We start from the raw sequence: 50,214 nt of genomic DNA, 5'->3' as shown, positions 1-50,214 counted from the left end.
TGCTCTCTGTTTTTTCTGTTTTTCTCTATCATTTTTATCACCTGCTTCTATTTTACCACTTTTATCGAAAAAAGCCCAGCGAAAGCTGAGCTTTTTCGACAGGCTGAAAGGAGCAGATTTCTGCTCCTTTATTTTTTGTAAAACACCTTCATATATTTTGATGTTTGTAAATGCTAAAAAAAGAATATTTAAAAATATTTTAAAAATTTTTATTGACTTTTGGAAAAGCGATGTTATAATTTACATATCGCTATATATAGCGAGTAAAAACAGAAAGAGAGTGGTATAATGAAAATTGCAGGTATTGTATTAGGAGTGATAACTGCACTGTTGGGAGTTTACGCTTTTTGTGTTCCGCTTGGAGTATTTCTCGGAATATCCTGGGTTATTGCGGTACTTATAATTGTAAACGGTGTTGAGTCGATTGCTGACGGTGTTGCTTCACAGCCAAAGAAGGACACAGGTAAAATTGTTTTAGGTGCATTGATTGTGCTGGCAGGTATTTTCCTTTTGTTCAGCGGAATTTTGAGATTCCTTACAGATATGATGATGGTTTACCTGATCGGCGGCGCTTTGATTCTTTATGGTATTTTCCAGATTGTTGCGGGCTGGAAGAAAAAGGAGATTTCTACAGGCGCAGGCGTGATTTCTATTATCTGCGGAGTTATTTCAGTAATCGGTGGATTCTTGGCTTTCGGACATCCTTTCCTTACAATGATTTCCGTTGGTTACATAATAGCTTTCAACCTCATTATGCAGGGTGTAAACATGATTGTTATTGCCGTAAACAGAGATAGGTTCTAATTGAATATTACGGCACTTAAAAAGGCTGTCACAAAATTTAGGTGACAGCCTTAATTTTATAAATATTTCTTTTTGTACCGCTGGTCAAGCTTGCTTCCCACAAAATTATACAGGAGATTAAATACTACAAATGAAACCACAATCAGCGAAACGGTAATAGTCAAAGTTGTGGTGGTGAATGGAACTATATTAAACAGATTTGAAAATACAGTCATTCCTATCACAAGTCCCGACACTATGAAAGCCACAAGGGCGGTTCTTATAGGATTAAAGGGGATACAGATTCGTATTATGAGAATTACTCCCGTAAATGAGGTCACTATGGTGGCGATTGTGGAAATCTGTTCGTCCGTTATATGCCAGACCTCAGAAGCAATACACAGGAATATTATGTTTAAGATTATTGTCACAGCTCCGGGAATTGCACGTGACAGAATGTTTAAAAGAAAGTTTCCTGTAACTCGCTCTTTGTTCGGTTCAAGTGCCAGCACAAATGATGGTATTCCTATTGCAAAAGCTCCGAACAGCGACATTTGAATTGGCTCAAAGGGATAACGAATATTTACAAAAATAAACATTACGCTTAAAACCATTGAGAAAAGTGTTTTTACAAAAAACAGGGATGCACTTCGCTGAATATTGTTAATAGAGCGGCGACCCTCTGCAACTACACGGGGCATGGCTGAAAAATCGTTGTTTATAAGCACAAGCTGTGCCACATTTCTTGCAGCGTCGCTTCCCGAAGCCATCGCCACGGAACAGTCAGCCTCTTTCAAAGCCAAAACATCGTTTACGCCGTCGCCGGTCATTGCTACAGTGTGTTTGTGGTGCTGTAAAGCTTTTACGAATTTTAGCTTCTGATGAGGGGTTACTCTTCCGAATACAGAATATTTTTCAACAGCGTTGTCTATGTCCTCGTCGGTTTCAAGGGTTGTGGCGTCAATCGCCATTTCGGCGTTGGGAATACCTGCGGCCTTGGCAATGTTGGAAACGGTTTTTACATTGTCTCCGGAAATAACCTTTAAGGTTACACCCTGCTCGGTAAAGTATTTTATTGTCTGAGGTGCTTCCGGTCTTATTTTGTCCATAATGAGAACCAAAGCTATCGGCTCAGGCTCACCGATAATATTGCCCTCGTCGTCAAAGCCTTTGGCGGTGGCTACAGTTATAACCCTGTATATTCCGCCGATTTTTTCAATCTCCTTTGAAATAAGGGAATATCGGTCTTTGAGAATAAATTCTCCTGCGCCCATAACTATAGCTGTTCCGTCCGATAAAACTGCGCCCGACCATTTTTTCTCGGAAGAAAAGCTTATGAAACGCTGTGGCTTTTGGGCGTTTGTATTTTTGTCTTTGTAGTAATTTATAAAAGCCATTATTGTGGCGTTGTCGTCGTCTGTGTACTTGGCGATTGAGCTTAACGCAAAGTCCAGCTTTTCTTTTGAAGTGTTGCCGAGGATATGTATTTTCTCGATTTCCATTTCCTCGTTGGTTATAGTTCCTGTTTTGTCAAGGCACAGCACGTCAACCCTCGCCAGGTTTTCAATACAGTAAAGCTCCTGAACCAAAACCTTGTATTTTGAAAGACGGATAACAGCCACCGCAAGAACTGTACTTGTCAAAAGCACAAGTCCCTCGGGAATCATTCCGATAAGGGCGGCGACAGTGCTGACTATTGCGTCGTTAAATTCAACACCGCCACGGAAATACTGATTGCAGAAAAGCAAGGCTCCCACCGGAAAAATTACAAAAGAAACAAACTTGATTATTTTGTTGAGGGTGGTCATAATTTCCGACTTGACCTTTTTGATGTATTTGGCGCTGTTGTTGATTTTAGTGGCGTAATTGTCTTTTCCAACGTGGACGACCTTTGCCACACATTCGCCCGAGGAGATAAAGCTTCCTGAAAACAGCATATCTCCGGCTTTTTTTGATACAAGGTCGGACTCGCCGGTCAAAAGGCTTTCATTTACGCTTACATTGCCCTCAAGCAAAATACTGTCTGAGGGTATTTGGTTTCCTCTTTTAAGAATTATAATGTCGTCAAGAACAATTTGATTTATTCCTATTTCTTTTTCAGTGCCGTCACGCATTACCGTTACTTGGCTGGAAACCATAATGGAAAGCTTGTCAACCGTAAGCTTTGAGCGTATCGCCTGAATAATTCCTATAAGTGTGTTGCATATTATTATGCCCATAAACAGCACATTTTTATAGGAGCCTGCCATAATAACAGCGGCGGCAAGGATAAAGTTTATAATATTGAAAAGGGAAAAGATATTTTCCGTCAGTATTCGTTTTATTGATTTTGTTTTGACATCTGTATCGTAATTGACAAGACCCTTTTTTTCACGGCTTTCAACCTCCCGGGAGGAAAGACCTTTGAGATTTACTTCCAATTAAATCACCGTCCAATTATATAAGAAAAAAGGAATTGAATATCTGTTTGAATATTACAAAATATATGTGATGAAAATGTGATTGTATTATGTTGATTAGTACAAATATACATTTTAAAAATATAAAAAAACAGAACCAAACAGGGAAACAATCCATGTTACCCTTTGCTTGGTTCTGTGCAGTTCAAAATTAAATATATGTTTCTGCCGAAAGTTCTTCTATGGTTTGGTTAAGGCAGTCAAAGAAGCTTTTTTCAGTTTTGCTCAGTTTATAGTCGGTTCTGTGGATAAGTATATCCTTGCACATATCGCCTACGTTTACGCATCTTCTTTGAACCAGCTTATGTTCCTTTAGAATTTCCGAAGGCAGGGGAGATACCCACATATATGTGGTTGGAACTCCGTTTAAGAGGTCAAACTGGCTTCCTCTTTCATATATGTATATTCTGCTTTGGTTTTTCGGCTGTGCGTCGTTTTTGTAAAGCTGTGTGTGATTTACAGAGGGAACCGAGAAATCGCCGTGGGTTATTTCTGTGAACAGCTCCAAATCCTCAAGTCGGATTTCCTTTGACTTGGCAAGGGGGTTTTCCTCTGACATCAACACAAGGTACTCAAACTCCCAAAGCTGTTTGCGCTGAAGACTTTTGTCAGCCATTATGCTCTTAAAATATTTTTCGTGTCTGTTGCTGTATCTTATGATTCCCAGATTATACTCGCCGGAAGCCACGTTGTTGATAATTTCCGTTGAACCTGTTTCCCTGAAATCTACATTCAATTCTTTTTTCTTTACAAGCTCGTTTATAAATTTGGAAAAGGTGTAGGTTATGTAGCTTGCTCTTGGGACACAGATATTAAAGTTTACCATGTTGGCATTGTTTTGTGAATAAAGGGCTTCCATTTCGTCAATAAGAGAAATGATGTTTCTGGCATAGCTTAAAAATTCTGCACCCTTTTTTGTGGGATATACGCCGTGCTGTGTGCGCTTGAATATTGCAAAGCCCACAGAGGCTTCAAGCTTTTTAATCGCTTTTGTAAGATTAGGCTGTCCCATGTAGAGATTGTTTGCCGCCTGAGTTATTGAGGCGGTTTTTTCAACTTCCAATGCGTATTTAAAGTAAGTTACATTCACTTAAAAACCTCCGTTCAATAATTACAATCTTAAATATTTACATTCAATCGTTGTCCAAAATTTAATGACTTACAAATATAATACAAATTATTTGTAAGTCTGTCAATGGTTTTGTGAATATTGAGCGGTATTGATTTTTTTTATACCTTACTATAAAATAAACAAAGAATATGAAAAATCAGAAAGGCTGGTAATATGGATTTTCAGAAAAAGGAAATTTTCTCAAGATGTGAAATGACCGTGGGACAAAACGCCATGGAAAAGCTTTATTCATCCCGTGTTGCCGTGTTCGGTGTGGGCGGAGTAGGCGGATATGTGGTTGAAGCTCTTGTGAGAAGCGGAGTGGGAACTATAGATATTTTCGACAAGGACGTTGTGTCCGTTTCAAATATAAACCGTCAGATTATAGCCGACTGTGAAACAGTGGGAATGGCAAAGGTTGAAGCGATGGAAAAAAGGGCTAAAAAAATAAACCCTCATGTGGTAATAAACCCACACAGGATTTTTTATCTGCCTGAAACTGCGGACAGTATAGATTTGTCGGTATACGATTATGTGGCGGACGCCGTGGACACTGTAAGCGCAAAGATTGAGCTTATTACAAGGTGCAAAAAAGCCGGGGTAAAAATAATATCCGCAATGGGCGCCGGAAACAAGCTTGACCCAACAGCCTTTAAAGTAAGCGATATAAGCAAAACCTCCGTGTGCCCTTTGGCAAGGGTTATGCGCAGAGAGCTTAAAAAACGTGGAATAAAAAACGTAAAGGTGGTTTACTCCACGGAAGAGGCGAAAACTCCCATTGACCCCATAATCGACAGCGAAAGCAAAAAGGCAATCCCGGGAAGCTTTGCTTTTGTTCCGTCGGTAATGGGACTTATTATGGGCGGCGAAATTGTAAAGGATATTATTGCAGAGGCAGAAAATAAGGAATAATAAAATAAAGAGAGGACAAAGCGCAGGAATACAAAGCGGCGGCAAGCACGTCACGGACAAAATGTACACCTGCAAAAATCCTGCTTAAAGCTACAAGCAGGGCTAAAATAGTGTAAAAAATTCCCGGATAAATATTTGTGTAGAAAAATGCTCCGGATATTGCAAAGGCGCTGGCGCAGTGGCGGCTGGGAAAGCTTTCTCCCTTTTTATCCTTGGAAATCAGCGGCGGCAAGTCCATTTTTTCGTATGGTCTTTGAAAGTTAAAAAGCTTTCTGAATACAGTGACGGAAAGAAAAATAACCGCCGGTACAATCACTGCAAGAATAATTTTTATATCCCATGTTATGGCGAGAAAACCGAGCAAAAGCAGGTATGAAGCCGCCATAAACATGGGAATTTTTTTATATATGAATTTCAGAATTTTAAACTGTATTCCTTTAGAAAAAAACTCGTGGATTTTTTGATAGAAGCTTTTCAAGATATTCATCCCCTTTGTTATGCTTTGATTTTAACATTTTATCGAAAGCATAACAAGGGATTTTTTTATATGAGAATTTCCGGCTGGTATTTTTCGTACCACATTTCCAGTTCAGCTATATATGCAAGAATCTGAGGAGCACGCATGAGCTGTCCGTACCAAGGTGAAGAAATCTTATCTGGATTTTCTATTATTGACATGACGCCCTCACGGTCCAAAAGCTTGGAAATAGGCGAACCGCTGTCCAAGGCTTTTACTGCCATTTTTGAAACAAGCTCCATATACTCAGGATTGTGGGTTTTGGGGTATGGGCTTTTCTTTCTCCAGACGATTTCTTCCGGCAGAAGCTTTTCAAAGGCTTTGCGGACAATTCCTTTTTCTCTTCCTCTTAAAGCCTTTATTTCCCATGGCATGTTAAAGGCGTATTCAACAATTCTGTAGTCGCAGAAAGGAACACGAACCTCCAAACCGCTGTACATGGAACAGCGGTCTTTTCTGTCCAAAAGACACTGCATGAACCAGTAGAAATTCAGGGCGAACATTTCCCTCATTCGGCTTTCAAGCGGAGAGTCGGTTTTCAGCTTTTCGACTGAATTTATTGTTTCAAGATACTTTTCCCTTGCGTATTCCTCGCCCTTTGGCAGAACGTCTTTTTTCAGGATGCTTCGTCTTATTGACGGGTCTTTTGACCAGGGGAAACAGTCCTCAAAAAGGATTTCTTTGTTGTGATACCAGGGGTAGCCTCCGAAAAGCTCATCGGCACATTCTCCGGATAGAGCTACGTCAAAATTTTCCCTGACCTTTTTGCAGAACAGCAAAAGGGAGGAGTCAACGTCCGCCATGCCCGGCAAATCCCTTGCGTATACTGCGTCCTCCAAAGCTTCCGCCAAATCTTTGTTGGAAAGAATTATTTCACGGTGGAGAGTGTCGGCTTCACGGCTCATCATGCCGATGTATTCAAAATCGGCTGTGGGCTGGAAAAGGCTTTTTTGAAAATATTTTCTGTTGTCCTCGTATTCAACACTGTATGTGGAAATTTTTCCCTTGCCCTGTTCCTTGTAGTAGTCGGAAGCGGTTTTGACAATTATACTGCTGTCCAAACCTCCCGAAAGGAAAAAGCACATGGGCTTATCTGTGACAAGCTGGCGCTTTATAGCGTCCTGCAAAAGATAGCGGACGTTTTCTTCCGTTTCCTCAGGGCTGTGGGTGTGAGGTCTGGCACGGAGTTTGAAATATGTTTTTCTTGTAAGCTTTCCCTTTTTAAAAAATGCGTATTCTCCCGGCTTAAGCTCCTCTATATTTTTGAAAACTCCGTTGCCGCAGGTTCGTGCAGGGCCTAAGAAAAATATTTCGTTAAGTCCGTTTTCATCAATCTGAGGTTTTACCGCTCCCGTGGCAAATATAGCCTTTATCTCCGAAGCGAAAACAAAGCCTTTTTCGTAGTCTGAGAAAAACAGCGGCTTTACGCCTATTCTGTCACGGCAGAGGAAAAGAGTTTTTTCTCTCTCCTCATAAATTCCAAAGGCAAAAATGCCGTTGAGCTTTGTCACAACATCGCTGCCCCAGTGGATATACGCTTTCAGAACCGCTTCCGTGTCGCTGTGTCCTGAAAACTGAAAGCCTGCATAGACAAGCTCTTTTCGTATTTCCTCGGTGTTGTAAAGTTCCCCGTTGTACACTATGGTGTATTTTCTTCCGTGGTATGAAAAGGTCATGGGCTGGCGGCCTTTTTCTATGTCGATAATGGCAAGCCTTCTGTGTATCAGGGCAAAGCCTCTGCCTATATATTCCCCTTTCTGGTCAGGACCTCGTGATTTTAAAGTCCTTGACACAGCGGCAATTTCTTTTCCTTTTGTATAAAAATCCATTTCGCTGTCAAGCCAGCCTGCAATTCCGCACATAATTTTACCTCCTGCTGAAATTGAGTTTTTCTTTTAATTGTGTTATGTGTTTTGGTTCACAAAATTTCTGCCCCAAAGAAAATAAAAAGCAGAAACAAACAAAGATGAGAATGATAAATTTTAACGGGTTTTCTGCATCCTCCGGCAGAGGTTTTTCCGTAACCGAGGAAAAAACACCGGCTGTATTTTCAAAAACCGGGAAGAACATTGTCAAAACATTGATTACACAGCCGTTTATAAATCCCTGCATCACTCTGAAAATAAAAAACAGTGATTTTGAGAAGCTTATGTCCTTTGCGGCGAAATAAACCTGCAAGTGGACGCAGATTCCCCCAAAGCCTGTTATGAACCCCAAAAACCATAGGGGCGCAGAGTTTGCAAAATTCTTTACTCCGGCGCTTACCTCCCACAGAGCTAAAAAATTATCCCTTAAAAAACTGTAATATGACAGAAGAGGCAGGATTATTCCCGACACTGCGGAAAATAAAACCACTATAAGGCACATGCTGAAAGCCGATTTCCCTGCGGTTAAAGCGGACTGAAAAATCAGAGAAAACAGACTTTTTTCTTCCCTGTCTATATTACTGTGATTTTTTTTATTGTGTTCGGGAAAAGTAAAATTTTTTTCAGCTTTAATCTGTTTTCCCAGTGGTCTTAAAAAAATTCGTGATAAAAGAACCATAAACAAAATTGTGATTAACTGAGCTGAAAACAGCAAAACTCCTGTTTCACGGGAGGAAAGCAAGTTAGCTCCCGTATAGGATACAAGAAATCCCATTCCGCTTCCGAAAGCTATGTATATCATAAACCGGGACTGATTTTCCGTAAGGACACCTTTTTTGTAAAGGTTGTTTACCGTCACCGCTCCCACGGGATAACCTCCGAAAGCGGCTAAAAGCAGAGATTGCACACAGGAAAAATCAATTCCCAGAACCTTCTGAAAAAAGCAGTCGAGTTTTTTGTGGCTGTTTTTTGTGCTTACCGATGAGGAAAACAGGGCGCTTACAAACATAAAGGGAAACAGGGAGGGTAAAAGTGTTTCTATGCACAGATTTATTCCCTGTAAAGTTCCCTTTGAGGATTGGGCGGGAAACATCAAAAGCAGTAAAAAGAATAAAAGGGATAGAGCCATTGCCAAAAGCTTTCCATGGCTTTTTTTAACCTTTGTCTGTTGTAAATATTCGTTTTTTTCACCTTGTATGGTTTTATTATTTTTCCCGTTTACATATATCATTTAGTATCACCGATTTATTTATATGCGCCCTGTTGCGCAGATTTGATAATGAATTTTATGTGAGCAAGGGATGGTTTTATGAATAAGAGAAACAAAGACGGAGGCGGATTTTTGAGGGATTTTGATTGCAGACAGCCGGTAATTGAGTTTACCGGAAACAGAAACGCCGTAATTTACGGATGCAAAGGTGTTGCCGAATACGGCGAGGACGTTATAAGAGTGAATACAGGAAGTCTTATTGTAAGCTTTTTCGGGAAAAACTTGGAGCTTAAAAGCCTTAATACCACCACGCTGGAAATAGGCGGCTTTATTAACGATGTTCAGTTTACTTACTGAGGTGTTTGAAATGTTTAGCGAGCTTATGATTTTAAGAATGATAAGAGGTTATGTGGATTTTTCAGTGTCGGGAAAATACCCAGAAAGGTTTCTAAATTCCGCTTTTAAATCCGGTGTTAAAATCTGGTCGCAGAAATCATCAGGCGGCAAAGTTACCGGAAAGATGTACGTAGGCGATTACAAACGATGCAGAACAAAGGCAAGAAAAACAGGGGTTAGATTAAAGGTTTTAAAAAGGCACGGCCTGCCTTTTTTTGTCCATAAAAACAAAAACCGAGCCGGACTTTTAGTTGGTGCGGCTGTGTTTTTTATAATGATATTCTTCATGTCATCTTTTGTGTGGACAATAGACGTGGAGGGTGTTTCAAATATCAGCGAAAATGAAATACGAACTTTGCTGAAAGACTGCGGGGTTTATGAAGGTGCTTGGTCTTCCTCAATAGATGTGCAGTGGGCAAAACGCCAGCTTTCCCACAAATACCCAATGATAACCTGGGCTGCAATAAACATATACGGAAGCAATGTTGACGTTATTGTAAAAGAGGGGCAGGAGAAAAATAAACCGGATATTTCAACACCTGCAAACATTGTGGCGGAGAAGGACGGTTTTATAATAGCCATGGAAACCCGTGACGGTACAAACCTTGTAACACTGGGTCAGTCGGTTCTTGAGGGGGAGCTTTTGGTAAGCTCAGCCATAGAGATTGAGGGTCAGGAAACACGATTTGTAAGAGCTCAGTCAAAAATAACCGCTCAAACCACCGAGATTACGGAGTTTTCCGCAGATAAAAATATCGGGCTTATAACCTCAAGGGAAGAGGCTGTAAGCCGTCTGGGAATATCCTTTTACGGAGCTGATTTTCCCGTCACCCTTAATCAGATTGACGGAATAAATTATTACAGGGTGCTTGAAGAAAACTGCCTTGTGCTCAACGGCGTTTCTCTTCCGATAAGTCTTATAAGTGAAAAAAATTATGTCTATGAAAAAACTCAGATTGAACGAACCGACGAGATGATTGATAAAGCCTTGGAGATAAAGGAAGCTTTGTACGAAACCTTTCAAATGCAGGACGCTGTAATTACAGGCAGAAATGTCTATGAAAGCAGTGAAGAGGGAAAAGCTGTGAGAAAAAACGCCTATTCCTGCATTGAGGATATAGCATTGACATCGCCTTTGGAAATTGAGCAGTAATGTAAATATCTGTCGGGAAATGATTTATCAAAGGCTAAAAAATACGGAAATGTTTTTTGGTTTAAGAAGTGAAAATACTTTGCGGGGAAATATTATAAAGAAAAAGTTTTTGTCGGGAAATAGAATATTGCGCCGTCGTTTTGTAAAATAAAAATTTAGATATGCTTTTTCTTTGAATGAAAGGTAAAATATGATATAATAATAAATAAAATCTGATAAGGAATTTAAAGGGGAATAAATCTTATGAGAATACTATGCATAGGCGACGTTGTGGGAAGCGTCGGATGTAACTTTTTGAGAAAGCATCTTCACTCTGTAAAAAAGCTTCACGGCGTTGACCTTGTTATATGCAACGGGGAAAATTCCGCAGACGGAAACGGTATAACTCCCGTGTCAGCACAGCATCTTTTTACCAGCGGCGTCGATGTTATTACCCTTGGAAATCACAGCTTCAGACGAAAAGAAGCCTATGAAATGATTGAAAACGAACCATATATTGTAAGACCTGCAAATTTTCCCCCTGTCTCTGCACCGGGAAAGGGAATTACTCATGTGGATATGGGAAGAACTATTGTAACGGTTATAAATATTATGGGAAACAGCCATATGGAGAACACGCTCAGATGTCCTTTTGAAACTATGGATAATCTTTTAAAACAGGAGTGCGGAAGGGTTATAATAGTTGATTTTCACGGTGAAACCACCAGCGAAAAAAGGGCCATGGGATTTTATCTTGACGGAAAGGTTTCTGCGGTTTTCGGAACTCATACCCATGTGCAGACTGCGGACGCTCAGGTTTTGCCAAAAGGCACAGGCTACATCACCGACGTTGGAATGACAGGAACCATTCAATCTATTTTGGGCGTAAAGCCTGAAATCATTATTGAAAAGTTCAGAAGCGGTATGCCTGCAAGATTTGATTTGGCTCAGGGCGATTGCAGAATGGACTGTGTGTTGTTTGAAATCGACGAAAAAACAGGAAAATGCATATCCGCCGAGCATTTATCTGTTCGTGATTAAGGTGGTTATTTTCCACAAAAATAAATTGAGTTATATTTGTTTATTAAGAATTGAAAACTATTGAATTAGTTAGGGAATATGTTATAATATAGAAGATATATGCTTTTGTAAATTTTAAGAAAAAAATTATTTACATTGGTTTGTATGTTAAAAAACTTGTATGTCCGTGAAAGTGGACGCTTAATTGATTAAAAAAATATCCGCCCGGCGGATTAGATATGGCAAAATTAAATGTAGAAGGAAGTGTTTTGTATGATAAACAGTCGTATGCTGAAAAATGCGGTTATATCAGGTGCAAACAATATTTGCTTGCAGAAAATTCAGATAAACGATTTGAATATTTTCCCTGTTCCTGACGGCGATACAGGAACAAATATGTCTATGACCATAACCGCTGCAAAGACGGAGCTTGAGAAAAAGGAATTTTCTACCGTTGGAGAGGTCAGTGCTAAGACTGCTTCCTCTATGCTTAGAGGAGCAAGAGGAAATTCAGGCGTTATCCTTTCCCTGATTTTCAGAGGCTTTGCAAAAGGCCTTGAGGGAAAAGAGGAAGCCGACGGACTTGACCTTGTAAAGGCTCTGGGACTTGGCGTTGACGCCGCTTACAAAGCTGTTATGAAACCTACCGAGGGAACAATCCTCACAGTTGCAAGAGTTGCTTATGAAAAGGGTCTTACAGCCGCTATGGAAAGCCGTGACGTGGTTTATGTTTGGAAAGAGGTTTGCGCAGCAGCTTACGACGCATTGGATACAACTCCTGAACTTCTGCCTGTTTTGAAAAAAGCAGGTGTTGTTGACGCCGGCGGCAAGGGCTTGTGCGTGATTTTTGACGGTATGCTTTCTGTATTTGCAGACGGAAAGGTTATCGAATACAATGGTGACGAGGTTAAGACAGAAGAGGTTGACGAGTTCAGAAGCGCCGCCGCAGAGTTTGACGACGACATCACTTTCACATACTGCACAGAGTTTATTGTGGGCAGAAACCCTGATGTTAAGACAGAGCCTAACGAGCTTAGACTCTTCCTTGAAACAATAGGCGACTGCGTTGTGGTTGTTGACGACGACGAGATTATTAAGGTACACGTTCACACTGAACAGCCGGGAGACGCTCTCAAGAAGGGTCTTGAGTTCGGTTCTCTCTTGACTGTTAAGGTTGAAAATATGAAAGAACAGCATAAGGCTGCAAAAGAAGAAAACGACAAGAAAAAAGCTCAGGCAGAGGAGAAACCGGCCTTTGAACCGGCAGAGCCAACAGAGGAGTACGGTTTCGTGGCTGTTGCAGCCGGTGACGGTGTTGTAGAGCTTTTCAAGGATTTGGGATGTCAGAATGTAGTAAGCGGCGGTCAGAGTATGAACCCAAGCACTGACGACATTTACGAGGCAGTAATGGCTACACCTGCTAAGAATGTTTTTGTACTTCCTAACAACAAAAACATTATTATGGCTGCCGAGCAGACTGCTGCTATTGTTACCGACAGAAAGGTAATTGTTTTGCCTACAAGAACAATTCCACAGGGTCTTACAGCTATGCTTTCCTTTGACCCTGAAATGAGTCCTGAGAGCAACAGAGAGGTAATAATGGACGCCGCATACGGTGTAAGCTCCGGTTCCGTTACTTTTGCCGCAAGAGATTCTGAATTCGGCGGAAAGAAGATTAAAGAGGGCGACATAATTGCCCTTGAAAACGGCAAGCTGACAATCAGCGAGAAAACACCTGTTAAGGCTCTTTACAAGCTGACAAAATCAATGGTGACAAAGAGCACTTCTTTCATCACCATAATCTGGGGTCAGGGAATAACAGAAGAGGAAGCTGCCGAGGCTGAGGAGCTTGTAAGAAATAAGTTCCCACATATCGACGTTACAATGGTAAAGGGCGACCAGCCTGTTTACTACTTCATTCTCGGTGTTGAATAATAACCGTAAAATAGCGTATTTATTCGGGGTGATGATATCATCACCCCGTTGTTTTTAAATTGTTTGAAGGAGGTGTTTTTTTGAGTCTGTTTGAAATTCCTATTGAGAAATTAAAAGGGATAGGCCCTAAAAAAGGTGAGCTTTTCAGAAAGCTTAAAGTAACCTCTATAGGCGAGCTTATCTATTTTTTCCCCAGGGATTACAGCTTCCGTGGTGAAGAGGTTGAAATAAGCAGGGCTGAGGGTCTGGACAAATGTCTTATCAAAGCCACTGTATGCTCTCCTGTTGTGACAACAAGGATTACAGGGGGAAGAACCATAAGCCGTGTAAGCGTTTTTGACCAAAGCGGAAGCTTAAAGCTTGTTTTTTTTAACAACAGGTTTATTTCAGGTATGTTGAGCTACGGCGAGGAATATTATTTTTCCGGGAAGGTTGAAAGAAACGGCGGCCATCTGCAAATGGTATCGCCTATGTTTTATAAAACAGCCGATACACGTGAACTGAACCCCGTGTATCACTTAACCGCAGGACTTTCAAATCTCACTGTTGAAAAGGCGGTTAAGAAGGCTCTTGAAATGCTTCCTGAAAAAATCAACGACCCTATACCTTTGGAAATCAGAGAAAAGTATGATTTAGCTGATTTGGGTTTTACAATAAGAAATATACATTTTCCCGATACTCAGGAAAATCTCTCTAAGGCGAGAAACAGAGCGTCCTTTGAAGAGCTTTTGGTTTTAATGCTGGGTCTTTCTGTTATCAGAGAGAAAAAGCGCAGGGAAACCGCTATAGTCACAGAAAAGAGCTATCTTGAGGAGTATAAAAAGCTCTTGTCCTTTTCTATGACCGACGACCAGGAAAAGGCGTGCAGGGACTGTATTTCTGATATGCTAAAAAACACTCAGCCTATGAACAGACTTGTACAGGGCGACGTTGGTTCAGGTAAAACAGCGGTTGCCGCCGCAGTTGCCCACACCGCCATAAAAAACGGTATGCAGGTTGCATTTATGGCGCCCACAGAAATTTTGGCAAGACAGCATTTTAATACCCTTAGAAAGATTTTTGAGAACACGGATATCAGCGTTGAAATTCTCACGGGAGCAATGACTGTAAAACAAAAAAATATTGTCCGTGAAAAAATCGCCTCCGGTGAAGTTGATATAGCTGTGGGAACTCATGCATTGCTTACAGATAAAACAGTCTTTAAAAATCTGGGACTTGCGGTTACAGACGAACAGCACCGCTTCGGTGTTTCCCAGAGAGCAGCACTCAATTCAAAAGGAAATGACCCACATGTGCTGGTAATGAGCGCAACGCCTATACCTAGAACCCTGTCTTTGATAATTTACGGTGATTTGGATATTTCAGAGATTAGAACAATGCCTCCCGGCAGACAAAAGGTGGAAACGCTTGTTATAGACAGCTCAAAGAGAAAACGTGCCTACGGATTTTTAAAACAGCAGATTGCAGAGGGTCATCAATGTTATATTGTATGTCCTTTTGTGGAGGACAGCGAAACAGAAAATGTGGCTTCTGTGGAAACCTTTGCCCAGGATTTGATGCTTGGGGAATTTTCCGATATTTCTGTTGGTGTGCTTCACGGCAAGATGAAAGCTGCCGACAAGGAAAGCGTTATGGCTGACTTTGTTTCGGGAAAGATTTCCGTACTTGTTTCCACAACGGTTATAGAGGTTGGAGTGGATGTTCCCAATGCCAATGTGATTATGATTGAAAACGGCGAAAGGTTTGGACTTTCACAGCTTCATCAGCTCAGAGGGCGAGTGGGAAGAGGAAATGTAAAATCCTACTGCATAATAGTTTCCGACAGCTCTTCCGAAAATGCGGGCAAAAGGCTTAACACAATGAAAACAATGCATGATGGTTTTGGAATTGCCGAGGAGGATTTAAAGCTTAGAGGTCCCGGAGACTTTTTCGGACGCCGCCAGCACGGACTTCCAGAAATTACCATTGCCGGCCTTAAAAACATGGATATCCTTTTGCAGGCTCAAGAATGTTCTGATTTTATACAAAAAAATAATCTGCTTTCGGAAAAATCTTACAGGGGTTTAAAAACCCAGGTGAACAGATTTTTGAAAAGAGCTGAGGATATAGATTTTAATTGATATTTTAGTATAATTGGGTAACATGGTTTAACTTTGATAAACAGTTTTTTAGATAACTAAAGGTTAAAATCGAAATATTGTTGTTGAAATTAAGTAACGATTATTGTATGATAAATACTATGGATAAAAATTAAAGTTAAAAAATTATCATGCATGATTGTCACAGACAATTTGTTTGTAAGAAATAGTAATATGTTTATGGTTTTATGTTTTCCGTTTCTCTGACATGTTAGTTTTTTCAAACAGACATAATATGATAATTGTGTATAGATTATCAACAGGAGGAAAAAATGAAGAAAAGATTGCTGTGTTTATTTTCCTGTGTCATGATACTGGCTGTGTTGTTTTGCAGCACTTTTATGTCTGTATCAGCATATGTATACGACTTTGAGGGGGAGTACGGAGGAGAAATCCGCTCTGCGTCCGTATTATTTAAAAGTCTTGATACAGGAGAGGTTTTGTACGAGAAAGATGCCGATACAAAAAGATATCCCGCTTCAACAACTAAGATTATGACATATATTATCACAGTTGAAAATGTTGAGGATATTGAAAATACCAGAGTTGAGATTAAGCAGGATATAATTTCCATGCTTGACGGAACAGAAAGCTCTATGGCAGGATTGCAGTATAAAATAGGCGAAACAGTTTCTGTAATTGATTTGCTCTACTGTTTGATGCTTCCTTCCGGAAATGATGCGGCTTTGGTTTTGGCTGATTATGTTGGCGGCGGCAGCATAGAAAATTTCGTTGATATGATGAATGCAAAGGCTGAGGAGCTTGGATGTGAGAATACACATTTCGTAAATCCTCACGGACTCCATGACGATGATCACTATACAACCGCAAGAGACCTTATGAAAATATCTGAGTATGCACTTAACACATATATGTTTAAAGAGGTAACTTCAACTGCTACATATTATTGTGAAGGCGACGATTATCCGATTTATACCACAAACAATCTGATTGATGAAAACCGTGGAGAGGATCAATATTATCCATATGCTGTATGCGGTAAAACAGGATTTACCGATCAGGCAGGAAAATGCCTTGTACAGACAGCGGAAAAGGACGGCTACAGCTACATACTTGTTGCAATGTATGACGATCCGTTTTCCGGAATAACAGGAACGGTTCTCGATGCAATTAACCTATTTAACTGGGCGTTTGATACATTTGAAATGAGAACAGTTGCAGACACTGATGTTCCAATCTGCAATGAGAAGATTCTGTATTCCTCAGGCAAAGACAGCATATTGCTTATTCCGGAGTCCAATTTCGTTACTTTGATGCCTACCGACACAAAGGATACGGATATAGAGATAGTTCCTCAGTTTGAAGAACCGTTACAGGCTCCTGTAAATAAAGGCGACGTTGTAGGAACTGCTCTTATCAAATACAGAGGCGATGACTATGCAACAATAAACCTTGTTGCAACTGAAAGTGTACAGAGAAGTGATTTGAAGTTCTTCTTAGGAACTTTCGGAAATCTGGTTTTGTCACCCTGGTTTATAATAATAGCTGTTGTTTTTGTTTGCCTGCTTTTGGTTTATATTATTGTTGTAAAAACCCTTTCAGACAGAAACAATGCAAAGGTTAAAAAGTACAGAGATTTTAAATAATTAAATATCGGTTCCCGTTATGTTTTCCATAGCGGGAACTTTTTATGTGGAAGAATACCGTGTCACAGACGAATAAAAAATTTTTTGTAAAATAATAATAAAAAAACTTATGAAAAATGTTGACAAGACGGTTTGTCTGTGATATAATATCCACTGTCAGTTGCGATGGAGAGGTGTCCGAGTGGTTTAAGGAGCTAGTCTTGAAAACTAGTGATCCCGCAAGGGACCAAGGGTTCGAATCCCTTCCTCTCCGCCATTTATTTTTTAGCAATTTAATTTGCCATCTTGGAGGATTACTCAAGTGGTGAAGAGGCTCCCCTGCTAAGGGAGTAGGTCGGGTAACCGGCGCGAGGGTTCAAATCCCTTGTCCTCCGCCAAGAAAAAAGCACTTGCATATGCAGGTGCTTTTTTCAGTTTATATAAAAGAAACGGTGATTTTATGGGATATAAGTCAGAAATAATAAAGAAAATCAAAGAGGGCGCAAAAATAAAGATAACAGGCGACAGCCTTTCCGCAGGAACAGGAAGTTCATGTTGTGTCAGAACCGATGAGGTTGTTTTCAAAGACGGTGAAGATATTTTTTACAGAAAAACTGCTCCAAACAGCTGGGGCGGATTGTTTGCAAAATACATAAGCGAAAAATATCCATGCTCATCTGTAATTAACAAGGGCTGTGACGGGGCAAACACAACCCAGCTCCTCAATAACTTTGATAAAATAATTGATGAAGACGACGACATTGTGATTTTGCTTGCAGGGGCTAACGACAGAAAAAGACCTGACGGACTTCATGAACTTTATGATAACCTTATTAAATTTACAGAGCTTATGGAGAAAAAGGGAAAAATCCTTGTGCTTGCGTCCCTTAATCCGTCTACCGAAAGCAATGAGTTCTATATTAACCGTATTCATCACAGCGAGGATATTGAAACAATCCTCACTATGGTGGCAGATGAGAAAAATCTTCTCTTTGTGGACAACTACAGATATATTCAAAATTATCTTGTGGCTTCCGGAAAGAAAATTGACGATATAATCTGCGGCGAGGGCTGTAAAAACGACGGTCTTCATCCAGGTGATTTTGTACAGAAGCTTATGTACATGAATCTTATGGAAACCATAGGCTTTGGAATAAGGCTTTAAATATCATATATAAATCACATGGACGTAATCTTTACAACATATAACAGGTTTATTATTTAATTATGTTAACAATTAAACAATGCTGTTTGAAAGTGAGGAAGTATTATGAGAAGTGCAGTGGTATTTGACAGCAAAACAGGAAACACAAAGCTTTTGGCTCAGTGGATAGCGGAAGAAATTAAGGATTGCGTTTACTGCGGAGATATTGATAACGCAGTTGAGGCGGATACATATTTTGTGGGCTTTTGGACAGACAAGGGCAGCTGTACCGATAAGGTGAAGAATTTTCTTGAAAGCCTTCACGGAAAGAAGATTTATCTTTTCGGAACTGCCGGTTTCGGCGTAAGCGATGAATATTTTGAAAAGATTTTAAATGGCGTCAAGGCTTTAATTCCTGCTGACAATGAAATTATGGAAATGTTTATGTGCCAGGGAAAAATGCCTATGGCTGTAAGAGATAGATATGAAAAAATGCTTGCAGACCAGGATAAAGCGGCACAGGCTCAGATGCTTATTAAAAACTTTGATATGGCTCTTTCTCATCCCGACGAGAAAGACAGGGAAAGCATGATAAAAAAATTAAAAATCTGATATTTATTCCAATTTTATAAGACTTAATTAAGCGGACAGAAAATCTCAATCTGTCCGCTCTTCTTTTTTGTGTTTTTAGAAATTTATTTAATTTGCTAGATGAAACTTTTTTAAATAAATATTTCGTAAATCTATTGAAAAACTTATTGTAATTAGTTATAATAATAACTATATGATGTGTTATTTTGTTTATATTGCTGCATAGACTTGCGGCGTGTGATTTTGTATATTGGTAGTTTGATTCCTTTGGGTTTCAATCGACTGTATAAACATAAAAAGGAGGATAAAAATGAAGAGAGCTAAGAAAATACTGTCTGTTATTTTGGCTTTGGGCATGATTTCCACCATGTGCGTTTATTCATCTTCGGCGGAAATAACTCCTAAGGCTGATATAGACAGCAATTTGACGGCACACTGGAATTTTGAAGAAACCGATGCAAGCGGCAACCCTGTCAATATCGGTTCGGATTCTTCAATTAAAGCTGTGCTTGAGGGAAACAAGGTGTCCGTAAAGGACAGCGGTGACGAAACATACGGAAAGGTTCTGCACTTTGAGTCTAAGGGCGATGCTGCGGAAAATTCCAGAATGTTTATTGGGGATATGTTTAATCCAAAACAGGAAGATTTTTCAGTTTCACTGTGGGTAAACAACTCATCACAGCAGATTACCACACAGAACACAATTATGCTGCAGTTTGCCGATAAGGATGGGGCAACAGGAAAAACATTTTTGTACAGAGGTACTGATGACAAGTACACTGTTTACATGAATGGCACAGACATCGAAACATCACCTGCAACTGCCGATGGAAAATGGGAGAATATCACCATTACAAAGGAAAATCTCGACAATGGAAAATATACTCTCAAGTTTTATATTAACGGAGAGCAGACATACACAGGTGAGTGTGACGCTTCACAGGTAATTGACAAGGTTACAGACCTTATAATCGGTTCTCATAAGAACAAAACCGATAAGGACAACGGTCAGTTTACCGGAGATATAGACGACCTGCGTTTCTATGAGAGAGTTCTCACAGCTGATGATGTAATGGCACTTTATAATGCAAAGACAGAGGAGGCTGTGAATTCTCAGCTTGAAGCTGCAATATCACAGGCTGACAGCCTTTTGAAGAGCGGAAAGCTGGAAATCACACATCAGGCATATGTTTTACTTGATAATTCCCTGAAAAAGGCAAAGGCTGCTTTGGAAGCAGGCACAACAGAGGAAAGGCAGAATGCCATTTCTGACCTTAATGAAAAGATTGCTGATTTTAATACAGCAGTTGACGGCGAGGACGCATTAAATAAGGGTCTTGTGGGATATTGGACAGCAGACAGCGGTTCTCTTGAAAATATGGCTCAGGGCGGCACATTGACAGCTACAATGTCAGGAAGTAATCTTACAATAGCTGAGTCTGATATTGAGAGCATGGGAAAAATGCTTTCATTTGCTAAAAAGACTTCCGGCAACAGCTCCAATGTTACTATTGCCAACGGATTGAATTCACAAAATGAATTTACTATAACTATGTGGGTTAAAAACTCTGAGGATCAGAAAGATACTACCATGAGCACTGTTCTTATTCAGCAGAGCACTGCAACAGGCAGAAGCTTGCTTTTCAGAACAACAAGCGGTCAGTACGGCACATATATTTCTGAGGAAAACAAATATTTCGGAGAGGCCACAAGCTATAATGAGTGGCAGCATTTGGCTCTTGTTAAATCAAACGGAACAGACGGAAATTATACAATAGCTTTGTATCTTGACGGTGTTAAGCTTGGTGAACATACTCTCAGCAAAAATAACGCCACAGCTGTTACAGATTTGATTATAGGTTCTCACAAGCAGCTTGGAAATTCAGACCAGTTTGCAGGAAGTATGGATGAAATACGTCTGTACACAAGGGCTCTTTCTGAAAATGAAGTTAAGGGAATATATCAGCTTAATTCTGCTGCTGTAAACGAGCAGAAGCTTGTGGCTTTAAAACTTCAATATAACGAGCTTTTGACAAAGGCTAAGGAAGCTTTGTCTTCAGGCGATTTGACTGAGGACATGCCGGAGTATATAGCTTTGAAAGAGGCTGTTGACCACAGCGCAGAAATCCCGGAAAATATTATCTACGAGGATATGCTCGCAGAATATGAAGCATTGAGCACAGCTTATGATAATTATCAGAATGCTTCACCTATTGTTGTTACAATAAATACAGATGATGTTACAAATATAATAGACAACGGCGTATTCGGTACTAACCATCGTTTCGGCTTCAACGGTTACGGCACATTTGATTCCGAAACAATGACAATGAAACAGGATTTTGTTGATTTGTATAAGGAAGCAGGTTTTGGTTCTGTCCGTTATCCGGGCGGTTCAATTTCAAACCTCTTCCAGTGGAAGGGAACATTGGGCAGCAAGGACGAAAGACTTGACCAGGTTCACGGTTATTACAACACAAACAGCAACGGTCAGCCTCAGAGAGGTATAGCCTCTAACTTTGGTATTAAAGAGGTAGGCGACTTTGCTTCCGATGTTGGTTCTGAGATAGTTTATGTTTACGGAATGGGCAGAGGCAGCGCCAGCGATGCTGCAGACCTTGTTGAATATCTTAACGCTCCAAACGACGGTTCAAACCCCAACGGCGGAATTGACTGGGCAGCAGTGAGAGCTGAAAACGGTCATCCTGACCCTTACAATGTTCGTTACTTTGAAATGGGCAACGAGATGAATCAGGGCGGCGGCAAGGACGGAGACGGACTTTGGAGCCAGGGCTTCTGGACAAACTATGTAAACGGAAAGGCTTCCGATTATGCATATATCGAGGGCGGCACTGTTGTCTGCGAAAAGCAGTATGCTGTTGCATATGATGACTGGAATTCAATAGAATCAAAGTCAGACGGAACAGCTAACCAGATTTTCTATATGAGATATGCTAATCCTCATCCGGCTTTGGGTATTGCCAACGGAGATATCGGACTTAGAGATATCACAAGCGGCAACAGCGGAGTTATGGAGCAGTATAACTATGACCCTGCGGATTATGCGGACTTTAAAGCTATAAGCAGTAACGACGAAACCACAAAGGTTTATGTGGGCAATGAAGAATGGAAAGTAGTTTCCGACCTTTCAACAGCAGGAGCTAACGACAAGGTTGCAAAAATCGACTATGCAACAGGCGGAATTATCTTCGGTGACGGTGTAAACGGAGCTATTCCTCCAAAGGACAGCCAGATTTTTGTAAGCTACACAGTTGAAAGAGAAGGCTTTATAGATATCAGTCAGGCAATGCGTGACACTATGGAGCAGATAAACAACAACCTCAAGAGCAAAGGCGAAGAGGAAAAAGAGCTTTATATTTACACAAGCTGGGAAACATCAAGCTTTATAAATATTATGCATCAGAAAGGCGCTGACAGCCTTTATGACGGAATGACAATTCATCCATACGCAGGAACACCTGCCGGCGGAAGCGCAAACGAGGAAACAAAGAAACAGTTCTATTACAGCACACTTTCCCTTATTCCGGGAACAGTTTCAAGAGTTTCAAACCTTGTAAATGAAATGAGAACTATCACAGGTGACAATACTAAGGTTCCGGCCATTTCCGAATACGGTATTTATCCGTCTTATGATACAATGGTTCGTTCACAGACACACGCTTTGTATATAGCCCGTGTTCTTATGGAGTACATAAGACTTGACAGCCCATATATTCAGAAGCACTGCCTTGTTGACTGGTACTCATCCGGCGGAGATTCCCTTGGACCTACACAGCAGGCTGTTATCCAGGCGGTTCCGCAGGAGGGCGCAGACATAATTACCGGTGAGGGCGATTATAAGTTCTTCTCAACACCGAGCGCAAGGGTATTTGAAATGTACAACAGTGCTTCCGGTACTGATGTTCTTTCCTCTACATTCAGCGATACAAGACTTCTCGATAACGGAACCGAGCAGTATGCCGCTATGGCAAGTAAGGATGCCGACGGAAACCTATATCTTGCTTTGGTAAATTCAAAGCTTGATGGTAAGGGTATTGTCGATATTAAGGTTGACGGAGTTGACCTTTCCGGAAAAACTTTGGAAATCCAGTACATCTCCGGCGACACATTCTATGCAGAAAATACTATCGACAATCCTGACAATGTTGATGTTATCAGAACCACTGAGACAGTAGCTGAAAACAGCGAAACTGCAAGAGTTGTTGTAGAACCTCATTCATTTACAATAGTGAAGGTTGTAAACGCATTGGTTGAAGAACCTGATACACCTGATGTAACAGAGCTTAAAAACAAGGTGGAAGAAGCTCTCCCGATGGTTGATATGGAAGAATACACAGCCGAGAGCAGAGAGGTTCTCAAAACAGCTATTGATGAAGCACAGGCAATAATTGCAAAGGCTGAGGCAGGAGAAGAGATTACACAGACTCAGGTTGATGAGGCATTAAAAGCCATAGAAAGCGCTGTTAATTCCCTTGAGCTTGTTAAGCCTGATTTCGTTTTGGGCGATGCAGACGGTTCAGGAAGTATGACAATAGACGATGCTTCTTATATACAGCAGTATCTGGTAAAGGCTATTTCAGCAGATAAATTTGTATTTGAAGCGGCGGATACAAATAAGGACGGAAAGATTACCGTATATGACGCAACAAAAATACAGCTTGCTATCGCTTCAAATGAAGACCTGTAAATAAAAATTTAAAACCTAATATCTATCCCCGAAGGATTAATGTGATATCACTTAATCCCTCGGGGATTTTTTTGCATATTTTCCTATTGCCTTTCATAAGTATTTGGTAAAGACAAAGGAGGAATGAGAAAAATGGACAAAACTGCCATGGATTTTGAAAAAGCTTTTGACTGCGCCTGCTGTGTGGTTTCTCAAAGGCTTAGAAGGCGTCTGGTTACTATGCAAAGGGATAAAAAGAAAAATATTCAGGAGGTAAGACTGAGAGCCGGACGACCTTTAATGTTCACTATAAATGGTGAAAACTGCTTTCTTATGGAAAACGGAGATATAACAAATGAGTTTGAACAGAAAAGGTGTGTCACGGTTTTTCCTGAGGATATCTCCGAAACCTTTAAAAATCTCTGCAACAATTCCGTTTACAGCCACAGACAGGAGATAAAAAGCGGATACATAACAATAAACGGAGGTCACCGTGCCGGAATTACGGGAACTGCCGTGTGGGAAAACAACGGGATTTCCAATGTGAAAAACATAAGCGGAATTAACATAAGAGTGGCGACCTCACACAGAGGGTGTTCAGAGAAGCTTATAAGCCTTATCGACAGCGGAGGAATACTTATCTGCGGAGAGCCTTGCTCGGGAAAAACCACAATGCTCAGGGATTTGGCTTACGAGCTTTCAGTAAACCGCAGAATGAGAGTTACGGTTGTTGACTCAAGAGGAGAGATATGCTCTGTCTGCTCGGGAATACCCCGTGAGGATTCCGGTTACTGCGATGTTTTGGACGGTTATACAGTTAAATACGGTGTGGAACAGGCGGTGAGATGTCTTTCGCCTCAGGTTATCATCTGTGACGAATTGGGAGAAGATGACGTGGAGTCATTAAGGCGTGGGCTTAACTCAGGAGTCACATTTGTCACAACGGTTCACTGCAAAAATCCTCTTCAGCTTAAAAAGAGAAGTCAAGGCGCAAAGCTTTTGGAAACAGGGGCGTTTGCAAACATGGTTTTTCTGAAAAGCTGCAAAGAGGCTGGAACAATAGGGGAGATAATAAAGCTGGGGGAATATCCCCATGGTTAAGTGGCTGGGAATTATTTTGATTTTTACAGCCTGCTGTTATTTCGGAGAGATAAGCAGTAAAAATCTATTCCGCAGAAGAAATTTTCTGGGAGATGCCACTGTGTTTATCGGTACTTTAAAATCCAAAATCAGATTTACAGGTGAGGAAATCTATTCAGCGGTGAGGGAGAGCGCTTCCCAGCCTCTTGTGAAAAAATATTTCGGTGATTTTAATGTGGTTTCCGGAGAGGATGATTTTTCGGAAATCTGGAACGATATGTCGGCTGAAGCTGCCGCAGGGTGCAGTTTGACAGCGGATGACCTTAATCTTTTATATGGATTGGGCAGAGGTCTGGGAGCTACAGACACAGAAGGTCAGATAGACCATCTTTCCATGTATGAAGAATTTTTCCGCCAGAGTTATGAGGCGGCGAAAGAGGAGGCAAAGACAAAAGGACGCCTTTACAGAATATGCGGCGTCTGTGCGGGAGCGGCGTTTGCCCTTCTGCTTTTATAAAGCGTTGGAGTGAAAAGTTATGGATGTAGATATGATTTTCAAAATTGCCGCAATAGGAATAATTGTGGCTGTGCTTAACCAGCTTTTGGTGAGAAGCGGAAGAGAAGAGCAGGCATTGCTCACAACCTTGGCAGGCTTGATAGTCGCTTTGATGATGATAATAGGACAGATTGACAACCTCTTTGACACAATAAAATCTGTCTTTGGGCTTTAGCTATGAATATCGCAGGAGTATGCGGAGCGGCGATAGTCTGCGCAGTGCTTTCCCTATTGGTGAAAAAACACAACGGAGAAGCGGCTTTTGCCTTGCAGGTCTGCGGATGCGTTATAATTATCCTTTATGTGATTGGGGAAGTATCTCAGATTACGGAAACTATACGTGATATGGCAGAGAACTTTTCTATAAATCTGGAATACATAGAGGTGATTATAAAAGCTCTGGGAATATGTTTCCTTACGGAATTTGCAAGTGACTGCTGTAATGACGCCGGATGCTCCGCACTGGGAAATAATGTGCTGCTCTGCGGAAAAATTATGATATTGATTGCCGCTATGCCGATGCTTCAAGACCTGCTTTCTTTGGCTTTGGGTCTTTTGTCGGCAGGCTGATTAAATTAAAGGACGTAAAGATTATGATGATTTCCTTTGACTGCAAAAGAAAACAAAGGTGTTTAAAAGTGTTCTGCGTGATTTCAGTTTTGTTTCTGCTGGTGCTTTGGTCATCAATTTTTGTAAGAGGCGAGGAGTATCAGGCAGTACCGGAAACCACCGAAAACAGCGGAGAGGAACAGGGGGACAAGGATGATGCGCTGGATTACATAGAGGATTTTCAGCAGGGAGAGGACTTGATAAACGCTCTTCCCGACGATACTAAGGAGATTTTAAACAGCCTTGATATTTACGGGCCGGACTTTTCCTCTCTTCTTGATTTGGATTTTTCAAGGCTTGCCGGAGAGGTTATGAAGCTTATAACCGGCCAGGGGAAAACGCCTTTCGGTGTTTTTGCTTCCGTATGCGGTGTTATGATAATTTTTGCCATACTGGACGGATTTCGGGAAGGGCTTAAAAGCTCGCCCATGAGCGAGGTTATGGGAACGGTTTCCGTATTGGCTGTGACCTCAATAATAGTTCTTCCTGTTACAAAGCTTATTGAAAACTGCGCCGGTTCACTTATGGTTTCCACAAGCTTTTTGCTTGCCTATCTGCCGGTTTTTGCAGGGATTGTTATTTCCTCGGGAAATTCCGTAAGCGGTGCGGCTTACTATTCGGTTATGATTGGTGTGGGAAATGTTATTTCGCTTTTGGCTTCTCGTGTGATTGTGCCTTTTATGAATGTGTTTTTAGGTATTTCTGTTATGGGGGGAATGTCCCCTCAGTTAAAGCTCGGTGGAATTTCTTCGGCTATTTCAAGGGCGGTAAAGTGGATACTTGCTTTTTCAATGTCTGTTTTTTCGGCTTTGCTGACCTTTAATACCTTGCTTACAAGCTCTGCCGATTCCGTCGCCACAAGGGCTGTAAGATTTACGGTTTCATCCTTTGTGCCGGTGGTGGGTTCAGCGCTTTCAGAGGCTTACAGGACGGTAAAATCAGGTATGGGACTTTTAAAATCGGGAATAGGAGTTTTTGTTATTATCTCCATAGCTGTAATTTTTTTACCGGTGCTTATTCAGTGTGTGCTGTGGCTTTTATCACTTAATCTGTGCAAGCTTGTGGGTGAGATTTTGGGACAGAATACAGCTGTAACGCTGTTAAACGGCGTTTCTTCGGTGCTGGGTATGTTGATAGCTTTGCTTTTGTCCGTCTGCACGATTTTCGTAATATCCACAACAATTATACTGGTTGCCGGAGGTGCGTCGTGAGCTTTATAAGCGAGGTGGGCGGGATAATCTGCCTTTGCTGTGTAATAAGCGCAGCGGTGGGAATTATCGCCCCTTTGGGAAATACAAAGAAGATAATGAACGTAGTTATGGGGATTTTTTTGCTTGCTGTGGTTATATCCTCATTTACAAAGACCTCTGTTGATTTTTCTGAGGAGCTTTATATAATGCCGGACGGAGAAGAGCTTTCCGCAGAGTATGAGGATTACTATGAAAATGAGGTTATATCTGTTGCGGAAGAAAAGCTCTGTGAATATACGGACTATATTTTGAAGCAGGAGGGCATAGAGGCTTCCGACATAAGAATTATTCTTGAAACCGACAGTGACCATGGAATATATGTTGAAGAAATAAACATATACATAAATCAGGAACAAAACCGGTTGTTCAGAACAAAGATAAACAGTCTTATAAAGAATGACTTTAAAGTTTTTCCGAATATTATAACTGTTGATGAAGGGAAAGATGCTTAAAATGGGAAAGACAAAAGAAAAGACGGTTTTTGATCTTGCCGGAAAATTTCCGATAAAGGAAAATACACTGAGGATAATTATAGCCTTGGGAATTGCCGGAATTGTTTTGATTTTTCTTTCGTCACTTTGGGACGGAGGTGAAAGCGGCGAGGCTTATGACGGTTCTCAGTCATCTGTAAGCGCAGAGGTTTACGGAGATAATCTGGAAAAGGAACTGAAAGAAATAATTTCAAAAATCAGCGGGGTGGGAAGATGTGAAATCCTGCTGACAATGGAAAATTCCGTTGAGTATGTCTATCTTTCAAACGGCGATACCAAAACCAAAAGCATAGAGCCTACGGTGCGTGGTGTGGCTGTGGTCTGTGACGGCGGTGAAAATCCCGTTACAAAAGAAAAAATTATTGATGTAGTGACTAAGGCGCTTAATATATCATCCTCAAGGGTGAGCGTCACAAAATTATATGATTATCAGGAGGAATAGAAATGAAAATACAGAAAAGACATGTACTTATGGCTTCACTTGTGCTGGCTCTTGGTGCTGCGGTTTATCTTAACTGGCAGTTTACGGGAAACAGCGACATGCTGTCTGTTGACGCATCCAAAAAGCTTGGAGAGGCTCAGTACGTAAACGGCGACATAACCGACGAAACTCAGGAAGCCGGTATCTTTGACAGCATCTTCGGCGGTGATGATGACAAGTCTACGGATTCCACCAAGGAAACAACCAAAGGAGAGGACACCACAGCAGTAAAGGCTGAGCTTACCGAAAAACAGATAAGCTATTTTTCAACTGTGAGAACAGACAGGGAGCAGACCCAGTCAAAGGTTTTGGAGGACGCCAAAGAGGTATTAAGTCTCAGTGAAAACAGCGAAGAGGCAAAGGAAGAGGCCGCAGAGTCGGTTTCTCAGCTGGAAAAGCTTATACTTGCCCAGTCAAATATTGAAAACCTCTTAAAAGCAAAAGGCTTTACCGATGTGGTATGTTTTATCTCTGATGAGGGCTGTAATGTTGTGGTAGCTTCCCAGAATATGGATGACAGCGGCTCACTTTTGGTAAAGGATGCGGTTATGTCACAGCTTGATATGGGTTCCGAACAGATAAAAATTATACAAATTTAAGTTAAATCCGCCGTTTTAATATTGAGTTATGTTAATTTAAGCAATATTTTACGGCGGATTCAAAAAAGTCTTGAAATCCTACTAAACTTATAGTATTATAGGTATATAGGAGGTGCTTGTATGTTTATATCTACAAAAGGACGTTACGCCCTGAGAATAATGCTGGAATTGGCTCTCAGAAACACAGAAGATTACATACCTCTGCGTGAGCTTACAAAAAGTCAGGGCATTTCCATAAAATATCTTGAAGCTATTATATCTATACTGGTAAAGGCAAACTATGTAGAGGGTTTGCGTGGCAAGGGCGGCGGTTACAAGCTCTCAAAAAGTCCCGAGGAATACACGGTTGGAAGTATTCTCAGGCTTACAGAAGGCAGTCTTGCGCCTGTCTCCTGTCTTGAATGTGATGTGAACACCTGTGAAAGAGCAGACAAGTGTCCCACACTTCCGATGTGGCAGAAACTTCAAGAATTTATTGACAGTTATTTTGACAGTATTACTCTTAAGGACCTTTTAGAGGACAGAAATCTTTCTCATAAAGACTTTGTCTGTGATGATTTGTTTTCAAATAAAAGGGTAACAATAAAGAAAGACGATTGATAATCAATTTGAATTTTGAAAGGAAAATTATTATGAGAATTTATAAATCAGTAACAGAGTTAATAGGTAAAACTCCAATTATAGAGGCAGTTAACACAGAGAAAAAAATCGGCGCAAAGGCAAACATCTTTGCAAAGCTTGAGTACTTTAATCCAGCCGGAAGCGTTAAGGACAGAGTTGCAAGGTCAATGATTGAAAATGCAGAGAAAAGCGGAATTTTGAAAAAGGGTTCAGTGATTATTGAACCTACAAGCGGAAACACAGGAATAGGACTTGCCGCTATTGCCGCTTCAAAGGGCTATGAAATTATTATAGTTATGCCTGAAACCATGTCTGTTGAGCGCAGAAAGCTTATGAAAGCATACGGCGCAAAGCTTGTGCTTACAGAGGGAAGCAAGGGCATGTCAGGTGCTATTGCAAAAGCCGAGGAGCTTTCAAAGGAGATTGAGGGAAGCTTTGTTGCAGGTCAGTTTGTAAACCCGTCAAATCCTGAAGCACACTATCTCACAACAGGCCCGGAAATCTGGGAGGACATGGATGGAAAGGTTGATATTTTTGTTGCAGGCGTTGGAACAGGCGGAACTGTAACCGGTGTCGGAAAGTACCTTAAAGAGAAAAATCCTGATGTAAAGGTTGTTGCGGTTGAGCCTGCCTCTTCTCCGGTTCTTTCCGGCGGAAATCCAGGCCCTCACAAAATACAGGGAATAGGCGCCGGTTTTGTTCCTGAAATTCTTGATACTTCCGTTTATGACGAGATTATAAAGGTTGAAAACGATGACGCCATGAACATGGGCAGAGAGTTCGGAAAGACAGAGGGTATCCTTGTGGGTATTTCCTCAGGAGCCGCTTTGTGGGCAGCAGCTGAACTTTCAAAGAAAGAGGAGAACAAGGGTAAGAACATTGTTGTATTGCTTCCTGATACAGGTGAAAGATATCTTTCAACCCCTATGTTTGAAGAATAAACATATTGCCTATACCTTTAAATAAACAAAAGCAGACGCAGGTAATTTGCCGGCGTCTGCTTTTTTAGAAAGGAAAAACAGGAAGGCGACCAACCTTCCTGTTTTGCATAAATATTATTAAGGATTGAAAGAACAAACTTCGAGAGTATAAAATAATTTCGGAAAATGTATAAAAAGGTTTATGTGTATGGCAAAATAAGTTTGAAATCACAATATACTCAGACAAAGTTCTATATAACAACGAGATTATACCTTTTTTGACATTAGAATAAAATAAACAATATAGGGGAAATGATAAAAAAATTATCACCAAAAGACTATTGTATACCGAAGCTAAAAAATAAATTTCGTTGTTTTTTCAAAGCTTTTCTATAATAATATAAACGGTAACTATCAGGATGTAAGAGGTATCTGAGGTGCAGTTTTTTTATCCGCTGCATTGGCAAGTCTTTCAAGACACAACATGATATTTCCCTGTGATGTGGTGATGAATCTGTAAACAATATCCTCGGGAGTTTCTTTCATTCCGTTTTTAATCCACTGAAGCATAAGTCCTACAAGCACAAATTTAAAATAATCGGTTACAAATTTTTTATCGGCTTCTGTTACGTTAAGTCCTTTTGCCTTTTCATCAACGACATTGTAAAGCATTCTGTATGTGAGATTGTAGAGATATCCCTCAACCTTTTCAAGGCTCAGACAAGAGTATACGTTGATAAAAAACGACTTGCTTTTTTGTACTATTTTGAACATTTCAAGAAATCCCTGCTGCCAAGTATCGAAGGATTTCAGACAATGTAAAGCTTGATGGGCTTCGTTGAGACAAATCCAGTCAACAAGGTCGTAAATATCTTTGAAATGGTAGTAAAAAGTCATGCGGCTTATTCCGCAGTCGTCGGTAATATCGGATATGGTGATTTTGTCCAGAGGTTTTTTAAGCAGTAATTTTTTTAATGAGGCTTCCATAGCCATTTTGGTTCTTATCGACATCTTTTCACTTCCTTTTATGTTTTTGTCTTGTTAAATAAATAAACGTTTAAACTTGTACTTAAATTATAGCATTTATTTGAACAACCTTCAATACAATATTTTGACAATATTATTATTTTTATTCTATATTATGTAAATTTATATTGAAAAAGAAACAGACGGTACAAAAACAGTACCGTCTGTTTCTCCAGCATTCATTGTTGAGGAGGTTATTTTTGTTTAAAATCAGTTGTTATTTTCTTAAACTTCCTCAGCTAAACAGTATAAATATTGGTGTATAAAAAAGGTAAATTGTATAGAGCTGTTTAAAAAATATTTTGAGCGTTTATATAGCTATTTTACAGTGTATTTTTTTATATGACGTTATATTCTTTTAATAACTTTTCTATGTCTGTATTTCTAACTTTTTTAAGGATTTCTTTAAGGGCAATTCTTTCCATAAGTCCCAAATCCATGTCTGTGATTTTTTTGCCGTCACGAAGCTGAACTGTAGCTTTGAGAAGGTCACGTATGTCGTATACGCTTCCCCAAACCTCGGGCACGCCTCTGTCTATGTCAAGAAGTGTGTAAACGGCTTCCATACCTGTTCTCATGGAATACTCGGTGGTGAAAATTGTGTCACGCTTTGTTTCTGCAAACTGACCAAGGAAAGCAAAGTTTACACTTCCGTTTGGAACGACCAAAGGTCTGTCGCCCTCAGCTCTCGGCATGAAAAATGCTGTGATATACGGCATCATGCATGGAACTGTGTTTGCGCTGTTTTCTGCCAGTTCCTCGATTTGCTCGGTTGGTACGCCCAAATGATAGAGCCACTCCATGCAGATTTCCTTGCCTGTACAGTCTCTCATTGGCTTCTTTACGAAGTTTCCGGGAACATTGCTGAAAAGTCCGTAAATCCAGCCTACAAGCTGTCCCTTAGGCTGACTGCGGAACTGAGGCTGACGGTTGAAAGTCCAGCTCAAAAGCCAGTTGGAGTCTTTAACGGTTACAATACCGCCGGTTACGACTCTGCCGCTGAATGGGTCACGCTTGCATATATTCTGAATGTAGGGGACAATTTTCTGGTCAAGTGTTGTTACAGTTGCGGACATCCAGTTTGTCTGCTCAGGGTCATAGCAGAACTTTTCAGGGTGACCGAAATCAGGTGACTGAGCGGCAATTTTCATCCACATATCCCAGCCGCCGCCCGGCTTGATTTCCGGGTTGAACTTAGCCGGCTTGTTCTGTGAACCGATTGAGGAATTTTCAACGCATCCGCCGTTTGTAATGAAAACAAGGTCGTTTTCTGTAAGGTCGATATTTTCTATATCTCCTTTGTGGTCTACCACAATTCTTACAGCCTGTTTTTTCTCACCGTTAATTTCAAATTCCACGTTTACAACCTTTGTGTTGTAGTGGAAAACCACATTGTGTTCCTCAAGATATTTAATCATCGGTAGAATCATTGACTCGTACTGATTGTACTTTGTAAATCTAAGAGCTTTGAAATCGGGCAAGCCGCCTACATGGTGGATAAAACGCTTGATGTACAGCTTCATTTCAAGGGCGCTGTGCCAGTTTTCAAAGGCAAACATTGTTCTCCAATAGAGCCAGAAGTTTGAGTTTAAAACTTCCTCATCGAAAAAGTCGGTTATGCGCTTGTCGTAAAGCTCCTCGTCAGGTGTGAAGAAAAGCTTCATAATTTCCATTGCACCCTTGTCTGAAAGTCCGAATTTTCCGTCTGTGTGTGCGTCCTGACCTCTGTTTTCGGTGGCTCTCATAAGTGAGTAGTTAGGGTCTTTCTTGTTGAGGTAGTAGTATTCGTCCAATACACTTAAACCCTCGGTTTCTATTGATGGAATAGAGCGGAACAAGTCCCACATAACTTCAAAGTGGTTGTCCATCTCTCTTCCGCCTCTCATAACGTAGCCTACGTCCTCGTATTTGAATCCGTCGCAGGCTCCGCCGGGAATAGGGTCTTTCTCTAAAATGTGGATTCTTTCGCCGTTCATTTGTCCGTCACGAACAAGATAACAGGCGGCGGTAAGTGCTGCAAGTCCTGAACCTACAATGTAGGCGGACTTTCTGTCCACATCCTTTGGTTTTTCGGGTTTTACAAATGCTTCGTAATTTCCGCTGGCATAATACATATGTAGTCTCCAATCTGCCGCATATAAGCGGCGCTTTGTTTGTTTTTTTCTGCTGTGACTATATTATATACCATCCTGAAAAAATTAAAACCGACAATGAATCTCCGATGATAATATATTTATCACCGTGGTTTCATTGCCGGTTTTTTCATCATTTATAGTCCAATGATTAAATATCTTCCGACTCAAATCTCTTTAAAGCAAGCTTTAAATCGCCGAGTATAAGGGTATTAAGTTTTTTTACTATCTCCGATGGGTCTTTTTTCATGCCTTCCTTTATCCATGAAAGCACAAGGCCTACAAAACCGTATTTGTAAAAGTCAGCCATAAAGGCTTTGTCCTCCTGACGCACATGCATACCGACGCTTTGCTCCTCTATAACGCCCATAAGCAAATCATAGGTGAGCTTGTACAGGTAACCTTCCACCTGTTCACGGCTTACGCATTTATATACGTTTAAAAAGAAGGTTTTGTTTTCGGAAATGTGATTGAAAATGCTTAGAAAACCTTTTTGCCATGTTTCATAGGTTTTCATTCCGTTTATGGCGATGGCAGCATCGTTTTGCATTACCCAGTCCACCAAATCATAGATATCTTTAAAATGATAGTAGAAGGTCATGCGGTTTACTCCGCAGTCATCGGTTATGTCGGAGATTGTTATTTTGTCCAGAGGCTTTGTGAGAAGCAGCTTTTTTAGGGAAGCTTCCAAAGCTCGTTTTGTAATTGCAGACATTTTCTTTCTAATCCTCTATAAGGTCTTTAAATCATAAGGCTGCAGACAAGGTCAGTGTACTCTGATGGATTTTCCAAAGGAAGTCCGGCGATGAGCAATGACTGACTGTAGAGAAGCTGAACATATTTCTTTGCTTCTTCAATGTTTGTGGTAACTTTATCCTTTAAGGCCTTAACTGCCGGATGGCTCATGTTGATTTCAAGAACACGCTGAGCTTTCATGCCGCTTTCCGGCTGTACAACGCTGAAATATTTTTCCATCTCAAATGAAATTCCTCCCTGAGCTGTAAGGCATACAGGATGACTCTTGAGCTTTTTGGAAGCAACAACCTGTGAAACCTTGTCGCCCAAAGTTTCCTTGATAAAGGTGATGAGAGCGTCCTGACCCTCTTCCTTTTCTTCTTCCTTGTTCTCGCTTTCAATTCCAAGGTCGTCATTGAGAACAGAACGGAACTCTTTTTCCTTAAATGTGCGCAGTGAATTGAGAGCGAACTCGTCGATTTCATCTGTGCAGCAGAGGAAGTCAAAGCCCTTGTCTTTGAGGATTTCTGTCTGAGGAAGTGTTTCGATAATCTCCTTGCTTTCGCCTGTTGCAAAGTAGATGTACTTCTGATCCTCTTTCATTGCTTCAACATACTCGTCAAGAGTGATGAGCTTCTTCTGGTTGTAGGAGTAGAAGAGGATAAGGTCTGAAAGCTTGTCCTTGTGTGCGCCGTAATCGCTTACAAGACCGTATTTAAGCTGTCTGCCGAATGCTGCAAAGAACTTTTCGTAGTTTTCTCTGTCCTTTTTAAGCATGGAAGCAAGCTCGTTTTTGATTTTCTTTTCCAAGTGCTCTTCAATGAGTTTAAGCTGTCTGTTGTGCTGGAGCATCTCTCTGGAAATGTTCAAAGACAAATCCTGAGAGTCAACAACGCCCTTTACAAATCTGAAATGCTCTGGGAGCAAATCAGGACAGTTTTCCATAATCATTACGCCGCTTGAGTAAAGCTGGAGTCCCTTTTCGTATTCCTTTGTGTAATAGTTGTAAGGAGTTTTTGCAGGAATGTAGAGCAATGCTTTGTATGTTACAACGCCTTCAACTGATGTTGTGATTGTGAGAAGAGGGTCTTCAAAGTCAAAGAATTTTTCCTTGTAGAAGTTGTTGTATTCCTCTTTTGTAACGTCCTTCTTAGCTTTCTGCCAGATTGGAACCATGCTGTTGAGGGTTTTTCTCTCAACGACTGTTTCGTACTCAGGCTTTTCCTCTGTGCCTTCCTTAACCTTTGTGGACTCCATGTCCATCTCGATAGGATATCTGATGTAGTCTGAATACTTTTTAATAAGTGAGGAAAGCCTGTATTGCTCGAGGTATTCGCTGTACTTGTCCTCTTCTGTGTCGTCCTTGAGAACCATAATGATGTCTGTTCCCACGGTGTCCTTGTTGTATTCTTCAATTGTATAACCGTCTGCGCCTGCGGACTGCCACTTGTAGCCTGTATCACTGCCGTATTTTCTTGTGATTACGGTGATTTCCTTTGCTACCATAAATGCTGAGTAGAAGCCTACACCGAACTGTCCGATGATGTCTACATTTTCCTTGTCCTCGTCTTTAAGCTGTTGACGGAATTTATAAGAGCCGCTGGAAGCGATTGTACCCAGGTTGTTTTCAAGCTCGTCCTTGTCCATACCGATACCGTTATCTGAAACTGTAAGGGTGCGGTTTTCTTTGTCGGCTTTTATAAGAATTTTAAAATCGCTTCTGCTCATGCCAACTTTATCATCTGTAAGGGAGATAAAGCAGAGCTTGTCTATAGCGTCGCTGGCGTTTGAGATAATTTCTCTTAAAAATATTTCTCTGTGTGTGTAAATTGAGTTAATCATCAAGTCCAGAAGTCTTTTTGACTCTGACTTAAATTGCATTTTTTCCATGTTTATTTCTTCTTTCCTTTAATATTATATAAAATTAAATTACAAGTGAGGGAGCTGCATAAACCCTTGCTTTAAGCTCGTTGTCAAGCATGTAGAGGCTTCTTGGGTCCTCGCCGAAAAGCTTGTACTTTTTGATAAGGTTGTCTGCGTTTTCTTCCTCTTCGCCCTGTTCTTTAATGAACCAGTCCAAGAACTGTGTAGTTCTAAAGTCGTTTACGTCGTGGGCGGCGGCATAGATTGTGTTGATAAGACCTGTTACATACTGCTCGTGGCTGTATCCGGCTTCCAAAACGCCAAGATTGCTTGTAAGCTCTACAGATGGCTTTTCAATGGCGTCAAGTGTTACCTTCATGCCGTTCATCTGCATATAGCGGAGAATGAGCATTGCGTGGTCTCTTTCTTCCTGAGCCTGAATTTTGTACCAGTTGCCAAAACCGTCCAAGCCCGCATCATAAAAATAATTTGAAAAATCAAGATAAAGATAAGCGGAATAAAATTCCTTGTTTATCTGTTGGTTTAAAAGTTCGGCTATTTTTTCATTAAGCATTTTTTCTTCCTCCAAACCTGATTTTAAGTAGTTACAGCGTTATTTTGCTTACGTTTATAATTATAGCTCTATGGTCAGGAAAAGTCAATAGCACTTTCGGCCTTAGAGTGCTAATTTCAAAAAACATGGAAAATTTCAGGTTTTTGTCAGATTATATGTTTTGTTTTTCGTATACGGTTACATACTTTTCGAGAATTTCTTTTGTAAACATGGAGCGGTAAATTTCTTTAATTGCGGAAGCAATCTCGCCGTCGCTTTTTTCACCCTTTCTTGAAATATACATAATTGCGAAATCAGCTTCAAATACTTTTGATGTTGTATTAGAAAGGTAAGCGCCGCATCTTTTATAGAAATTTATTCTTCTGGTGCGTACGGAAAGGTCATCATCGTTTTTTGAAAACTTGGGGTTTTCAACCTCCAAAAGTATGAGTTTGTCCTGAAGCTTTTTGGAAAGCTCTGAAAGAAAATTTGCGCCTATTCCTTTACCACGCAGGGAAGAGTCCACGGCGTAATAATCCAGCAGGATTGTATCGTTGTTATTTGAAAAAGTAAAGGTGGCGTAGGACAAAAGCTTTTCATTTTCGTAAAGTCCGTAGCCTGTATATAATCCCATGGAAAAGCTTCTTTCAAACATATCCCAGGGACGGATTTCCTCCGGAGGAAAATCATTTTCCATTCTGTTTTTATAGATAAATTCAATATCAGCTTTGTTTAATTCTCTTATTTCCATTTTGTCCTCCTTAATAATAAAAGTTATACATTCAATAGTCTATCATCAGTATAACCTAAAATCAAGAGCGGCAGATGTTATCAGAAATAAAAAGAAAGCAATTAGAAAACTTTATAACTGCTTATTTTAAAGCGTTAGAACACTTAAATATATTAAAAATGTTTTGGAATAATTTATTGTGATTGCTTATAAAGTATTTTGTGAAGTATAACTGTAAAATTCATATAAACAATGCTATTTCTATTGATTTTTTTCAAGGTTAATGGTATACTTCACTTGAAAGCGTACTTAATATCTGATTGAATATATTGGAATGAATTTCCTCTTTATTTTGAGGGAATGTTTATATTGTATGGCTAAATAAAAGTGTATGAGGTGTAAAATTATGAGAAAAACAAAAATTGTATGCACAATGGGTCCTGCTTGTGATGACAAGGAAACCTTGAAAAAGATGATAGCTGCAGGTATGGATGTAGCACGTTTTAATATGTCCCACGGAACCTATGAGGAGCAGAAAAAAAGATTTAACACCGTAAAAACAGCTATTGCGGAAAGCGGCAAGAATGTTGCTATCCTTCTTGATACCAAAGGCCCTGAGGTTAGAGTTGGTATTTTTGAAAATGGCTTTGTAGAGCTTCAGGAAGGACAGGAGTTTTCCCTTTTGAAAGAGGGAGATAAGGGAAATGATAAGGGAGTTCCTCTTTCATATCCAAAGCTTGTTGAGCTTTTTGCCGCCGACAAGGATATAAAGGGAAGAGAAATTCTTCTCGATGACGGAAAGCTTTCATTTGTGGTTAAAGAAGCCAACCAGGACGCTATTGTCTGCACAGTTGTAAAGGGCGGCAGGCTTTCCAACAGAAAAAGTATAAATATACCTAACTATCATATAAACATGCCTTATGTAAGTGCAAAAGACCGTGCTGACATTGAGTTCGGTTTGGAGCAGGGCGCAAATGTTATCGCCGCATCTTTCGTAAGATCAGCAGACGACGTTATAAAGCTTAGAGACTACATCGACAGTATCGGCTTTGAGTATGTTGAGATTATCGCAAAGATTGAAAATCAGAGCGGTGTTGACGATATCGACAGAATTTTGGAGGTTGCCGACGGTATCATGGTTGCCCGTGGTGACATGGGTGTTGAAATACCTTTTATCAAGCTTCCAGAAATTCAGAAAACACTTATCAGAAAAACAGTTGTTGCAGGTAAATACGTTATCACAGCAACTCAGATGCTTGAGAGTATGACAAATTCTCCAAGACCTACCAGAGCTGAGATAAGCGACGTTGCAAACGCAGTTTACGACGGAACAAGCGCAGTTATGCTCTCCGGTGAGTCTGCCGCAGGTAAATACCCTGTAGAAAGCGTACAGGCTCTCAATGATATCTGCTGTGAGGCTGAAAGCAACGGCGAATCAATTGCTCTTCAGGAATACATTAAAAAGTATCCTATTACAGAGAGCTTCAGAGAAACAATCTGCCATGCTGCAAAGGATGTTGCAGAAAACATCAATGCAAAGGCTATTATAGTTGAAAGCGCAACAGGTCAGGTGGCAAGAGCTATGGCTCACTACAGACCAAGCTGTCCGATTATCGCTGTTGTTACCTCCGAGAGAGTTTGCAAGAAGCTCTGTCTCAACTGGGGTATCACCGCTGTTATAGGCGAGGAGAAGCTCACAACAGACGCTATCACAAAGCAGGCTATGGTTAAGGCTCTTTCAACAGGCTATGTTAAGAAGGGCGACACTGTTTTGGTTCTTTCTTCAAATAAGACAGTTCCTACTTCCGGCACAGACACTCTCAATATCAGAATTATCTGATAAAATGTTACCAAGTCACAGACAAAGCCCGTATCCTGCGGTATAATACTTCAAGGAAAGATTGACTTTATAACAGCAATTCAGCTTATTTCCCTTGCGGGATAAGATATATTTATAATTTATATAAAGGAGGACGTTGCAATGGTATACGTTTGCGAAGTATGTGGATATAGATACGACGAGGCTCTCGGCGATCCTGATAACGGTATTGCACCAGGCACAAAGTGGGAAGATATTCCAGACGATTTCGAGTGCCCTCTTTGCGGTGTAGGCAAAGACGAGTTCGTTGCTGAGTAATTATCACAGACAATGATTATTAAGGAACAACGGTGGATTTAATCTGCCGTTGTTTTTTGCTTTTTAATATTGAAACTATTGACTTTAAATATAAAAAATAATATCCTTTTTAAAGACTTTTGATTTATAAAAGATTACATATAAGAAAAGGGGATGAGCATATGCTTATTTGTCCTCTGTGCGGGGAAAAGCTTGTTCAAGATGGAAAATCCTATATCTGTCCTAACAGACATTGTTTTGATATGGCACGTCAGGGGTATGTAAATTTGCTTCCTGTTCAAAATAAACATTCTCTGCACCCGGGAGATACAAAGGAAATGCTTATGGCAAGGAGAAGATTTTTGGAAACAGGAAAATATCTTCCCATTTGCCAGGCGGTAAGAGAAACTGCAAAAGAGTTTTGCAAAAGCGAAAATCCGTTGATTGTAGATGTGGGCTGCGGCGAGGGCTATTACACCAGAGCTTTGGCTAATAGCTTTGAAAACAGCCGCACCGTGGGCATAGATATAGCCAAAGACGGTGTAAAAATGGCTTGCTCAAGGGGAAAGGACATAACATGGGCGGTTGCCACCGCTTCACTTTTGCCGGTTGAAAGCGGAAGTGCGGATATTGTTACGGCTATGTTTTCCCTTTTTATGGACGGAGAATACAGCAGAATTTTAAAAAGAGGCGGAATAGCCATAGAGGTAAACGCCGCTACAGAACATCTTATGGAGATGAAAGAGGTTATTTACGATGAGGTTTTCCCTCAGGATAAAAAGCCCTCAAGCCATGATGAAACACTTTTTAAAAGACTTTACAGTCAAAAGCACAGCTTTAAATTTCATGTTAACAATGAAGAACTTAAAGATTTGCTTTATATGACTCCTCACCTCAACAGAATAAAGGAAGAAAATAAAAATAAGCTTTTACAGCTTGAGGGTATGGAGCTTACCGCCGCATTCTGGGTTTCCGCCGATATGCGATTATAATATATTAACCGATTTAGGAGTGATATACTTGCTTAAAAGATTTTTACCTTACTATAAGCCATATTTGGGAATAGTGGTAATTGACCTGCTGTGTGCAGGACTTTCAACTGTGTGCGAGCTTGTTTTTCCGATGATTGTACGTCAGATAACAAATTCTGCCGCCGCAGGAATTACCGACGCTTTTCTTCCCATGGCAATAAGGCTTGTGGTTATTTACCTGTTTTTGAGAATAGTGGACACTGTAGCCAACTATTATATGGCGTATATAGGCCATGTGATGGGCGTTCGTCTTGAAACGGATATGAGAAGGGATTTGTTCGCCCATTTGGAAAGGCTCTCTTTTTCATTTTATGACAATGCAAAAGTTGGTCAGCTCATGTCCAGAATTACCAACGACCTTTTTGACGTTACGGAGTTTTCCCACCATTGCCCGGAGGAATTTTTTATCGCCGGACTTAAAATAGTTGGTTCCTTTGTAATTCTTGCAGGGGTCAACATTTGGATGACGCTCATTATTTTTGCTTTGCTTCCTTTGATGCTTACAGGTATTATATTTTTCAGAAGAAACATGAAACGTGGCTTTAAGGAAACACGTGTGCAGACAGCGGAGCTTAACGCTATGATTGAGGACAGCCTTACAGGAATAAGGGTTGTTAAATCCTTTGCAAACGAGCCTGTAGAGCAGGAAAAGTTTGACAGGGAAAACAATAAGTTCTTAAAAATAAAAAGCTTTGCCTACAGATATATGGCGCTGTTTCAGGGTTCTACAAGATTTATGGACGGCGTTATGTATGTGGCTGTTATTTTGGTGGGCAGTATTTTTATGGCGAATGGATTTATAAACGGAGCCGATTTAGTGGCTTATCTTTTGTATATCCAGACCTTGCTCACCACTATCAGAAGAATAGTTGAATTTGCCGAGCAGTTCCAAAAGGGTACAACCGGTATAGAAAGATTTTTTGAAATAATGGATGAGCCTGTAACCATAAAGGACAAGGAAAACCCTGTTGTAATGGATAAGGTAGAGGGTGAAATAAAGTTTGAAAACGTAAGCTTTTCCTATTCCGAAGAGGGTGAAAAGGTTCTCGACAATATAAACATTGACGTGAAAAAAGGCGAGAGCATCGCTTTGGTTGGCCCCTCAGGGGGAGGAAAAACCACATTGTGCAGTCTTATACCCAGATTTTACGATGTTACAGACGGCAAAGTTACCCTTGACGGTGTTGATGTAAGGGATATAAGCCTTGATTCCTTGAGAAAAAATATCGGTGTTGTTCAGCAGGATGTTTACCTTTTCAACGGAACTGTAAGGGAGAATATTGCCTACGGCAAGGAAAACCCCACAGAAGAGGAGATTATAACAGCCGCTAAGCTTGCAGGAGCTCACGAGTTTATTCTCGGTTTGTCCGAGGGCTACGACACATATGTGGGTGAAAGGGGAGTAAAGCTTTCCGGAGGTCAGAAACAGCGTATTTCTATAGCAAGACTGTTTCTTAAAAATCCTCCTGTGCTTATTCTTGACGAGGCCACATCAGCCCTCGACAACGAAAGCGAGCTTTTAGTTCAGCAGTCCTTGGAAAGACTTGCAAAGGACAGAACCACATTTATAATCGCCCACAGACTTACCACCATAAGAAACGCTGCAAGGATTTTTGTTCTTACGGAAGATGGTATAGCCGAAGTGGGAACCCATAAGGAGCTTATGGAGAAAAAGGGAGAGTATTACAAGCTTTACTCCATGTATTCACAGAGAAGCTAAAGGAGTTTTATATATGAAAAATGTTGTAATGGTAGGAATGCCCGGCTCGGGAAAAAGTACAATAGGTGTTATCCTTGCAAAATCTTTGGGTTTTGATTTTGTTGACACAGACCTTGTAATCTGCAAAAGAGAGGGCAAAAAGCTTCAGGAAATAATCGATACAGAGGGTTTGGAAAAGTTTCTGGAAATTGAACAGCAGGTGGGAGAGGAGATTTCTCCCGTAAACTCAGTTGTAGCCACAGGCGGTTCCATGATACTAAGTGATGAAGCTATGAAAAATCTTAAAAAAGACGGTATCGTTGTTTATGTTGAAGTTCCTCTAAAAATTTTGAAAAAGAGAATTACCAACATGAAAACCCGTGGTATTGCCTTTAAAAAGGGTGAAACACTTGAGGATATTTTCAGAGTGAGAACACCTCTTTATGAAAAATATGCGGACATAACAATAACAGCGGATGAAAACACCGTTCCTGAGGATTGTGTAAATCAGATAGTTGAACACATTGAAAAAATGTAAACACAAAAAATCAAACTCCACACGGACTTTTAAATCTGTGTGGAGTTTTAATTTTTAATATATTATTTGTTTTTTCCGCCGAAGTGGATTTTCTTTTCAAAGGATTCGCCGCAGCGTGGGCAGCGTACCTTGTGTTTGCCGTTTATTCTTTTTACACGAAGCTGGGCTTTACAATACGGGCATTTTACATAAACGTGGGTTTTAAACTCTTTGATTTTATTTTTGTTAAGAATAAAGAAATCACGTGTTTTGCCCCAGATTGAAAGGAATTTTCTGTTTTCTGCTCCTCTTTTGTATATGTTCTTGGAAAGAAATCTGAAAAAGAACAGAACCAAAAATAAAAGCTCAAAAAAATAAATAATAAGGCTTCGGGGAAATACGTTGATAAAGGATAACAATAAGCTTGCGATAAGCAGTACATAGTTTAGCTGATCCATCTTGTATCTGCCCTGCATAAACATTGCGAATTTGTATAGGAAAGACCGCATTGCTTCACACTCCGTATATTATAATAAAAGTGACAAGGAACCATCATCCTTGTCTAATGTAATTATCATCAATCAACTGTAGCATAATTATAACACATATTGTTTTTACAGACAATGAAAGAAGTGTGATATTTTTAAGTTTTCACATAAAATTCAGCTTGATTGTTTTGAGTTTCTTGGACAGTTGGGGTCATTGAAAGATTTGCATTCATATTTCCAATTTAAATCTGTGCAACATATTAAATAATCGCATTCATCACACATATTAAATATTTCCGTATTGCCTTGACAATCATTTCCAAAATTTCCAGGTGTTATCTTAATATTATTTATTTGTATATCCATTTGGTTCTCCTTTAATAATACATTATGCTTACATTATATAATGCATTAATCTATTAGTAAAGAGAAATAATAAGATATTATCCAATAAATAAATAATATATGGAGAAATGGCTTATGATTAAATTAGATGTTTTGAATTTGCTGGAGAAAAATGGCAAAACAAAGTACTGGCTTTACAAGCAGCTGGGAATGAGTTATCAGAATTTCAATAAAATGGTGAATAACGAAACAAAATCCATACGCTATGAAAATATTGAAACACTTTGTCTATTGCTTGAGTGTACGCCCAATGACCTTTTTATTATAACCGAGGATTAAAAAACAACCGCCGCAAAATGCGACGGTTTGATTTAAACAAGATTATTTTTGTTTCTTTCTTTATAGCCTTTTTTAATTGCTCTCTTTTTGAAATGGCTTACAAGTACAAATACAATAATATATAGCACAGCTGTCACAGCGGCGCCTACAAGCATCATTTTTAATGTTTCGTCCAAAAAGCTGTTGATAAATGAATGCAGGTAATCCGGCGAAATATTGAGGTTTACATATGGCTTTGTGATAAGCAAAAATCCGGGGATTACTGTCATCATAAGGAAATTGCCGCTCAGCGCATAGGCGATGTATCTCAGGAATTTGTGCTTGTACTTATTGATGAGAAACAGCATTATTATAGAAATCAATGCTATCAGAATACTTCCGCCTATTGCAAACCCCATAAACTTGGAAGGCTGTCTTAAAGCTCCGATTACCGTGTTTATGCCGGCGATATTTATACAATCTAAATATGTTTGTGTACAAAGGTCGGCAAGGTGGGAAATATTTGTTTCTGTTTCTGCTGTGATTTCTATATTGTTTTCAGAAGCATAGGTTTTTATTGCCTCCAAAAACTCAGAGTTTAATTTCTCACTGTCAATGGAGTACTGTTTTCCGTCGTAGGCATATTCAAAGATGTTGTATATATCGGTCTTTACACGTTCCGGTGTGACTATTTCGTCAAACACATCGGAAGGCACGCCTCCTGCAAAGGCAAGGTCTGATATACTGCTTTTTGTGTAATCGGCGGCTTTCAGGTGATATCCGGAAATGCTCAGCTGGTTAATCAAAAAATCTTTGCTGAGGACGGATGACTGCATAGTGATTGCGATTGAAAGCACAAACAAAGAAAAGCTTAATATAAATGAAAAGAAGAAGCAGATAACTCTTCTTAAAACTGTGTTACTCAAACTGCATCCTCCTTTCAAACAACATCCGGGCCAGATACTTTGTCTGCATAAACAAAGAAACGCTGTGGCGTAAGTCCAAGGGTATCGAATGGATAGCAGGTGTAAAGTATAAGGTTTTCTTCCTGGGCGGCAAGGTCGTATGCTGTTTTGTCGTTATAGGCTGCAATTTTTGTTTCTGTTACCTTATATTTATAAACTCCGTAATTTGTGGTTATTGTAATTTCATCACCTACAGATATATACTGAAGACTGTTGAAATATGAATTGTTGTGTCCGCTTATGAGTATAGGTCTTCCGAATCCCGGCAGAAAGCTTCCGTTATATTGGGCGACGCCTTGGCTCAGTGCGGCGCTGGAATCTCCGAAATAAAGTGGAGCGTCGATGCTTACTGAGTCGATTGAAAGGTTGGCATAATGGGTTCCGTAGGAAGGAATCTGCACCTGACTCATATCAACTGTATCTCCGGTGTTTTCGGAAGAGGCGCTGTTTTTATCAAAAATGGAGGTGAGATTTTCACCGTTTTTAAAATCAGCGTCGGATATAAACATTTCAGAAACGGACAGCACGGGAGTGATAATTGGTGTAAATACTATATAAATCAAAAGATAACCTAATACACAAAAACCTACCGGCATACAAATGTAAGCCAGTAGGTTTTTAAAATTATGCTTTTGATTAGATGAAAAATGTATTTTCATTATCTCTGCATAAGTCCTTTCTTTTTAGCTGCTACAACTGCTGCACATGCAATCATAAGAACAACAGCGAAAGTTATGATTGCCGGTGTGTAATCAGCACCAGTGGTTTTGATTACAACAGCGCTGGAATAAACAAGCTCACCGTCAGCAGTGTAAACCTGGAAAAGTTTGTTTGCTGCATCGTAGTTTACTGTAAGACCAACTACAGCTGCACCGTTTCTTACGATTTCAAGAAGATGCTGTTTTTGCTCAGTGCTGAGACTCTGAAGAGAAGTAGCACCTGTGCCTGCAAAGTAAGAAACCGCCTCGTTGAGATAAGCAATAACCTGATCAGCCTGGTCAGCTGTGATATCAACGCCGTCTCTCATGAAATAGATTTCAATCTGATTGATTGTGTACTCGTCGAAATAATAACCGTTTGCGTTTGCACTTTTGTAAGCGTCAATAAGTCTCTGCTCATCGGTATTTATTCCGGAAGCGGCTGAAGCGGAAAATGCAACTGCGGAAATCATCAAAACGCTCATAATAATAGCTGCAATTCTTTTGATCATTTCAAACACTCCTTTAATAATAGAATAATGCAATAACACACTTTTTAAGTGATTTGGGACTGCTAATTAAAAAGTTATAAAACTTCACGTATAATGATATCATATTTTTTGGGTGTAATCAATAGTTAAGATAAATAAAAAGTTGGAATTTTACGGCAGCCTTAATACTATTGTTAATAATTAAAAGAATTATTGAAAAATGTATTTAAGTATGTTAAAATTTGCTGACGGCTGTACAAATGTATTTATTTGGTGCTGAAAAAATATTTTATTAAATTTAAAGAGACAGTAAGGTGATGGAATGAAAAACAGTGTTTTACATAATTTTTTTAAATATGTATCTATGAATGTTGCGGGAATGATAGGTTTGTCCTGTTACATACTTGCAGACACTTTTTTTATATCTCAGGGAATAGGCCCTGATGGATTGACCGCTCTGAATATTGCGCTTCCGGTTTTTAACATTATGAACGGCGCAGGTTTGATGATAGGTATGGGAGGAGCCGCCAGATTTTCTATTTTAAAGGCGTCAGGCGACCATAAAAAAGCTAACAGCGTGTTTACCTCATGCTTTTGTCTTGCTTCTGTTATTTCCATTATCCTTATTTTCTGCGGACTGTTTTTCTCGGGAAATATTGCAAGGCTATTGGGGGCGAATGATGAGGTTTACTCTATGACGCTGATTTATCTTAAAGTTATGCTTCTGTTTTCACCTCTTTTTATGTTTAACAATCTTATGACCTGCTTTGTTAGAAACGACGGAGCGCCTAATTTAGCTATGGCGGCTATGATAGTGGGAAGCCTTGGAAATATAATTATGGACTATGTGTTTATTTTCCCCTGCAAGCTTGGAATGTTCGGAGCTATCGCCGCAACGGCTATGGCGCCTGGAATAAGTTTGATTTTGATGATGTTCAGAACATTAAAAGGAAAAAATAGCTTTGGTTTTGCAAAGACAAAGCATATGTTTAAAAAGTGGTTCGATGTGGCGTCCCTTGGAGTATCTTCCTTTATAACGGAGGTTTCCTCAGGAATAGTTATTCTGGTTTTTAACTTTATAATTTTGGAGCTTATGGGAAATGTTGGCGTTGCCGCATACGGTATTGTAGCCAACATTGCCTTGGTGGTTACGGCAATATTTACAGGAATATCTCAGGGTATTCAGCCTCTTGTCAGCAAAAGCAAGGGAGAGGGAAACTACAGCGTCAGCCGGAAGATTTACCGATACGGAATTACTGCCGGAGCTTTGTCGGCTGTACTGATTTATGTGGCTGTATTTATATTTACCGATGAAATTATAGGTGCGTTTAACCCTGAGGGTCTTGAAGAGCTCAGCAGATGTGCTTCAGATGGACTTAGATTATATTTCCCGGGATTTTTCTTTGCAGGGGTGAATATAATAACCGCAGTATTTTTCGGCGCATGGGACAAGCCGGCGCCATCCTTTATAATCTCTGTTTTGAGAGGATTTGTGATTATTATACCCTGTGCATTTATAATGTCGTCATTATTAGGAATGACAGGAGTTTGGCTCGCTTTCCCGGTAAGCGAACTGTTGGTTTTGTTTGTGGCTGTAACATTAAAGATACGTGAGGGGAGAAAGGTAACTGCAATGTAAATCTATATTATATATAGTATAGAGAAATCTTTTAGAAATACAAAAAAGGTATGTGCAAAAGGGATTATAACATCCGATTGCACATACCTTTTATTTTAATTATTTGTAATTTCGTTTTCCGAGGAATGTCAATGCCAACATTCCTGCACCAACGTGGGCTCCAATAACAGGACCGATATTTACAATAACTACCTTTCCTACAAGAGGCTCAACCATTCGTCTGAGTTTTTCTGCACCCTCAAGATTATCGGCATGTCCGATAAACACAGTCTGGCTTTCCAAATCCTCACCGTCACGCACAAGGCGGTCAACAAGATTATCGAAAACCTTCAGATATCCTCTTATTTTTGCCACAGTAATAAGATGACCGTCGTCGTCAACACTGAGCAAAGGTTTTATCTGCAAAGCTTTTCCGAAAGTTGCAGAAAGGGAGGAAATTCTTCCGCCTCTTTTAAGGTGTTCCAAATCATCAACAACGAACCAATGGGCGACTCTGTTTTTGGTTTCCTTTGCATATTCGTAAGCTTCTTCAAGGGTTGCACCGCTGTTTACCTTGTTTGCCACATGATAAACCAAATTACCCTCTCCGAGGCTTGCGCAGGCGCTGTCCAGAACAAGTATTTTTCTTTCCGGATATTTTTCCAACAGGTCGGAAACCGCAATCATACATGTGTTATATGTTCCGCTGAGTCCGGATGTAAAGCAAAGATAGAGGATATCCTTGCCCTCTTTCAAAATAGGTTCAAAAGCCTTGTTGAAAGAATTGATGTTGATCTGTGAAGTGGTAGGCATTGCGCCTTCTCTGATTGCTTGATAGAAATCTTTTATGGACATTTCACGGCAGTCAGGATAATGTTTATAGACTTTATCGCCGATTGTGAATTCCATTGGCAAAACTTCAACGCCAAGCAAATTAACCAAATCTGCATTCAAATCACATACGGCGTCTGTTACCAATACAAAACTCATTAAGAATCCCTCCGAATCCTTTTTAATTTTTTCCTTAATACATTTTCCTTTTGGTAAAAAAGTTTGTTCTTTTTCCTTTTGTTCTTTCAAAAAAAGTATCAGTAATAGGTCATAAATACGGAATACTTTCAATATAAATTTTAACAAATAACATTATATATGTCAAGGTAAAGTAAAGTTTTATGTGCTTTGCCTGAGGTTTTCAGAGAAAAAAAGTAATTTATCAAGGGGTTAAATTCTTATGACTTGCAGGGTTGCACAGTTAAGGCACAAAGAGGTTATCAACAGCGTTACGGGGTGCAGAATAGGCACCGTTGACGATGTTGAGGTGGACACTGCTTCCGCCAGAATACTGTCGATTGTGATTTACGGAAGAGGAAAAATCTTCGGAATTTGGGGTAAATGCGAGGATTATGTAATCTCCTGGGAGAACATAGTTTTGATTGGAGAGGATACAATTTTGGTAAAAGAGTGCATCAGAAAATCCGCTCCGAAGCGCCGAAAATCGTCTTTTTTTGACTTATTTTTTAAAAAATTTTGAAAAAATTAAAATTTGTAACCAATGTATCCTAATTGTTGAAAATTCGTTTATTATATTAGGAAATATACACAGAAATTGTAACCGAAAAGTAACTATTGGTTACGATTTCGTAATTATTTTTCAGCCGAATTTCACCTAAAAAAAGGGGGAGGGGTTGCATTTTTTTTCGAAATGTGCTTTAATACCTGAGGAAATTTGAAGAAGACATATAAAAACCGCTTGTTTGAAGCGCATGTACAAAAATTACAGCGATGTAATAATTGTAAAACCCTTTTGGGGAATGTGCTTATAAGGAGGAATAATATGAATAAATCAAAGTTTACATTAAAAGTTATGACAGCCGGAATTTTGGTTGCGGCTGTGATGTGTGTACCGGTTGTAGGCTCCAATTTCAATGCTTTTGCAATGGAGGGTACAAACGGAACTTTAAAAATTGCAGATGTTGACAGTCAGCCCCTTTTGTCTCAGACACTTTCGGTTGACAACTATACAGATTCTGAACAGCAGGCTATTGAAAGAGCTTCCGCAGTCGATAAGGCTAAGACAGAAGCTGAACAGTCTGTTCAGAAACTTAAAGAAAAGAAAGAAGCTGAACAGGCAGCTGCAAAGGCTGCAGAAGAAAGCACAGCCGCTGAATACAGCGAGTCTCAGTCAGATGCAAGCACTAACAGCTCAAGCAGCTCTCAGACAGTTATCGGTGATGCTACAAGCACAGGATACCTTCTTTCAATTGACAATCCTGATCCGAACTATGTAAGCAGAAGCGTTTCACTTTCTGCTGAGGACAGATATATCCTCGAAAGACTTGTTATGGGTGAGTCAGGAAATCAGGGCTTCATCGGAGCCGCTCTTGTTGCTCAGACAATAAGAGATACAATGGTTTATGATGGCTACAGCTCAGTAGAGCAGGTTAGAACATCCTGCGGTTATTACGGCAGCCTTGACAGAGCTCCAAACCAGGATGTTTTGGATGCAGTTTCCTACATCTTTGACCAGGGCGGCGCAGCAGTTCAGCATGAGCTCAGATACTTCTACGCATACAAGATTTGCTCAAGCCCATGGCATGAAAGCCAGAATCACATTGTAACTTACATGGATGTTAAGTTCTTTGACCGCTGGTAATTCAATAGAAAATCAAGCCGTTCCTTAATTGGAGCGGCTTCAGCTTGTCCAAAAACCCTGAATTTCTATCTGAAATTCAGGGTTTTTGCGTTTATCAAGCAACCAACACTTTGATAAAAAAGAAGGAGGAATTGGGGTTTAGC

General features: G+C 40.1%; 47 protein-coding genes and 2 tRNA genes. 33 read left to right on the top strand and 16 right to left on the bottom strand.

The annotated features are described in order from the left end of the window. Together B5F08_RS13405 and B5F08_RS10385 are read left to right on the top strand one after the other, a co-directional pair. A partial coding sequence (locus B5F08_RS13405) for a hypothetical protein (protein WP_204245191.1) occupies positions 1-289 on the top strand: 289 nt, incomplete at its 5' end. Further along, positions 289-804, top strand: coding sequence for an HdeD family acid-resistance protein (locus B5F08_RS10385; protein WP_087378995.1), 516 nt, complete (start codon positions 289-291; stop codon positions 802-804). The genes B5F08_RS13405 and B5F08_RS10385, both read left to right, overlap by 1 nt. A 56-nt stretch (positions 805-860) precedes the next feature. Here the strand turns inward: B5F08_RS10385 and B5F08_RS10380 are convergent, their stop codons facing one another. Continuing rightward, the gene (locus B5F08_RS10380; protein WP_204245190.1) at positions 861-3,203 is read right to left on the bottom strand and encodes a cation-translocating P-type ATPase; all 2,343 of its coding nucleotides are present in this window, start codon (positions 3,201-3,203) and stop codon (positions 861-863) included. Between the two features lie 190 nt (positions 3,204-3,393). Continuing rightward, positions 3,394-4,332: a LysR family transcriptional regulator gene (locus B5F08_RS10375; RefSeq protein WP_087378993.1), complete on the bottom strand. Its 939-nt coding sequence runs from the start codon at positions 4,330-4,332 to the stop codon at positions 3,394-3,396. A gap of 195 nt (positions 4,333-4,527) precedes the next feature. Between B5F08_RS10375 and B5F08_RS10370 the strand changes: the two genes are divergently transcribed. Beyond that, positions 4,528-5,265, top strand: coding sequence for a tRNA threonylcarbamoyladenosine dehydratase (locus tag B5F08_RS10370; protein ID WP_087378991.1), 738 nt, complete (start codon positions 4,528-4,530; stop codon positions 5,263-5,265). Here the strand turns inward: B5F08_RS10370 and B5F08_RS10365 are convergent. From B5F08_RS10365 to B5F08_RS10355, 3 genes are all read right to left on the bottom strand, one after another. After that, the gene (locus B5F08_RS10365) at positions 5,237-5,743 is read right to left on the bottom strand and encodes a phosphatase PAP2 family protein (RefSeq protein WP_158096284.1); all 507 of its coding nucleotides are present in this window, start codon (positions 5,741-5,743) and stop codon (positions 5,237-5,239) included. The genes B5F08_RS10370 and B5F08_RS10365 overlap by 29 nt on opposite strands. A gap of 65 nt (positions 5,744-5,808) precedes the next feature. Then, positions 5,809-7,644 carry an asparagine synthase (glutamine-hydrolyzing) gene (gene asnB, locus B5F08_RS10360; protein WP_087378987.1) on the bottom strand — a complete coding sequence of 612 codons (1,836 nt, stop codon included), beginning with the start codon at positions 7,642-7,644 and terminating at the stop codon, positions 5,809-5,811. Between the two features lie 4 nt (positions 7,645-7,648). Further along, a complete protein-coding gene (locus tag B5F08_RS10355) occupies positions 7,649-8,878 on the bottom strand; it encodes a hypothetical protein (RefSeq protein ID WP_087378985.1) in 1,230 nt (409 codons plus the stop codon). A 78-nt stretch (positions 8,879-8,956) separates the two neighbouring features. On the opposite strand from B5F08_RS10355, the gene B5F08_RS10350 reads away from it, so the two are divergent. The 21 genes from B5F08_RS10350 to cysK all read left to right on the top strand — a co-directional run bounded on the left by B5F08_RS10350 (position 8,957) and on the right by cysK (position 30,114). Further along, positions 8,957-9,214: a YabP/YqfC family sporulation protein gene (locus tag B5F08_RS10350; RefSeq protein WP_087378983.1), complete on the top strand. Its 258-nt coding sequence runs from the start codon at positions 8,957-8,959 to the stop codon at positions 9,212-9,214. 10 nt (positions 9,215-9,224) lie between these two features. Next, positions 9,225-10,406, top strand: coding sequence for a sporulation protein YqfD (locus B5F08_RS10345; RefSeq protein ID WP_158096283.1), 1,182 nt, complete (start codon positions 9,225-9,227; stop codon positions 10,404-10,406). Between the two features lie 243 nt (positions 10,407-10,649). Then, positions 10,650-11,426, top strand: a complete 777-nt coding sequence (locus tag B5F08_RS10340; protein ID WP_087378979.1) for a TIGR00282 family metallophosphoesterase — start codon at positions 10,650-10,652, stop codon at positions 11,424-11,426. 252 nt (positions 11,427-11,678) lie between these two features. Beyond that, a complete protein-coding gene (locus B5F08_RS10335; RefSeq protein ID WP_087378977.1) occupies positions 11,679-13,340 on the top strand; it encodes a DAK2 domain-containing protein in 1,662 nt (553 codons plus the stop codon). Positions 13,341-13,420: 80 nt separating this feature from the next. After that, entirely contained in the window at positions 13,421-15,460 is a 2,040-nt protein-coding gene (gene recG / locus B5F08_RS10330; RefSeq protein WP_087378975.1) for an ATP-dependent DNA helicase RecG, read from the top strand. Positions 15,461-15,750: 290 nt separating this feature from the next. Continuing rightward, positions 15,751-17,085: a D-alanyl-D-alanine carboxypeptidase family protein gene (locus tag B5F08_RS10325; RefSeq protein WP_087378973.1), complete on the top strand. Its 1,335-nt coding sequence runs from the start codon at positions 15,751-15,753 to the stop codon at positions 17,083-17,085. A 167-nt stretch (positions 17,086-17,252) separates the two neighbouring features. After that, positions 17,253-17,341, top strand: a tRNA-Ser gene (locus B5F08_RS10320). A gap of 31 nt (positions 17,342-17,372) precedes the next feature. After that, positions 17,373-17,462 (top strand) — tRNA-Ser (locus B5F08_RS10315). Between the two features lie 62 nt (positions 17,463-17,524). Next, positions 17,525-18,229: an SGNH/GDSL hydrolase family protein gene (locus tag B5F08_RS10310; RefSeq protein WP_143256396.1), complete on the top strand. Its 705-nt coding sequence runs from the start codon at positions 17,525-17,527 to the stop codon at positions 18,227-18,229. A gap of 105 nt (positions 18,230-18,334) precedes the next feature. Next, entirely contained in the window at positions 18,335-18,820 is a 486-nt protein-coding gene (gene bilS, locus B5F08_RS10305) for a flavodoxin family protein BilS (protein ID WP_087378969.1), read from the top strand. A gap of 289 nt (positions 18,821-19,109) precedes the next feature. Continuing rightward, on the top strand, positions 19,110-23,507 hold the full coding sequence (locus B5F08_RS10300; protein WP_087378967.1) for a LamG-like jellyroll fold domain-containing protein: 4,398 nt from the start codon (positions 19,110-19,112) through the stop codon (positions 23,505-23,507). 132 nt (positions 23,508-23,639) lie between these two features. Next, positions 23,640-24,587 (top strand): hypothetical protein, encoded by a 948-nt coding sequence (locus B5F08_RS10295; protein WP_087378965.1) that lies wholly within the window; start codon positions 23,640-23,642, stop codon positions 24,585-24,587. Further along, on the top strand, positions 24,580-25,083 hold the full coding sequence (locus B5F08_RS10290) for a stage III sporulation protein AB (RefSeq protein WP_087378963.1): 504 nt from the start codon (positions 24,580-24,582) through the stop codon (positions 25,081-25,083). Before B5F08_RS10295 ends, B5F08_RS10290 begins: the two co-directional genes overlap by 8 nt. A 19-nt stretch (positions 25,084-25,102) precedes the next feature. Continuing rightward, complete coding sequence (gene spoIIIAC, locus B5F08_RS10285; RefSeq protein ID WP_087378961.1) at positions 25,103-25,297, top strand: stage III sporulation protein AC; 195 nt, start codon at positions 25,103-25,105, stop codon at positions 25,295-25,297. 2 nt (positions 25,298-25,299) lie between these two features. After that, entirely contained in the window at positions 25,300-25,692 is a 393-nt protein-coding gene (locus tag B5F08_RS10280) for a SpoIIIAC/SpoIIIAD family protein (protein WP_087378959.1), read from the top strand. Positions 25,693-25,715: 23 nt separating this feature from the next. Next, the gene (locus B5F08_RS10275) at positions 25,716-26,942 is read left to right on the top strand and encodes a stage III sporulation protein AE (RefSeq protein ID WP_087378957.1); all 1,227 of its coding nucleotides are present in this window, start codon (positions 25,716-25,718) and stop codon (positions 26,940-26,942) included. Beyond that, positions 26,939-27,433 carry a stage III sporulation protein AF gene (locus B5F08_RS10270; RefSeq protein WP_158096282.1) on the top strand — a complete coding sequence of 165 codons (495 nt, stop codon included), beginning with the start codon at positions 26,939-26,941 and terminating at the stop codon, positions 27,431-27,433. The genes B5F08_RS10275 and B5F08_RS10270 overlap by 4 nt, the downstream gene beginning before the upstream one ends. Position 27,434: 1 nt before the next feature. After that, positions 27,435-27,914: a hypothetical protein gene (locus B5F08_RS10265; RefSeq protein ID WP_143256394.1), complete on the top strand. Its 480-nt coding sequence runs from the start codon at positions 27,435-27,437 to the stop codon at positions 27,912-27,914. 2 nt (positions 27,915-27,916) lie between these two features. Further along, a complete protein-coding gene (locus B5F08_RS10260; protein WP_087378951.1) occupies positions 27,917-28,552 on the top strand; it encodes a SpoIIIAH-like family protein in 636 nt (211 codons plus the stop codon). Positions 28,553-28,672: 120 nt separating this feature from the next. After that, positions 28,673-29,152 carry an RrF2 family transcriptional regulator gene (locus B5F08_RS10255; protein WP_087378949.1) on the top strand — a complete coding sequence of 160 codons (480 nt, stop codon included), beginning with the start codon at positions 28,673-28,675 and terminating at the stop codon, positions 29,150-29,152. 29 nt (positions 29,153-29,181) lie between these two features. Then, positions 29,182-30,114, top strand: a complete 933-nt coding sequence (cysK, locus tag B5F08_RS10250; protein ID WP_087379001.1) for a cysteine synthase A — start codon at positions 29,182-29,184, stop codon at positions 30,112-30,114. 393 nt (positions 30,115-30,507) lie between these two features. Here cysK and B5F08_RS10245 read toward each other — a convergent pair whose 3' ends face one another. From B5F08_RS10245 to B5F08_RS10220, 6 genes are all read right to left on the bottom strand, one after another. Then, a complete protein-coding gene (locus B5F08_RS10245) occupies positions 30,508-31,104 on the bottom strand; it encodes a TetR/AcrR family transcriptional regulator (protein WP_087378947.1) in 597 nt (198 codons plus the stop codon). Positions 31,105-31,457: 353 nt separating this feature from the next. Continuing rightward, the gene (locus tag B5F08_RS10240) at positions 31,458-33,233 is read right to left on the bottom strand and encodes an oleate hydratase (RefSeq protein WP_087378945.1); all 1,776 of its coding nucleotides are present in this window, start codon (positions 33,231-33,233) and stop codon (positions 31,458-31,460) included. Positions 33,234-33,402: 169 nt separating this feature from the next. After that, a complete protein-coding gene (locus tag B5F08_RS10235; protein WP_087378943.1) occupies positions 33,403-33,966 on the bottom strand; it encodes a TetR/AcrR family transcriptional regulator in 564 nt (187 codons plus the stop codon). Between the two features lie 26 nt (positions 33,967-33,992). Next, the gene (gene htpG, locus B5F08_RS10230) at positions 33,993-35,876 is read right to left on the bottom strand and encodes a molecular chaperone HtpG (protein ID WP_087378941.1); all 1,884 of its coding nucleotides are present in this window, start codon (positions 35,874-35,876) and stop codon (positions 33,993-33,995) included. A 34-nt stretch (positions 35,877-35,910) separates the two neighbouring features. Further along, positions 35,911-36,423, bottom strand: a complete 513-nt coding sequence (locus B5F08_RS10225; protein ID WP_087378939.1) for a ferritin — start codon at positions 36,421-36,423, stop codon at positions 35,911-35,913. A gap of 151 nt (positions 36,424-36,574) precedes the next feature. Continuing rightward, on the bottom strand, positions 36,575-37,153 hold the full coding sequence (locus tag B5F08_RS10220) for a GNAT family N-acetyltransferase (RefSeq protein WP_087378937.1): 579 nt from the start codon (positions 37,151-37,153) through the stop codon (positions 36,575-36,577). A 385-nt stretch (positions 37,154-37,538) separates the two neighbouring features. Here B5F08_RS10220 and pyk point away from each other — a divergent pair, with 385 nt between their 5' ends. The 5 genes from pyk to B5F08_RS10195 all read left to right on the top strand — a co-directional run bounded on the left by pyk (position 37,539) and on the right by B5F08_RS10195 (position 42,516). Continuing rightward, a complete protein-coding gene (gene pyk, locus B5F08_RS10215) occupies positions 37,539-38,972 on the top strand; it encodes a pyruvate kinase (protein ID WP_158096281.1) in 1,434 nt (477 codons plus the stop codon). A gap of 141 nt (positions 38,973-39,113) precedes the next feature. Further along, positions 39,114-39,269, top strand: a complete 156-nt coding sequence (locus B5F08_RS10210) for a rubredoxin (protein ID WP_087378933.1) — start codon at positions 39,114-39,116, stop codon at positions 39,267-39,269. 161 nt (positions 39,270-39,430) lie between these two features. After that, positions 39,431-40,240, top strand: a complete 810-nt coding sequence (locus B5F08_RS10205; RefSeq protein WP_087378931.1) for a putative RNA methyltransferase — start codon at positions 39,431-39,433, stop codon at positions 40,238-40,240. A 19-nt stretch (positions 40,241-40,259) separates the two neighbouring features. After that, entirely contained in the window at positions 40,260-41,999 is a 1,740-nt protein-coding gene (locus tag B5F08_RS10200; protein ID WP_242968419.1) for an ABC transporter ATP-binding protein, read from the top strand. Positions 42,000-42,012: 13 nt separating this feature from the next. After that, on the top strand, positions 42,013-42,516 hold the full coding sequence (locus B5F08_RS10195; RefSeq protein ID WP_087378929.1) for a shikimate kinase: 504 nt from the start codon (positions 42,013-42,015) through the stop codon (positions 42,514-42,516). Between the two features lie 62 nt (positions 42,517-42,578). On the opposite strand, the gene B5F08_RS10190 is transcribed toward B5F08_RS10195, so the two are convergent. Beyond that, entirely contained in the window at positions 42,579-43,004 is a 426-nt protein-coding gene (locus tag B5F08_RS10190) for an MJ0042-type zinc finger domain-containing protein (protein WP_087378927.1), read from the bottom strand. A gap of 459 nt (positions 43,005-43,463) precedes the next feature. On the opposite strand from B5F08_RS10190, the gene B5F08_RS10185 reads away from it, so the two are divergent. Further along, positions 43,464-43,667: a helix-turn-helix domain-containing protein gene (locus tag B5F08_RS10185; RefSeq protein ID WP_087378925.1), complete on the top strand. Its 204-nt coding sequence runs from the start codon at positions 43,464-43,466 to the stop codon at positions 43,665-43,667. A gap of 32 nt (positions 43,668-43,699) precedes the next feature. On the opposite strand, the gene B5F08_RS10180 is transcribed toward B5F08_RS10185, so the two are convergent. From B5F08_RS10180 to B5F08_RS10170, 3 genes are all read right to left on the bottom strand, one after another. After that, positions 43,700-44,572, bottom strand: a complete 873-nt coding sequence (locus B5F08_RS10180; RefSeq protein ID WP_087378923.1) for a hypothetical protein — start codon at positions 44,570-44,572, stop codon at positions 43,700-43,702. A gap of 14 nt (positions 44,573-44,586) precedes the next feature. Beyond that, positions 44,587-45,207, bottom strand: coding sequence for a class D sortase (locus B5F08_RS10175; RefSeq protein ID WP_158096280.1), 621 nt, complete (start codon positions 45,205-45,207; stop codon positions 44,587-44,589). Positions 45,208-45,269: 62 nt separating this feature from the next. Next, positions 45,270-45,821, bottom strand: coding sequence for a hypothetical protein (locus tag B5F08_RS10170; RefSeq protein ID WP_087378919.1), 552 nt, complete (start codon positions 45,819-45,821; stop codon positions 45,270-45,272). A 358-nt stretch (positions 45,822-46,179) separates the two neighbouring features. On the opposite strand from B5F08_RS10170, the gene B5F08_RS10165 reads away from it, so the two are divergent. Continuing rightward, the gene (locus B5F08_RS10165; RefSeq protein WP_087378997.1) at positions 46,180-47,439 is read left to right on the top strand and encodes an MATE family efflux transporter; all 1,260 of its coding nucleotides are present in this window, start codon (positions 46,180-46,182) and stop codon (positions 47,437-47,439) included. A gap of 99 nt (positions 47,440-47,538) precedes the next feature. Here the strand turns inward: B5F08_RS10165 and B5F08_RS10160 are convergent, their stop codons facing one another. Continuing rightward, positions 47,539-48,408 carry a DegV family protein gene (locus tag B5F08_RS10160; RefSeq protein WP_087378917.1) on the bottom strand — a complete coding sequence of 290 codons (870 nt, stop codon included), beginning with the start codon at positions 48,406-48,408 and terminating at the stop codon, positions 47,539-47,541. A 241-nt stretch (positions 48,409-48,649) separates the two neighbouring features. Here B5F08_RS10160 and B5F08_RS10155 point away from each other — a divergent pair, with 241 nt between their 5' ends. Beyond that, the gene (locus B5F08_RS10155) at positions 48,650-48,949 is read left to right on the top strand and encodes a YlmC/YmxH family sporulation protein (protein WP_087378915.1); all 300 of its coding nucleotides are present in this window, start codon (positions 48,650-48,652) and stop codon (positions 48,947-48,949) included. 303 nt (positions 48,950-49,252) lie between these two features. After that, the gene (locus B5F08_RS10150) at positions 49,253-50,071 is read left to right on the top strand and encodes a hypothetical protein (RefSeq protein WP_087378913.1); all 819 of its coding nucleotides are present in this window, start codon (positions 49,253-49,255) and stop codon (positions 50,069-50,071) included. The last annotated feature ends 143 nt before the right edge of the window (positions 50,072-50,214 follow it).

The organism is Anaeromassilibacillus sp. An172, from assembly GCF_002160515.1.
In the GTDB taxonomy this organism is placed as follows: Bacteria; Bacillota; Clostridia; order Oscillospirales; family Acutalibacteraceae; genus Limousia; species Limousia pullorum.
This window is presented reverse-complemented; position numbering and strand designations above follow the sequence as displayed.

Bases quoted from the DNA above. Each gene is read 5' to 3' on its own strand.
- B5F08_RS10265 (WP_143256394.1), top strand. From the start codon at position 27,435: ATGGGAAAGACAAAAGAAAAGACGGTTTTTGATCTTGCCGGAAAATTT.
- B5F08_RS10290 (WP_087378963.1), top strand. From the start codon at position 24,580: ATGGTTAAGTGGCTGGGAATTATTTTGATTTTTACAGCCTGCTGTTAT.
- B5F08_RS10255 (WP_087378949.1), top strand. From the start codon at position 28,673: ATGTTTATATCTACAAAAGGACGTTACGCCCTGAGAATAATGCTGGAA.
- B5F08_RS10325 (WP_087378973.1), top strand. From the start codon at position 15,751: ATGAAGAAAAGATTGCTGTGTTTATTTTCCTGTGTCATGATACTGGCT.
- B5F08_RS10245 (WP_087378947.1), bottom strand. From the start codon at position 31,104: ATGTCGATAAGAACCAAAATGGCTATGGAAGCCTCATTAAAAAAATTA.
- B5F08_RS10260 (WP_087378951.1), top strand. From the start codon at position 27,917: ATGAAAATACAGAAAAGACATGTACTTATGGCTTCACTTGTGCTGGCT.
- B5F08_RS10350 (WP_087378983.1), top strand. From the start codon at position 8,957: ATGAATAAGAGAAACAAAGACGGAGGCGGATTTTTGAGGGATTTTGAT.
- B5F08_RS10275 (WP_087378957.1), top strand. From the start codon at position 25,716: ATGATGATTTCCTTTGACTGCAAAAGAAAACAAAGGTGTTTAAAAGTG.
- spoIIIAC (WP_087378961.1), top strand. From the start codon at position 25,103: ATGGATGTAGATATGATTTTCAAAATTGCCGCAATAGGAATAATTGTG.
- B5F08_RS10195 (WP_087378929.1), top strand. From the start codon at position 42,013: ATGAAAAATGTTGTAATGGTAGGAATGCCCGGCTCGGGAAAAAGTACA.
- B5F08_RS10190 (WP_087378927.1), bottom strand. From the start codon at position 43,004: ATGCGGTCTTTCCTATACAAATTCGCAATGTTTATGCAGGGCAGATAC.
- B5F08_RS10210 (WP_087378933.1), top strand. From the start codon at position 39,114: ATGGTATACGTTTGCGAAGTATGTGGATATAGATACGACGAGGCTCTC.
- B5F08_RS10175 (WP_158096280.1), bottom strand. From the start codon at position 45,207: ATGCCGGTAGGTTTTTGTGTATTAGGTTATCTTTTGATTTATATAGTA.
- asnB (WP_087378987.1), bottom strand. From the start codon at position 7,644: ATGTGCGGAATTGCAGGCTGGCTTGACAGCGAAATGGATTTTTATACA.
- B5F08_RS10345 (WP_158096283.1), top strand. From the start codon at position 9,225: ATGTTTAGCGAGCTTATGATTTTAAGAATGATAAGAGGTTATGTGGAT.
- B5F08_RS10150 (WP_087378913.1), top strand. From the start codon at position 49,253: ATGAATAAATCAAAGTTTACATTAAAAGTTATGACAGCCGGAATTTTG.
- B5F08_RS10225 (WP_087378939.1), bottom strand. From the start codon at position 36,423: ATGCTTAATGAAAAAATAGCCGAACTTTTAAACCAACAGATAAACAAG.
- B5F08_RS10340 (WP_087378979.1), top strand. From the start codon at position 10,650: ATGAGAATACTATGCATAGGCGACGTTGTGGGAAGCGTCGGATGTAAC.
- pyk (WP_158096281.1), top strand. From the start codon at position 37,539: ATGAGAAAAACAAAAATTGTATGCACAATGGGTCCTGCTTGTGATGAC.
- B5F08_RS10335 (WP_087378977.1), top strand. From the start codon at position 11,679: ATGATAAACAGTCGTATGCTGAAAAATGCGGTTATATCAGGTGCAAAC.
- B5F08_RS10170 (WP_087378919.1), bottom strand. From the start codon at position 45,821: ATGATCAAAAGAATTGCAGCTATTATTATGAGCGTTTTGATGATTTCC.
- bilS (WP_087378969.1), top strand. From the start codon at position 18,335: ATGAGAAGTGCAGTGGTATTTGACAGCAAAACAGGAAACACAAAGCTT.
- B5F08_RS10385 (WP_087378995.1), top strand. From the start codon at position 289: ATGAAAATTGCAGGTATTGTATTAGGAGTGATAACTGCACTGTTGGGA.
- B5F08_RS10310 (WP_143256396.1), top strand. From the start codon at position 17,525: ATGGGATATAAGTCAGAAATAATAAAGAAAATCAAAGAGGGCGCAAAA.
- B5F08_RS10240 (WP_087378945.1), bottom strand. From the start codon at position 33,233: ATGTATTATGCCAGCGGAAATTACGAAGCATTTGTAAAACCCGAAAAA.
- htpG (WP_087378941.1), bottom strand. From the start codon at position 35,876: ATGGAAAAAATGCAATTTAAGTCAGAGTCAAAAAGACTTCTGGACTTG.
- B5F08_RS10160 (WP_087378917.1), bottom strand. From the start codon at position 48,408: ATGAGTTTTGTATTGGTAACAGACGCCGTATGTGATTTGAATGCAGAT.
- B5F08_RS10355 (WP_087378985.1), bottom strand. From the start codon at position 8,878: ATGATATATGTAAACGGGAAAAATAATAAAACCATACAAGGTGAAAAA.
- B5F08_RS10280 (WP_087378959.1), top strand. From the start codon at position 25,300: ATGAATATCGCAGGAGTATGCGGAGCGGCGATAGTCTGCGCAGTGCTT.
- B5F08_RS10235 (WP_087378943.1), bottom strand. From the start codon at position 33,966: ATGTCTGCAATTACAAAACGAGCTTTGGAAGCTTCCCTAAAAAAGCTG.
- B5F08_RS10205 (WP_087378931.1), top strand. From the start codon at position 39,431: ATGCTTATTTGTCCTCTGTGCGGGGAAAAGCTTGTTCAAGATGGAAAA.
- B5F08_RS10165 (WP_087378997.1), top strand. From the start codon at position 46,180: ATGATAGGTTTGTCCTGTTACATACTTGCAGACACTTTTTTTATATCT.
- B5F08_RS10185 (WP_087378925.1), top strand. From the start codon at position 43,464: ATGATTAAATTAGATGTTTTGAATTTGCTGGAGAAAAATGGCAAAACA.
- B5F08_RS10295 (WP_087378965.1), top strand. From the start codon at position 23,640: ATGGACAAAACTGCCATGGATTTTGAAAAAGCTTTTGACTGCGCCTGC.
- B5F08_RS10370 (WP_087378991.1), top strand. From the start codon at position 4,528: ATGGATTTTCAGAAAAAGGAAATTTTCTCAAGATGTGAAATGACCGTG.
- B5F08_RS10300 (WP_087378967.1), top strand. From the start codon at position 19,110: ATGAAGAGAGCTAAGAAAATACTGTCTGTTATTTTGGCTTTGGGCATG.
- B5F08_RS10155 (WP_087378915.1), top strand. From the start codon at position 48,650: ATGACTTGCAGGGTTGCACAGTTAAGGCACAAAGAGGTTATCAACAGC.
- B5F08_RS10220 (WP_087378937.1), bottom strand. From the start codon at position 37,153: ATGGAAATAAGAGAATTAAACAAAGCTGATATTGAATTTATCTATAAA.